At 44.0% G+C, this 57,671-nt stretch carries 42 protein-coding genes (2 of these 42 cut by a window edge); 18 read left to right on the top strand and 24 right to left on the bottom strand.

Features of this window, described 5'->3' with window-relative positions:
- Both MHH65_RS02200 and MHH65_RS02195 read left to right on the top strand, forming a co-directional pair.
- Nucleotides 1-19: the final stretch of a DUF1775 domain-containing protein gene (locus tag MHH65_RS02200; RefSeq protein ID WP_342497891.1), read on the top strand. It extends 596 nt beyond the left edge of the window; only the last 19 of its 615 coding nucleotides appear in the window; its start codon lies beyond the left edge, outside the window; the stop codon is at nucleotides 17-19.
- A 189-nt stretch (nucleotides 20-208) separates the two neighbouring features.
- Entirely contained in the window at nucleotides 209-805 is a 597-nt protein-coding gene (locus MHH65_RS02195; RefSeq protein WP_268414496.1) for an NAD(P)H-dependent oxidoreductase, read from the top strand.
- A gap of 44 nt (nucleotides 806-849) precedes the next feature.
- Here MHH65_RS02195 and MHH65_RS02190 read toward each other — a convergent pair whose 3' ends face one another.
- The 3 genes from MHH65_RS02190 to gabT are packed head-to-tail and all read right to left on the bottom strand — an operon-like array spanning nucleotide 850 to nucleotide 4,945.
- Nucleotides 850-2,244 (bottom strand): NAD-dependent succinate-semialdehyde dehydrogenase, encoded by a 1,395-nt coding sequence (locus MHH65_RS02190; RefSeq protein WP_268414494.1) that lies wholly within the window; start codon nucleotides 2,242-2,244, stop codon nucleotides 850-852.
- Complete coding sequence (locus MHH65_RS02185; RefSeq protein ID WP_098677290.1) at nucleotides 2,219-3,607, bottom strand: APC family permease; 1,389 nt, start codon at nucleotides 3,605-3,607, stop codon at nucleotides 2,219-2,221. The genes MHH65_RS02190 and MHH65_RS02185 overlap by 26 nt, the downstream gene beginning before the upstream one ends.
- Before the next feature lie 21 nt (nucleotides 3,608-3,628).
- Nucleotides 3,629-4,945: a 4-aminobutyrate--2-oxoglutarate transaminase gene (gene gabT, locus MHH65_RS02180; RefSeq protein WP_268414493.1), complete on the bottom strand. Its 1,317-nt coding sequence runs from the start codon at nucleotides 4,943-4,945 to the stop codon at nucleotides 3,629-3,631.
- Between the two features lie 109 nt (nucleotides 4,946-5,054).
- On the opposite strand from gabT, the gene MHH65_RS02175 reads away from it, so the two are divergent.
- Nucleotides 5,055-6,479, top strand: a complete 1,425-nt coding sequence (locus MHH65_RS02175) for a PLP-dependent aminotransferase family protein (protein WP_268414491.1) — start codon at nucleotides 5,055-5,057, stop codon at nucleotides 6,477-6,479.
- A 31-nt stretch (nucleotides 6,480-6,510) separates the two neighbouring features.
- Here the strand turns inward: MHH65_RS02175 and MHH65_RS02170 are convergent, their stop codons facing one another.
- The gene (locus MHH65_RS02170) at nucleotides 6,511-6,822 is read right to left on the bottom strand and encodes a metalloregulator ArsR/SmtB family transcription factor (protein ID WP_024425536.1); all 312 of its coding nucleotides are present in this window, start codon (nucleotides 6,820-6,822) and stop codon (nucleotides 6,511-6,513) included.
- Between the two features lie 126 nt (nucleotides 6,823-6,948).
- Between MHH65_RS02170 and MHH65_RS02165 the strand changes: the two genes are divergently transcribed.
- The 6 genes from MHH65_RS02165 to MHH65_RS02140 all read left to right on the top strand — a co-directional run bounded on the left by MHH65_RS02165 (nucleotide 6,949) and on the right by MHH65_RS02140 (nucleotide 12,343).
- Nucleotides 6,949-7,323, top strand: coding sequence for a hypothetical protein (locus tag MHH65_RS02165; RefSeq protein WP_268414490.1), 375 nt, complete (start codon nucleotides 6,949-6,951; stop codon nucleotides 7,321-7,323).
- A gap of 139 nt (nucleotides 7,324-7,462) precedes the next feature.
- On the top strand, nucleotides 7,463-8,329 hold the full coding sequence (locus MHH65_RS02160; RefSeq protein WP_226340860.1) for a TetR/AcrR family transcriptional regulator: 867 nt from the start codon (nucleotides 7,463-7,465) through the stop codon (nucleotides 8,327-8,329).
- 16 nt (nucleotides 8,330-8,345) lie between these two features.
- The gene (locus MHH65_RS02155; protein WP_025093639.1) at nucleotides 8,346-9,782 is read left to right on the top strand and encodes an MDR family MFS transporter; all 1,437 of its coding nucleotides are present in this window, start codon (nucleotides 8,346-8,348) and stop codon (nucleotides 9,780-9,782) included.
- A gap of 174 nt (nucleotides 9,783-9,956) precedes the next feature.
- Nucleotides 9,957-11,333, top strand: coding sequence for an aspartate kinase (locus MHH65_RS02150; protein WP_024425532.1), 1,377 nt, complete (start codon nucleotides 9,957-9,959; stop codon nucleotides 11,331-11,333).
- A gap of 164 nt (nucleotides 11,334-11,497) precedes the next feature.
- Nucleotides 11,498-11,926, top strand: a complete 429-nt coding sequence (locus MHH65_RS02145) for a GAF domain-containing protein (protein WP_342497890.1) — start codon at nucleotides 11,498-11,500, stop codon at nucleotides 11,924-11,926.
- A gap of 51 nt (nucleotides 11,927-11,977) precedes the next feature.
- Complete coding sequence (locus tag MHH65_RS02140; RefSeq protein WP_342497889.1) at nucleotides 11,978-12,343, top strand: STAS domain-containing protein; 366 nt, start codon at nucleotides 11,978-11,980, stop codon at nucleotides 12,341-12,343.
- Between the two features lie 38 nt (nucleotides 12,344-12,381).
- On the opposite strand, the gene MHH65_RS02135 is transcribed toward MHH65_RS02140, so the two are convergent.
- From MHH65_RS02135 to MHH65_RS02085, 11 genes are all read right to left on the bottom strand, one after another.
- Nucleotides 12,382-13,809 carry a HAMP domain-containing sensor histidine kinase gene (locus tag MHH65_RS02135; RefSeq protein WP_034622940.1) on the bottom strand — a complete coding sequence of 476 codons (1,428 nt, stop codon included), beginning with the start codon at nucleotides 13,807-13,809 and terminating at the stop codon, nucleotides 12,382-12,384.
- The gene (locus MHH65_RS02130; RefSeq protein WP_024425529.1) at nucleotides 13,799-14,491 is read right to left on the bottom strand and encodes a response regulator transcription factor; all 693 of its coding nucleotides are present in this window, start codon (nucleotides 14,489-14,491) and stop codon (nucleotides 13,799-13,801) included. Before MHH65_RS02130 ends, MHH65_RS02135 begins: the two co-directional genes overlap by 11 nt.
- 337 nt (nucleotides 14,492-14,828) lie before the next feature.
- A protein-coding gene (locus tag MHH65_RS02125; protein ID WP_340719352.1) for an IS3 family transposase occupies nucleotides 14,829-15,973 on the bottom strand; the annotation gives its coding sequence in 2 pieces (ribosomal slippage) (nucleotides 14,829-15,700 and nucleotides 15,700-15,973; 1,146 coding nt in all).
- A gap of 115 nt (nucleotides 15,974-16,088) precedes the next feature.
- Nucleotides 16,089-17,423 carry an MmgE/PrpD family protein gene (locus tag MHH65_RS02120; RefSeq protein ID WP_335351041.1) on the bottom strand — a complete coding sequence of 445 codons (1,335 nt, stop codon included), beginning with the start codon at nucleotides 17,421-17,423 and terminating at the stop codon, nucleotides 16,089-16,091.
- Nucleotides 17,414-18,571: an amidohydrolase gene (locus tag MHH65_RS02115; protein WP_326355680.1), complete on the bottom strand. Its 1,158-nt coding sequence runs from the start codon at nucleotides 18,569-18,571 to the stop codon at nucleotides 17,414-17,416. Before MHH65_RS02115 ends, MHH65_RS02120 begins: the two co-directional genes overlap by 10 nt.
- A gap of 34 nt (nucleotides 18,572-18,605) precedes the next feature.
- Nucleotides 18,606-19,352, bottom strand: coding sequence for an amino acid ABC transporter ATP-binding protein (locus MHH65_RS02110; protein WP_024427306.1), 747 nt, complete (start codon nucleotides 19,350-19,352; stop codon nucleotides 18,606-18,608).
- Between the two features lie 12 nt (nucleotides 19,353-19,364).
- On the bottom strand, nucleotides 19,365-20,039 hold the full coding sequence (locus tag MHH65_RS02105) for an amino acid ABC transporter permease (RefSeq protein WP_024427305.1): 675 nt from the start codon (nucleotides 20,037-20,039) through the stop codon (nucleotides 19,365-19,367).
- A 24-nt stretch (nucleotides 20,040-20,063) separates the two neighbouring features.
- Nucleotides 20,064-20,858 (bottom strand): amino acid ABC transporter substrate-binding protein, encoded by a 795-nt coding sequence (locus MHH65_RS02100; RefSeq protein ID WP_024427304.1) that lies wholly within the window; start codon nucleotides 20,856-20,858, stop codon nucleotides 20,064-20,066.
- A gap of 22 nt (nucleotides 20,859-20,880) precedes the next feature.
- The gene (locus MHH65_RS02095; RefSeq protein ID WP_024427303.1) at nucleotides 20,881-21,384 is read right to left on the bottom strand and encodes a GNAT family N-acetyltransferase; all 504 of its coding nucleotides are present in this window, start codon (nucleotides 21,382-21,384) and stop codon (nucleotides 20,881-20,883) included.
- A gap of 17 nt (nucleotides 21,385-21,401) precedes the next feature.
- Nucleotides 21,402-22,727 carry an LLM class flavin-dependent oxidoreductase gene (locus MHH65_RS02090; RefSeq protein ID WP_034283773.1) on the bottom strand — a complete coding sequence of 442 codons (1,326 nt, stop codon included), beginning with the start codon at nucleotides 22,725-22,727 and terminating at the stop codon, nucleotides 21,402-21,404.
- A gap of 196 nt (nucleotides 22,728-22,923) precedes the next feature.
- Nucleotides 22,924-24,711, bottom strand: a complete 1,788-nt coding sequence (locus MHH65_RS02085; RefSeq protein ID WP_098677298.1) for a right-handed parallel beta-helix repeat-containing protein — start codon at nucleotides 24,709-24,711, stop codon at nucleotides 22,924-22,926.
- Nucleotides 24,712-24,974: 263 nt separating this feature from the next.
- On the opposite strand from MHH65_RS02085, the gene MHH65_RS02080 reads away from it, so the two are divergent.
- Nucleotides 24,975-26,468 carry a peptide MFS transporter gene (locus MHH65_RS02080; protein WP_098677299.1) on the top strand — a complete coding sequence of 498 codons (1,494 nt, stop codon included), beginning with the start codon at nucleotides 24,975-24,977 and terminating at the stop codon, nucleotides 26,466-26,468.
- A 46-nt stretch (nucleotides 26,469-26,514) separates the two neighbouring features.
- Here MHH65_RS02080 and MHH65_RS02075 read toward each other — a convergent pair whose 3' ends face one another.
- Complete coding sequence (locus tag MHH65_RS02075) at nucleotides 26,515-27,906, bottom strand: amino acid permease (protein ID WP_046314015.1); 1,392 nt, start codon at nucleotides 27,904-27,906, stop codon at nucleotides 26,515-26,517.
- A gap of 343 nt (nucleotides 27,907-28,249) precedes the next feature.
- Nucleotides 28,250-28,864 carry a dienelactone hydrolase family protein gene (locus MHH65_RS02070; RefSeq protein ID WP_098677300.1) on the bottom strand — a complete coding sequence of 205 codons (615 nt, stop codon included), beginning with the start codon at nucleotides 28,862-28,864 and terminating at the stop codon, nucleotides 28,250-28,252.
- Nucleotides 28,865-29,177: 313 nt separating this feature from the next.
- On the opposite strand from MHH65_RS02070, the gene tcyA reads away from it, so the two are divergent.
- From tcyA to MHH65_RS02055, 3 genes are read left to right on the top strand one after another with little or no spacing between them, the layout of a single operon-like run.
- On the top strand, nucleotides 29,178-29,993 hold the full coding sequence (gene tcyA, locus MHH65_RS02065; protein WP_098677301.1) for a cystine ABC transporter substrate-binding lipoprotein TcyA: 816 nt from the start codon (nucleotides 29,178-29,180) through the stop codon (nucleotides 29,991-29,993).
- Nucleotides 29,980-30,672 carry an amino acid ABC transporter permease gene (locus MHH65_RS02060; protein ID WP_024424286.1) on the top strand — a complete coding sequence of 231 codons (693 nt, stop codon included), beginning with the start codon at nucleotides 29,980-29,982 and terminating at the stop codon, nucleotides 30,670-30,672. The genes tcyA and MHH65_RS02060 overlap by 14 nt, the downstream gene beginning before the upstream one ends.
- 12 nt (nucleotides 30,673-30,684) lie before the next feature.
- Nucleotides 30,685-31,428, top strand: coding sequence for an amino acid ABC transporter ATP-binding protein (locus tag MHH65_RS02055; RefSeq protein WP_024424287.1), 744 nt, complete (start codon nucleotides 30,685-30,687; stop codon nucleotides 31,426-31,428).
- Nucleotides 31,429-31,468: 40 nt separating this feature from the next.
- Here the strand turns inward: MHH65_RS02055 and MHH65_RS02050 are convergent, their stop codons facing one another.
- From MHH65_RS02050 to MHH65_RS02040, 3 genes are all read right to left on the bottom strand, one after another.
- The gene (locus tag MHH65_RS02050; RefSeq protein ID WP_034283768.1) at nucleotides 31,469-31,753 is read right to left on the bottom strand and encodes an AbrB/MazE/SpoVT family DNA-binding domain-containing protein; all 285 of its coding nucleotides are present in this window, start codon (nucleotides 31,751-31,753) and stop codon (nucleotides 31,469-31,471) included.
- Between the two features lie 106 nt (nucleotides 31,754-31,859).
- Entirely contained in the window at nucleotides 31,860-32,420 is a 561-nt protein-coding gene (locus tag MHH65_RS02045; RefSeq protein ID WP_034283766.1) for a class D sortase, read from the bottom strand.
- A 6-nt stretch (nucleotides 32,421-32,426) separates the two neighbouring features.
- Entirely contained in the window at nucleotides 32,427-36,029 is a 3,603-nt protein-coding gene (locus tag MHH65_RS02040) for an isopeptide-forming domain-containing fimbrial protein (protein WP_098677302.1), read from the bottom strand.
- 545 nt (nucleotides 36,030-36,574) lie between these two features.
- Here MHH65_RS02040 and MHH65_RS02035 point away from each other — a divergent pair.
- From MHH65_RS02035 to MHH65_RS02020, 4 genes are all read left to right on the top strand, one after another.
- Nucleotides 36,575-37,219: a YitT family protein gene (locus MHH65_RS02035; protein WP_046314013.1), complete on the top strand. Its 645-nt coding sequence runs from the start codon at nucleotides 36,575-36,577 to the stop codon at nucleotides 37,217-37,219.
- Between the two features lie 82 nt (nucleotides 37,220-37,301).
- The gene (locus MHH65_RS02030) at nucleotides 37,302-37,430 is read left to right on the top strand and encodes a hypothetical protein (RefSeq protein ID WP_255290982.1); all 129 of its coding nucleotides are present in this window, start codon (nucleotides 37,302-37,304) and stop codon (nucleotides 37,428-37,430) included.
- A 42-nt stretch (nucleotides 37,431-37,472) separates the two neighbouring features.
- Complete coding sequence (locus MHH65_RS02025) at nucleotides 37,473-37,892, top strand: hypothetical protein (protein WP_255290983.1); 420 nt, start codon at nucleotides 37,473-37,475, stop codon at nucleotides 37,890-37,892.
- A 92-nt stretch (nucleotides 37,893-37,984) separates the two neighbouring features.
- Complete coding sequence (locus MHH65_RS02020) at nucleotides 37,985-38,677, top strand: 4'-phosphopantetheinyl transferase superfamily protein (protein ID WP_098677303.1); 693 nt, start codon at nucleotides 37,985-37,987, stop codon at nucleotides 38,675-38,677.
- Here MHH65_RS02020 and MHH65_RS02015 read toward each other — a convergent pair.
- The gene (locus MHH65_RS02015; RefSeq protein ID WP_098677304.1) at nucleotides 38,674-40,011 is read right to left on the bottom strand and encodes a PLP-dependent aminotransferase family protein; all 1,338 of its coding nucleotides are present in this window, start codon (nucleotides 40,009-40,011) and stop codon (nucleotides 38,674-38,676) included. The genes MHH65_RS02020 and MHH65_RS02015 overlap by 4 nt on opposite strands.
- Before the next feature lie 130 nt (nucleotides 40,012-40,141).
- Between MHH65_RS02015 and MHH65_RS02010 the strand changes: the two genes are divergently transcribed.
- The gene (locus MHH65_RS02010; RefSeq protein WP_098677305.1) at nucleotides 40,142-41,056 is read left to right on the top strand and encodes a DMT family transporter; all 915 of its coding nucleotides are present in this window, start codon (nucleotides 40,142-40,144) and stop codon (nucleotides 41,054-41,056) included.
- A 36-nt stretch (nucleotides 41,057-41,092) separates the two neighbouring features.
- On the opposite strand, the gene MHH65_RS02005 is transcribed toward MHH65_RS02010, so the two are convergent.
- The 3 genes in view from MHH65_RS02005 to MHH65_RS01995 are tightly spaced (at most 14 nt apart) and all read right to left on the bottom strand, a layout consistent with a single transcriptional unit that may run on beyond the window.
- Complete coding sequence (locus MHH65_RS02005) at nucleotides 41,093-41,833, bottom strand: alpha/beta fold hydrolase (RefSeq protein ID WP_034284180.1); 741 nt, start codon at nucleotides 41,831-41,833, stop codon at nucleotides 41,093-41,095.
- Nucleotides 41,834-41,839: 6 nt separating this feature from the next.
- Nucleotides 41,840-50,035: a non-ribosomal peptide synthetase gene (locus MHH65_RS02000; protein ID WP_268414330.1), complete on the bottom strand. Its 8,196-nt coding sequence runs from the start codon at nucleotides 50,033-50,035 to the stop codon at nucleotides 41,840-41,842.
- A gap of 14 nt (nucleotides 50,036-50,049) precedes the next feature.
- Nucleotides 50,050-57,671, bottom strand: the 3' portion of a protein-coding gene (locus MHH65_RS01995) for an amino acid adenylation domain-containing protein (RefSeq protein ID WP_342497888.1). It continues 2,512 nt past the right edge of the window; the window shows 7,622 of its 10,134 coding nt (coding positions 2,513-10,134); its start codon lies beyond the right edge, outside the window; the stop codon is at nucleotides 50,050-50,052.

The following is a 57,671-nucleotide window of genomic DNA, read 5'->3' as shown; positions in this document are numbered from 1 at the left end:
TGCTTTTAGAAAGAAATAAAAGTGTATGAGCGATCGTTTTCTTAGAAACGATCGCTTTTTCTTCCTTTACACATGTACAAATCGCACTGTTTACTTTTATGACGATCAATTATTTTCCATTTTCCCAACTTGTTATTACCAATATAGGATTGAATAGGATAATGCCGCGTGACATAATGAGACAGATGACCACATAGGAGGCTATGAGATGAACCATGTAATCATATTTGCTCATCCCCAGCAAAGCTTAAATCAAACCTTATTAGATCTTGTTGTGAGCACTCTATTGAACAATGGTCATAAAGTGACTGTTCGTGATGTCTATGCCCTAGGTTTTTCGCCAGAGCTCACCATTGCAGAAAAGGCTGCCATCAAATGCGATGATGTCCCGATTGCCATTCAAAGAGAGCAGACGCTGATTCAGCAAGCGGATGTGCTGACGTTTATTTTTCCAATATGGTGGACAGGCTTGCCGGCTATGCTAAAAGGATATGTAGAACGCGTCTTTTCTGAAGGTTTTGCTTATCAGATCAGTGAGGATGGAGAGATTGAAAATCTGCTTCGGCACAAAAAAGGTGTCATTATCAACACCCACGATGCACCGAGGACTTTTCTTAATTCCAATAAGATTTCCACCTCCTCCCATCACATGACAACCGATACTGAAGTCTTCAATTTTATTGGCGTTCAGCCTGTCGAACGGCTTTTGTTCAGCAGCATGGAGCAGGCATCTGCAGATTACATACATGAAATTTTGAAAGAAACGAAAGAAACGGTGGATCAGCTTTTCCCGCCTGCTGTATAACATAAAAAAGACTGCCGAGATTCCTCTGACAGTCTTTTTCACGTTTATTCTTCTAAACCAATGGATACATATTTTGTTTCTAAATAAGGCTCGATCCCTTCGATGCCGCCTTCTCGGCCAATTCCGCTCTCTTTCATACCGCCAAAAGGTGCTTGGACAGCCGATGGACCGCCATCATTCCAGCCAATGATCCCATAATCGAGATGTTCTGAAATGTAGAGTCCGTTCCGATAATTTTCTGTAAAGAAATAAGCTGCAAGGCCAAAAGGTGTATCGTTGGCTAATTCAATTGCCTCGTCTAACGTTTTGAATGTCGTAATAGGTGCCACTGGACCAAAGGTCTCTTCATGCATAATGTTCATCGAAGGGTCCACATGTGTAAGGACCGTTGGCTGGACAAAATAATATGATTTGTCATCGTCGAAATGCGTATCGCCGCCGACAAGAACTTTCGCCCCTTTATCCACTGCATCTTGAATTTGACCGACAATTTTATCAAAGCCGCGCTTGTTGATAATTGGACCGATGGATGTGCCTTCTTCAAAGCCATTTCCTACTTTCAGCTTTTCTACTTCTTTGCTGAATCTTTGCGCAAATGCTTCATGAATGTCTTCATGCACAATTAAGCGGTTGGCACAGACACAGGTTTGCCCTGCGTTCCGAAACTTAGATGCCACTGCTTGTTTGACAGCTAGTTCAAGATTCGCATCCTTGTCTACGATGAGCGGAGCATGACCGCCAAGCTCCATTGATACGTGTTTGACTGTACTGGCACTGTTTTTGATCAGGTGCTTCCCGACGGGCGTTGAGCCTGTAAACGTGATTTTTCGAATCAATGGACTATCTGTGAAGATTTCACCCACTTCTTTGCCGTCTCCCACAACCCATTGCAGTGCATCCTCTGGAATGCCGGCTTCATGACCTAATTTTACTAGTTCAATAGCTGTCAGCGGTGTGTCTTCAGCAGGTTTTACAATAAACGTACAGCCTGCTGCAAGCGCAGGAGCTGCCTTTCTCGTAATCATCGCCGCAGGGAAATTCCACGGAGTAATGGCAGCAACAGGACCAACTGGCTGTTTTGTGACGAAAAGGCGTTTGTTCGTCGTATGTGACGGGATGGTTCTGCCGTAGATTCGCTTTGCTTCTTCTGCGTACCATTCAATATAACCAGCCGCATAGACGATTTCTCCTAATGCTTCTTGATACGGCTTTCCGTTTTCTTCTGTGATGATTTTCGCAAGCCTCTCTTTATGCTCAATCATCAGATCAAACCACTTGCGAATGATATTGGCACGTTCATGTGCTGACGTTTTTGCCCATGATTTAAATGCTTTGTGTGAACGGGAAATTGCATCTTCGATCTGTTCTTTTGTATGCTGAGCAACTGAAGCAATTTCTTCTCCTGTTGCAGGATTATACACTTTGAGTTCGTTTGTCATGCTCTACCGTCTCCTTCGTTCTTGGATTCATTACATATAGTATATACCCAATGAGTACCCAACCTAAAAGCAATATCCATTCAGCTGGCCAAGATAAGGAGGCCGGCATTCCTGGAAAGTAAAATGAAAGGAAAAGAAGACTCAGTCCGATGGCTAAAACACCTGTCGTCCGCCAATATTTAATGCTGTATGGACGCTCCAGCTCAGGTTCTGTTTTCCGAAGTCTCATAAAGGCAATGGACACGATTAAGTACCCGACGATGATTCCGACACCGCCCGCATTGACAATCCATACGAGGGCAGGGCGCCCTAATAATGGAGCGAAAAAAGCCAAAGCTCCAAGAAATAAAATGGCATTTGTCGGTGTTTTATACTTTGGATGAATATACGCAAACCATTTGGAAATCATACCTCTTTCCGCCATAGCATATAAAATACGGCTTGCACCGATAATAAAAGCATTCCAGCTCGTCACAATCCCTGCTACACCGCCAATAACCAGCACTGTTCCAAACGCTTGATGACCGAGAAGCTGAACCATCGCATCTGCTGTTGCTAATGAAGAGGCTTCAAGCTGTCCCTTTGACATTCCAGCAGCTACCCCAAAAACAATAAGCAGATAAAAAATGACCGCACTCACGATGGAAATAATCAAGATTCTCCCAATGATTTTTTTTGGTGCGTTAATCTCCGCCGCTACTTGCGGAATGACATCAAACCCAACGAATAAAAAGGGAATCATGACTAACACCGCCATAAGACCGCCAACCCCGCCTTGAAACATCGGCTCAAGGTTTGCAAAATCTCCATTAAATGTTGCGCCGCCTAAAAGGAGAAAACCTGTCAGAATAATCGCCACTGTGAACACGGACTGAAAAATGGCAGCAGGCTTCGCCCCAATGTAATTCAGCGCTGTTAAAAACAATGCACCGCCAGATCCAATCAATACCCACGTGAAATAAACGTCCCATCCCCCTATATTCCATAAGAAGCCAGCATGCTGTGTTGGAATCACATAATCAATGACGGTCGGCAAGGCGACAGCTTCAAACGTAATCACAGACACATAACCAAACAATACGCCCCATGCTGAGACGAACGCTGCTTTCATCCCAAATGCCCGCTGGACAAAAACGAGCCCTCCGCCTGTCTCTGGAATCGCAGACGAAAGCTCAGCATACGTAAGTCCGATAAAGATGACGAGAATACCGCCTATAACGAAAGCAATCACACTGCCTAAAAATCCAGCTGTTAAAATCCAATCTCCCGAAAGTACAACCCAGCCCCAGCCAAGCATTGCACCAATGGACAAAAACAGTACGTCAGACTGCGACATGGTTTTTGCCATTTGTTGTTTTTGCATACAACCATCCCCCTTTGTTGTTTAGCGTGCTTTGAAGGCGTCCTCGATGATCCCTAGTCCTTCGTGAAGCAGCTCATCTGTGATGACAAGTGGTGTTAAGAAGCGAATGATATTCCCATTAATCCCTGCCGTTAAAAGAAGCAGCCCGTGCTCATTTGCATATGCTGCAATCGCTGCGGCTCTTTTCTTATCTGGTGTACGCGTTGTTTGATCTTCCACAATTTCAATTGCCGCCATTGCCCCTAACCGGCGGACTTCCCCAATGAATGGATACGCTGTTCTCCATTCATTGGCTTTGTCCTCAATGACTTGTCCAATATGTTCAGATCGTTGATTCAGTTGTTCTGTTTCAATGATATCAAGGACAGCCAGTGCAGCTACACAGCCTAACGGACTTCCTGCATATGTTCCCCCAAGCTCCCCTGGATCTGCCGCATCAAGCAGTTCTTTTCTGCCAACGACACCGCTCAGCGGTAAGCCAGCTGCAAGAGATTTTGACACAGTGATTAAGTCCGGCACCACATCAAAGTGCTCAATCGCAAAGTATTTCCCTGTTCTTGCAAAACCGGTTTGGATTTCATCTGCAACAAAAACAATCCCGTGCTGCTGACAGAAGGAAGCGACATGCTGAACAAAGCGCTTCGATGGCACAATGAATCCGCCCTCCCCTTGGACTGGTTCCATGACCACACAAGCAACGGTTTCTGGTGCAACGGCTGCGACGAAGAATTGATTGAATTGATCAATGATGTACTCGTCGTAAGCAGCATCGCTTAATCCTTCAGGTTTTTGATAGTAATAAGGGTACGGTGCTTGGTACACCTCAGATGCGAATGGCCCGAAGCAAAATTTATATGGCTTGACCTTGCTCGTCATGCTCATTGTCATATTCGTTCTGCCGTGAAAACCTCTTGTGAACGACACAACGGCCTGTCTTTTCGTATATTTACGTGCAATTTTCACCGCATTTTCAACAGCTTCTGCACCTGAATTAAGAAAAATGGCTTTCTTATCATGATCCCCTGGTGTGAGATGGCACAGCTTCTCTGCCAATTCGATATACGATTCGTACATCATCACGTTGAATCCTGGGTGAATCAGGATCTCTGCCTGTGCTTTGACCGCTTCCACGACCTTTGGATGTGAATGTCCTACGTTTAATGTGCCAATGGCGCCTGCAAAATCGATAAATCGCTTCCCATCAATATCGAACAGCTCGGCTCCTTTCCCCTTCGCTGCAAGATGACGGTTGCCATTACTTACGCCTCTTGCGACGTATTGATCTCTTTTCCCCTGCCATTCTTCAGTTGAAAAACGGTTTGTTGTCGTTTGACTCATTGTCATCCATCCCCTTTATATCCTTTTTTATTATTCTGAATATTTTTTGGTATGATAGAAAGTACCAATATCATTTTTTTCATGGTACCAGAGAGGATGGAATGATGAGATGCTGACAATTCAACTAGATCAAACAGGGCAAAACGGATATATTTATCATCAAATTTATACGAAAATTAAAGGGGAAATCTTAAACCGCAACCTTCAGCCGCATGATCAATTACCGTCCAAACGAGAGTTAGCCGATACATTAAACGTCAGCGTTAATTCAGTGAATGGCGCCTATCAGCAGTTGCTTGCCGAGGGATATTTATATTCGGTTGAACGCAAAGGGTTTTTCGTGGAATCACTAGAAACGTTTCATGAATCTGGTCAGCTAAAACCCTCTTCTCTTCCTGTAGATTTAAAGGAAGAACCGATTGCACGAGACGACTGGTATTCCTTTTCACATATCTCCGTCGATACAGCGAACTTTCCATTTAAAAGCTGGCTGAAAAGTGAACAAAAGGCGATCCATCTCCACCAAGATGCCTTCGGTGAGCTTCCGCATCCACAAGGTGTGTATGAGCTGAGGGAAACGATTGCCCGGCTGATTGGACTTGCGCGAGGAGTCAAATGCTATCCAGAACAGCTCATTTTAAGTGCAGGCACACAGTCACTGATCCATTCGTTATCAAGCATTCTTCCGGCCGATCAAATATATGGGTTAGAAAACCCTGGCTACCGCCGGCTCTTTCAAATGCTGAAAAACAATCATCACCAAATTGAAACGATTGGCATTGATCAAAAAGGTGTGCAGATGAGCGACATTCATAAGAAACAGCCAAATGTGTTAATCATTACCCCTTCCCATCAATTTCCAACAGGGGTGATTATGCCGATTTCCCGGCGCATTCAGCTGTTAAACTGGGCAGCCGATCAGCCAGATCGTTATATCATTGAGGATGATTATGACAGTGAATTTAAATATGGCACAGACAGCATTCCGGCGCTGCAAAGTCTTGACCGATATGACAAAGTCATTTATATGGGCACCTTTTCAAAATCATTGCTGCCCGGCTTGCGGCTAAGCTATATGGTGCTGCCTCAGCATTTATTGAGACGCTATAAGGAGGAACAGCATTTTTTCATTCAAACAGCTAATCTTTTTACACAATACACCCTTCTTCATTTTATAAAAGATGGGGCGTATCAACGGCATATTAAAAGAATGAATGGTTTATATGAGGAAAAACGGAAGCAGCTTATTGAAGAGCTCAATACGGTTTTTGCTGACAATGTGCGGATTATTGGAGAAAATGCCGGTCTTCATTTTATCGCAGAGTTCCGCTCAAATCGAACGCAGCATGAGATTTTACAGCGAGCGAAGGAAAGAAAGCTGAAAATGTACGGAATGGATCGTTTTACCCTTGATGAGCAATTGCCGGGGCATCAGCCAGGCTTTGTTCCGCTTGTCCTCGGCTTCTCACATATGAAGCAAGAGGATATTCAGCCGGCAGTGAAACGGCTGTATGACGCCATTTTCGGGAAATAAAACAGCCAGCTGCTCTTCACAGACAGCTGGCTTACCACCGTTCTTTATCTATAGCTAGAATCGATGACATGAGTCCAGGAAAAGCGGTCTCGATGTCTTCTTTTCTTAAAGAATAGTAACGGTGCTTCCCGTCAATTCTCACTTTCACGACACCTGCCTCCCTCAGCACTTTGAAGTGATGGGAAAGCGTGGATTTGGCAATATTCATCTCATACGTGCCGCATGTCCTCTCCCCCGCTTCCGCTAAGCAGCGGACAATTTCTAACCGGATTGGATCAGCCAATGCGTGCAGCACAGAAATCAGTCTCATATCTTCTTTGTTTGGATGGTTTGGATTCGTCATACAATAAATGTATCGTATTTTGTGCCAACATACAATCTCATTCACCTGGAGCTGACTAGTCAAGTAACGATATGACTTCACAAACGTCCATTATTCATGAGACTGTCTGAAGGGAAGGAACCCATTTTGAAACATAATATATGGATGAGTTTATTGATGATGATTCTCGCGATCTTCCTCTGCGCCTGCCAGTCCGTCCAATATTCTCAGTCAAAACCACCTAGTGCGGAAGAGTTATTAGCTATCGATCAGCAGGCAGATTTATTTCAATGGGAAGGAACGGTCTATGAAACAAATGTAGATTGGACGACATCCTTACACGTCACAAAACATCAGCAAGTAGGTGTCATTCAGAAAACAGCCGCCAAAAATTTTGAACATGGTACAGCTTCTAGGCTGCAAAAAGGGGCCGCTATTTACTCTGTGAAAGAGAGAGAAGACATGTTGGTCGTCGAACTTCACGGCAAAACAAAAATATATACCGCACATGCGGAAGGATAAAATACCTGTCATGCAGACGGGTATTTTTTTAAGTTCATTTTCTTGTCATGGGTCATTGGTTTTGTTATCATAGCAAAAGTGACCACTCGGTTTCCATTGTGACCATATGGTTTTGCCGATTCGGAAAGGACTTATGAAGATGAACGAAAAGCAAGAAGAGATTTTGCGGGTTTCAAAGAAATTATTTTCTCAAAAAGGCTATATGAGTGTCTCCATGCAGTCAATTGCCGATGCCTGTAAAATATCAAAAGCGTCTATTTATAAACTGTTTGATTCAAAGGAAGCTCTTCTACTAGAACTGATTAAATACAATCAGCGCAAAATGAGAGAGATTTCCCGCATCATTCATTCAGAAACGACGCTGTCCAAAAAGGAAAAATTCACAAAGAAGATCAAGCTTGAGCTTGAAGAGTTTAAAGAGAATCATAAATTTTTGAACATGCTGTCCTTTGAAGCTTTTTCTCAGCATTCGCCTATTGTCATTAAACACTTACGCGAGACACGCTCCATTATCATGCAGCGGCACAAAGACATTATTTTGAGCACCTATGGTGAATCTGTCGCTCCTTATGTCTGGGATCTCGTGATTGTTCTCAATGGATTAATGAGAGAATTCATCTTAATGCTGGCGATTGAGCACAAGAACATCAAATTAGAAAATGCTGCTGAGATGATTATCGGTGTGATGGACCGTGTATCGAAAAAGCCTTGCTCAATTGAGCCTGTGTTAACAGATCAGCTCATGGACTCTTATTTGTTTTCCTCACAGGACGGATATGATGAAGAAAAACTTGTCATCTCGTACTTATCGAAGATCAAACAAGAGCTTCACGCACTGTCAAACGGAGAAGAAAAGGACGATCTCCTCTCTGCTTATGAGCTGCTCAATCAAGAATTATCAAAGGATGAACCGAGAACCTTTTTAGTCAGCTCACTGCTCGATTATTTAGGCAAAAACAGCGTTTTATCACAAAACGTGTCACAGCTGAAAAACATCATTTTATAGATAAAGAAGGGATAACATGAACCAATCAACTACATCGTATAATCGATCTGTGATTGTTGGGATTTTCCTCGTTGGGGCATTCGTTGCGATTTTAAACCAAACGCTTCTCATTCCAGCGATCCCGCATATCATGGAAGATTTCAATATTGAGGTCAGCAAAGGACAGTGGCTTACAACAGCCTTTATGCTGACAAACGGGATTCTCATCCCCATTACGGCTTTCCTCATTGAGAAATTTTCAAGCCGTTCTTTAGTTTTAACGGCACTTAGCATCTTTACAGCCGGTACAATTCTTGCTTCATTTGCAACGAATTTCCCGGTGTTACTTGCAGCGCGTATCGTACAGGCAGCAGGCGCAGGGATTTTAATGCCGCTGATGCAAACGATCTTTTTAACCATTTTCCCGAAAGAAAAACGCGGGCAGGCAATGGGCATGGTCGGACTTGTCATCTCGTTCGCACCTGCGCTTGGGCCAACACTTGGCGGCTGGATTGTTGATTCCTTCAGCTGGAAGTTCTTGTTCTATATTGTTCTGCCAATCGGTATCATTGATCTCATTCTTGCTTTCTTCTTAATGAAAAATGTGACGCAGCAAAGAGAAACACGTATTGATGTCTTATCTGTCATCTTGTCGTCGTTCGGTTTCGGCGGGCTGCTTTACGGATTTTCTAGTGTCGGCACGTATGGATGGACGAGTGCGACTGTTCTCATTTCGCTGATTGTCGGCGCCGTGAGCTTGTTCTTCTTTATCCTGCGCCAGTCGAACTTAACAAGACCGATGCTGGAGTTTGGCGTATTTAAATTTGCGATCTTTAGCTTAACAACCTTCCTCGGCATGCTTGTCTTTGCTTTATTAATTGGGACAGAGACGATTCTGCCGCTTTATACGCAGAATGTCAGAGGGCTGTCTGCACTTGATACAGGGCTTATCTTATTGCCAGGTGCTCTCTTCATGGGACTCCTGTCACCGATTATTGGACGGATTTTTGATAAAGTCGGCGGAAAAGGGCTGGCATTAGGCGGATTTACGATACTCACCGTTACCACCCTGCCATTTATGCTGCTCACCCTTGATTCATCGATTGCCCTCATTACGGTCGCCTACACGCTTCGGTTAATTGGGGTTGGGATGATCATGATGCCGCTGACAACCGCAGGTATTAACTCTTTACCGCCTCATTTGATCCCTCATGGGACAGCGATGAATAACACGATGAGACAAGTAGGCGGTTCCATTGGAACGGCTGTGCTTGTCTCTATCATGAGCAGCTCTGCTGCAAATGCAGAATTGGCCAATCCATTAAAATCGGCCGTTCATGGAATGAATACGTCATTCTTCATTTCTGGTCTGATTGCCGTCATTGGACTCGTCCTCTCCTTTTTCTTAAAGGAAAAAAAACGTGAGAATAAAGTGATGAAGCAGGAGCTATCTTCCTCTTCGTCTTCTTCATAAGAAAAAGAGCTCGGCATATGGCCGGCTCTTTTTTCATATACTCATACAATATCGTCCTCTCTGCAAACACATTTGTATTTCTAGTGAAGAAAAACCTTGATAATTTAAAGAAAAGAGTTGATAATAGGAACTATTCAATTTGTGAGAAAATTTTTACTATAGGAGATGTATGCATTGAAGGTCGTTAAATTTGGTGGCAGTTCACTTGCATCTGGCAAGCAGCTGCAAAAGGTATTTGACATTGTAACAGCAGATCCAGCTCGAAAAGCAGTCGTTGTTTCCGCACCAGGAAAACGGCATTCAACGGATACAAAGGTCACCGATCTATTAATTAGCTGCGGTGAACAATATTTACGTTTAGGCGAAGCACATGATTTAAAGGAAGCAGTCATTGAGAGGTATGCCTCAATAGCGGATGAACTCGGATTAGGTCAAGACATTATCGATACCATCAGGCAAGATTTAGACACATTATTACAGGCTGATTCATCCCGCCCTGAGTGCTATCTTGATGCCATTAAAGCAAGCGGTGAAGACAATAACGCTAAGCTCATTGCCGCCTATTTCCGCCACCAGGGTGTGGAAGCTCATTATGTGAATCCAAAGGAAGCTGGTTTGTTTGTGAGCGATGAGCCTGGCCAAGCACAAGTTCTGCCGGAGTCTTATGATCATTTGTACAAATTAAGAGAGCGCTCTGGCATTATTATATTCCCTGGCTTTTTTGGCTTTAGTCTCGCGGGAGACATCGTCACCTTTTCGCGAAGCGGCTCAGATATTACCGGCTCCATTTTAGCGAACGGTTTGAAGGCAGATGTATATGAAAACTTTACAGATGTCGATGCTGTCTATGCCGTCAATCCAACGATTGTTCATGAACCGAAAGAGATTACAGAGCTGACATACCGGGAAATGCGCGAGCTGTCCTATGCTGGTTTTTCTGTGTTCCATGATGAAGCACTTATTCCTGCCTTCCGTGCAGGCATTCCGGTTCAGATTAAAAACACCAACAACCCGTCGGCAAAAGGGACAAAAATCGTAAATCAGCGGGACCATACAAATGGACCTGTTGTTGGAATCGCCTCAGACAATGGATTTTGCAGTATTTACATTAGTAAATATTTGATGAACAGAGAAGTCGGTTTTGGACGAAAGGTGCTGCAAACACTAGAAGAGTATGGGCTTACGTATGAGCATGTTCCTTCTGGCATTGATGATATGACCATTATTTTACGTCAGGATCAGCTGGAGGAGCAGCATATCGAAGAGGAGCTGCTAGACCGCTTGAAGGTCGTGCTTGATGCAGATGAGGTCGTTTTAGAGCGAAATCTTTCGCTGATTATGGTTGTAGGAGAAGCGATGCGTCATAATGTTGGCACAACAGCAAGAGCGGCAAAGGCGCTGTCAAAAGCGAAGGTCAATATTGAAATGATCAATCAAGGCTCTTCAGAGGTCAGCATGATGTTTGGCGTCAAAGCGGCTCAAGAAAAAGAAGCTGTTCAAGCCTTGTATGAGGAATTTTTCTCTATGTCTACTGTCCCTGTCTCTCTTTAATCAGAAGGCTGCCATATCTTTGGATCGGCAGTCTTTTTTCATCTCGACGATCAGAGTGTTTTTGCGCATTAAAGTGTATCTATTTCTTGTTTGATTTTGTATGATAGAGACAAATCAACTATCCGTTCCGGCCTATGATCGGAGCTACAAGGAGTCCTAAAACAATGCCTCGTCAACAACTATTAAAACAGTTTCGCAATTTTCATGATGCTTCTACTAGTATTTTAAACATGATGAGTCAATTCATTGATGTGAATACACTGTTTATTGCTAAAAATGATCAAAACACCAATCAAATTGTAAAGGTGCTAAATCATGACGAGCAGCTTCTTGAAGAAGGAGAAGAACTTCCTTACGAAAAGACATTTTGCAAGCTTGTGGTCGATCATCGGGATACACTTGTGATTCCTGACATTTCGAAGGATGACCGTTTTAAATACTTAGAGGTTACGAAAAATCTTCAAGGCGGCTCGTTTATTGGAGTTCCCATTAATTTCACAGATGGGACGAACTACGGAACGATTTGCGGACTTGATTTGAGGCCGAAGCAGTTCACAGAAGAGCATGTGTATATGTTTGAAACGATGGCTTAATTATTAAGCTATGTCCTCGAACTAGACCGTGCCAACCGGCAAATTCGGCAATTGTCTGTACCGATCGTACCAGTTGTTGACGGTGTCGCTGTGCTTCCTCTGCTTGGTGATATCGAAGAGACACGTGCTCAGCATATTTTAGAAACCATTTTACAGGAAAGCTACAGGCTGTCGCTCTCTCATTTGGTCATTGATGTATCGGGAACCAAAAGCCTGAATGAACAAAGCATTCAATATTTGGTCAGCTACGCACAAACGCTGAGACTTTTAGGAATTTCGGCAGTTTTAACAGGTATTAAGCAAGACCTTGCTTTAAGTGCGATTCAATCCAATATATCGTTTAAAGACATCACCATCCGGAAAGACTTGCCACAGGCACTTGCCCATATTGGGTTGACGTTTACCAAAAATGAATAAGTGGTGATTCACCAAAAAGGGCTAAAATGAACTTCATTTTAGCCTTTTTCTTTTGGAAACGGCAGTCGTATGGTAAATGTCGTTCCATTGTTTTTTTCACTTTTCATATCAATATGCCCTTCATGCAGGTCCACAAGCTGCTTCACGATAGACAAGCCCAATCCGTATTCTCCATACGGTGTATTCGTTCTTGAGATATCCGCTTTATAAAAACGTTCCCATATGTGTTTGACTTCGTCTGGCGCAATGCCAATGCCTGTGTCTTCCACTTCGATGATCGTCTCTTGATTTTCTTGTTTTCCTCTTAAGTAAATACGGCCGTCTTCTGTGAATTGAATCGCGTTCTTTGTGATATTGACAAGTATTTGAATGAGCCTGTCATAATCTGCATAAACCTTTAGCTCGGGATCAACGTCCACGATCAGCTGATTGTTTTTCTCTTCGGCGATTCGGCTCAGCTGCTCTTTCATCACTTCAAATGTGTCAATGAGTGGATAATGAAATTTCTGAAGGGTAATTTGATTCGATCTAATTTTCTCATAATCCATATTTTCATTGACGAGGCGCAACATACGTTTTGTCTCATCAGTGATTAAGGCATAGCATTTCTCTTTCTCTTCTGCTGACACATCCGCAGTATTCAGCCATTCCACCAGTCCTCGAATGGTGGTCAGCGGTGTTTTCAATTCGTGAGACACATCTGCGATGAATTGACGTCTGCGCTTTTCGAGCCGGTCAATTTCCTCTCTTGATTGCTGAAGACGCTTGGCCATCATATTAAAATCCTCACCAAGTGTGCCTATTTCATCAAGGTGTTTGTTTTCAAGCTTGATGTTGTAATCACCTTGCGCAATCTTTTCAGTCGCCTCTCTCAACTTTTTGATGCGGTTCACATGAAATTTAGACAGGAACAGGCTGAGAATAAAGGTGATCGTCAGCGCCACAAATACGATGATATACAGATAACGATTCATTTGGGCGATGAGCTGTTCAGCGCCTTGAATCGGGGCAATAAGGACAACTCCGCCCTTTAGCTTTCCATCCTCCATGACAGGGAGCGCCACAAGTGATGCCTCTTGATCAAGGCGGCGTGAATCACTTCGCTTCACAATGATTTGCTCTCCTTTTGAGAGTTTGGCCCATAAATCCTTTGTCAATAATACTTCATGCGGCGGCATCACTTGCTGCTGAGACAGAATATCTCCTTTTTCATCAAACACGAAAAAACGAATTTGCCTCGTCGAAAGAATATCTTCAAATGGCCGCAGACGAAAGGTCATTTCGCTTTTAGGAAGTCGTTTATAATCTTGCAAGATTTCATTCCCATAGGAGCTCATTTCATTCACTCTGTTTTGATAGGCAATATCTTTCACAAAATGAGATAAAAGGGTGCTGATAATGACAATGGCAATGAGCAATAACCCAAGGTGACTGATCAGCAGCTGATAAAAATATTTAATCTTCATCGAACTTATACCCTACGCCCCATACTGTATACAAAAAGGGCTTAGGCCCGTCCCCAATTTTTTGACGCAGCCGTTTAATATGAACATCTACCGTTCGTTCATCTCCATAAAATTGGTATCCCCAAATTTGCTCAAGCAATTGTTCTCGTGAAAATACTTGCCGAGGATGCTGAATAAAAAAGCACAGCAGATCGTATTCTTTCGGTGTGAGGTTCTCTATTCGCTCTCCATCCAGGAAAACTTCCCTCGTTTTTTTATCCAACTGAAAATGTGCTGTCTCCAGCCGTTCGCCCTCATTCACCTTTTCTTGAGTCGTTGTATGAGCAAAGCGTCGTTTCACCGCTTTAATTCTTGCCATCAAGGTTAGTGGACTAAAGGGCTTGGTCACATAATCATCTGCCCCAAGATCAAAACCAAGCACCTGATCAGATTCGGTTTCCTTGGCTGTCAGCATGATAATCGGAATGTCACTGATCTGGCGCACTTTTTGACAAATGGTCAGACCATCCATCGAAGGAAGCATGACATCTAAAATGAGCAGATCCCAATCCTCCTCTTGCTTAAAGCGATTCAATCCTTCTAATCCATCATGAACGAATTCCGCTTGAAATCCCTCTCGTTGAAAAAACATATCCGTCATTGTACAAACGCTCTGATTATCTTCAATCATTAATATTTTCATGATCAGCCTCCGCTGCTACCATTGTTTTTCTTTATGTAGCTTTATTTTACATGTTCCCTTTCAAATCTCAATTGGATTCCCACTGTTTTTATGAACTTATCATCGTTTGGTCATCTTTTATTCATACTTTTTGAAAGAACTAATACTGCGGTGAATCACATGAGGTTTTTTTATGATGGCATTGCAGAAGATGGTCAAGATGTTAGTTGAAAATAGGAGAGCGTCATTTACATATATTTATAGAAAGAACTTCCTGACAGTTATAGGATAGATCTATTTAAAAAAGCTCATCACTATGGGACTGACCCCCGTTTTTGAGACAGGGATCAAAACACCTTTATACAGCCAATTGCCGATAGTTGATCGGTGATTGGTTGTTTAGTTTTGTTTGAATACGAATGTTGTTATAATAATAAATGTATTCTTTGACAGTGCGTTCTACAATGTTGGTTGTAGTTCGATCAATGCTGTTAAGATAGAACGTTTCAGACTTTAGCGAGGAATGAAACGATTCGATGGAGGCATTATCAGCGGGCGTCCCTTTACGGGACATGCTCATGGTAATGCCTTTTATATGAACAGCTTTCTGATACTCGTAAGATGTATACACAGAACCTTGGTCGCTATGTAACACACAGTTTTCAGGCAGTGCTGGGAGCTGATCAAGTGTGTTTAAAATAAAGTCTGTGTCCTGCTTATCACCAATCGTAAACGCAATTACTTCTCCATTATATAAATCCAATATACTGGAAAGGTACAATTGTTTCTGTCCATAAGGCAAATACGTGATGTCCGTTACTAGTTTTTCAAGAGGGCGATCAGACTGAAAGTTCCGATCCAGTATATTACCAGCCACAGCATAGGGCTGCCCATTTTTCTTACGCTTTTTCATTTTAACCCGGCACTGCCACTGGTTTTTCTGCATGATACGTTGAACAGTTTTATGGTTAATAAGCATTCTCACTTTTAGTAAGGCTGTGATTTTTCGGTATCCATATCGATACTTGTGCTCTCGGCACAACGTGCCGATTTGTTTCTCTAGTTGTCTTTTAGAATGATTCAGATTCTTTTTCCATCTATAGTACGAAGCGCGTGAGACGCCTAAATGGACACAGATGTCCTGTACTGTCATTGTTTTGCACAATTCTTCTACCAGTTTGATTGACGTTTCCTTATCAACTTCCTTTCCAATTCGTTGTACTTTTTTAAAACTTCATTCTGTTGACTCAGATAGCGATTTTCTGCCTGCAGTCTCTCTAATTCGGAAGAGTACTCGGGACCCTTTCTATGGGTATATTGTTTTCCAACAGGCTGTTCGAACCGGTGTGTATCCCCAGCCTTATGCCACCTCACCCATGTCTGAACCTGCGTTTTATTTTTGATATTCAATTCCCGCAAAATCTCTTTCATTGATACGCCTGCCAATCTCATTTCTACAGCCTTCTGTTTGACTTCAACCGGATAACTCACTCTTGTCCCCATAGAAAAAACACCTCCATGTTTTATTTCGGATCACAACGATCCGTTTTCAAACTTGAAGGTGTTTTTTATTTGTCTCATCTTATGGGGTCAGTCCCTATATCGATGAGCTTTTTTATCATGCCAGCAACTTCAAATAAGCAGCGTCGTTTTCCTCTTCAACCGCCTGTAAAATCTGCTGTGCCTGAGATGCGCTTGTGACGCTGCTTAACTTTTGTATGATGTCTTCTTTCGATAACGCACAGCCTGGTGCTCCCTGCGGAATATCTACCCGCTTGGTCATGGTGGTGCCGTCAGTTAAGGTGAGCTTCACAATCGTAAAGCGTCCTTTTGGGACAGCATCGGGATGGGGTACTGTCGTTTGATCATATCCTCTGTTTACCCGCTTCATCCATGTCCGCATGTCTGATGGAATGTTTTTTTTCGTAAAGGCATCCAGCGTAAGCGTCTGTCCAAACACTGCAAGTGCGATGACATATTCGACACTGAATCGTCCTTCTTCCCCGGTTAAAGGTGTCCGCTCAATAAGCGCTGCATCTCCGCCTGGCGGGAATATGACATCGACCTGTTTTACCTGCTCCGGCAAGAAAGACCGCTCTTTCATTAAGGATTGGATCGCATCTGCTGCATGGTGGGCTGCTGAGCAGAATGGATATACTTTGAACCACAGCCCCGGCGAAACGATACGCCATGTAGAACCATAGCCCTCTAGCAAACGGCTTTTCGCAAGTTCCAGATCTCCATAGAGTGAAAAGAAACCAAGCGCGCCATCAAGAACCGAGTCATTCCCGCCAAAACCTGAACAAGCTAAATCCATAGACCAAACGGCTGTTTTAGCAGCTAAGCCGGCTTGTAATGGTTTCATATCAGAGCCAAATTGCTTTCGCATTCCGGCTGATTGCGCTCCGGCAAAGCCGATTGCTTTCGTCAGTTCTTCCTTGGAGACTTGTTTCAAATAGCCAATCGCACACACTGCCGCAATGGCTCCGAGTGTTCCTGTATTATGCCAGCCCCGCTCATAATGCGCCTTACCGATCGATTCGCCAAGTCTTGCCATCACTTCAACACCTGTGATGTAGGCAGCTAAAAACCGCTCGCCATACCCTTTGCCGTCTGTCAGCTGTGATAGCAGCGCTGGAATGATGACCGCGCTCGGATGTCCTCTCACATCTGAGTGCACATCATCATAATCAAGGGCATGGATGAGGTAGCCATTCAGCATTGCTGCAGATTGGCGGCTCACCTTCTTTCCTTGTCCAATGACAGAAATCTGAGCGGCTCCGCCTTCCTGTTCAACAAGCTGCATCAGCTTTTGGATCCCTTCATCCTCTTTCGCAGCAAGCGCTGATGCTGCCGCGTCTAACAGGCCATTTCTAGCCATTTGAATGGCCCGCTCATCTTGCAGCGGATCAGCAGAAAGCACTGCTTCTGCCAGATGTTTTGTTAATTCCATGATCGAGACTCCAATGCCCGAACGGCAAGCTCAGCAAAGAAGGCAGCGGAAACTGGAAGTGCGTCTTCATTTAATGTAAACGCAGGGTGATGCCACTCCTTCGTACCACTAGTCCCCATCCATACAAAAAAGCCTGGAATGCGTTCTTGATAAAGAGCAAAATCTTCTCCGCCCGGTGACTGCTCTGCCTGCACGACATGTAAGTCAAGTGAGCCAGCCGTTTCTTCTACTACCTTTGTCAGACGCTCATCATTCATGACAGAAGGCAAATAAGGATGCCATCTCACTTCAGCCTCTGCTCCGAATCCTCCTGCAATTCCGCTGACGATTTGTTTCATAAGCTCCGGAATCATCGCTCTTACTTCAGGCTCAAACGTCCGAACGGTTCCTTCCATCTCAACACGGTCGGGAATCACATTCCATGACGTACCGCCTTGAATGCGTGTGATACTGACAACCGCATGATGCAAAGAGCTGATGCGGCGGCTGACGATTTGCTGAAGGGCGCTTGTGATCTGCCCGCTGATGGCAATGGGGTCTACCGTGTGATTTGGAATACCGGCGTGGCCACCCGTTCCTTTAATATCGATTTCAAACCGGTCCACACTCGCCATCAATGCTTTTTCTCTAATGCCAATCGTGCCAACTGGCAGGTCAGGCTTGTTGTGCATACCGAAAATCGCATCGACTCCATCTAAAACGCCTGCCTCTATGACGTGTTTCGCCCCTTGAGCAACTTCCTCAGCCGGCTGGAACAAAATACGGACCGTTCCTTTGATCTCGTGTTTCCGCTCTTTTAATAAAAGAGCCGCGCCAAAAATAGAAGCTGTATGGAAATCATGACCGCATGCATGCATTTTACCCGGTATCTTTGAAGAAAATGGTTCGCCAGATGCCTCTTCAATCGGAAGTGCATCAATATCGGCTCTCAAAGCAATTGTTGGCCCCTCTTGTTCTCCTTTGATTTCACAGACAACGCCTGTTTGAAGGGCTGGGATATCAAGTACAGTGATCCCTTCCTCTTCTAACCAGCGGCGCAGTTTCTTTGTCGTTTCATATTCTTCAAACGCCAGCTCTGGATGCTCATGAAGCGCTCGGCGAATGTTGATCAAACGTTTGTTTAAAGCTTCATTTCCTATTGATTTCACTAGACACTCACCCCTCTAAAGAATAAAAAGCAGCTTATGCTTCTTCAGCCGCTGCTTCTTTTTGGATAAATCGTTTCGTTCGTTCATTCTTTGTTTCATCAAATAGCTCAGTTGGCGTCCCCTGCTCGATAATATGACCATCCGCCATGAAAATCACATGGTCTGCCACTTCTCTTGCAAATGCCATTTCATGTGTGACGATAATCATTGTTGTTTCTTGAATCGCAATGGATTTAATGACTTGAAGCACACCTGAGACAAGCTCTGGATCAAGCGCTGACGTTGGTTCATCCAGCAAAATCGCATGTGGATCAACCGCTAACGCGCGGGCAATCCCAATCCGCTGCTGCTGCCCTCCAGATAACGTGACTGGATAGCTGTCAGCCTTTTGCTCTAACCCTACCTGCTTCAGCAGTTTCATACCGATTTCATTCGCCTGCTGCTTCGTCATTTTTTTCGTCACAAGCAGTGATTCTGTTATGTTTTGCAGTGCTGTCTTGTTTTTAAATAAATTATAGTTTTGAAACACCATGGCCGTTTGTTGGCGCAGGTGATGGGCTTCTTTACGTGAATATTTGGACGCATCGAGCCTTGCATCGCCAATTTCAATCGTGCCTTCATCAGGTGTTTCTAATAAATTTAAACAGCGCAGCAAGGTGGATTTACCGGAGCCAGAAGGTCCGATAATGGCCACAACCTGCCCTTTTTGCACGTCGAGATTGATTCCGTCTAAGACGACAAGGTCGCCGAATGATTTCTTCAAATTGGTGAGCTTGATCATGTCCACACCTCCTTAATTCCGGTAAGGTTTGCTGATTTTTCGTTCAAACAGGTCCTGCAGGAAGCTATAAATGATCGTCATCACCCAATACACGATCCCTACGGCTAAATAGGTTTCAAAGTATTTATAGTTCGCCGATGCAATCATCTTCCCTTGTGCAAACATTTCTGCCACACCAATCGTAAAGGCAAGAGATGTTTCTTTTAAAAGACCGATAAAGGTATTCCCCGTCGCTGGAATTGCATTTCTAATGGCCTGCGGGAAAATAATTCTAACGTAAGACTGCCATCTTGTCATACCGACAGATAAGCATGCCTCAAGCTGCCCTTCATCCACTGAGTTCAGAGCCGCTCTGAAAATTTCTGCTAAGTATGCTGAGTTCTTAATACTTAATCCGATAATGACCGCTGTTAAAGCATCCATTGAGGTCATCGCAGGGAATAGCTGCGGGAGACCAAAATAAATGAGAAAGAGCTGAACCAAGGTTGGAACCGCTCTGAAGAAAGAAATATACAGCTTGGCAAATTGGTATAAAACAGGTATCCGGTTTTTCGTAATGAGAGCGAATACCACACCAATGATAATGGCAAATACCATGGAGACAATCGCCATGAAGATCGTTATCGGCAAGTATTGAAGCAATGTCGGAAACACCGTCACCATATACTGCCAATCAATTTTGTTCATGTCTGCTCTTCACCGCCGCTGTCGTTATTTTTTAATTGGCACTGTGACATCGTCTTTGAAATATTTCTCAGACAATTTCTTAAGTGTCCCGTCTTCTCTTAATTCTTTGATGGCTTTGTTAAATTCTTCTCTTAGTTTGTCATGCTTTTTATCTTTCGCAAATGGGTAGCCTACTTCTTCATACACAATTGGGTTGCCTACGATTTTCAGCGGCAGACCTGTTTTTTCAATTTGAGCAAGTAATACACTGCGTCCGTTGACATAAGCATCTACGCGGCCATTTGCCACTTCATTTAATACGCCGTCTTGCGTTTCATATGTTTTGATCTTAATTTTCTTGTCAGGGTCTTTGCTCTCTAAGTTTTTAGCATGGTTAGAGCCAAGAACCGCCGCCACTGTTTTTCCTTTTAAATCGTCAAGACCTTTGATGTCGTTGTTGTCTTTTTTCACGATGATTTGTGTTCCTGCGTAAGCGTACGTATCTGTAAAGTTAAATGTTTGTTTACGCTCGTCTGTGATGGCAACTTGGTTTGACACTGTATCGAGCTTACCAGACGTCAGCTGTCCCATCAGTCCGCTGAATTCACTCAGCTGCCAGTCTAGTTTGTAGCCAAGCTTTTTCGCAATGGCTTCTGTTACTTCAACATCGAATCCTACAAGCTTGCCATTGTCTTTATAAGCAAACGGATAGCTTTGTCCTGTAGCGCCTACTTTTAACACCTTTTCGTCTTTGCCTTCACTCTGATTGTTGCCGCCGCAAGCTGCTAAAACTGCCAGCATTGCTGCAAATAGAACGACTAGCCACTTTTTGTTTTTCATGTTCGAAAACCCTTCTTTCGTCTTATGGTTGTGTGATATCTGATCTTAATTGTTTTTTGAAATAAACCGTGATATGACCTTTGCCTAAATCTTTTTCTCCTGCTCTGACATAGCCTTTACGCTCATACATCTCTATGAGCCATGGATGCTTATCAGCTGTACCGAGCGACACGTACGGCACCTTCAGTGTATCCCTTAGCACTTCGGTTTCAACCCATTCCAGCAAGGCTGAGCCTGTGCCTTTTTTGGCGGCTGGTTCTGAGGCAAACCACCAGATGTGAGGGACGCCGAATGGTCCTGGCTGCTCTCCCCAAGGCATACGGAGTGATAAGGTGGATAGAAGCTCTCCGTTTTCTTCCATCACATAGCAAAGATTCTTTTGTACATTTTTCTGAACGAGAGCGAAATCAGCATGTGCTGCTTGGAACTGGATGCCTAGCTCACGAATTGGCTCGTAGGCTCTTGTTGTCAGTTCAAGCAGCGCCTCTATATCTGCCTCTGTTGCCAGACGAAACGTGTATCCCAACGTTAGTCACCTCACCCTTATGTCGTGTAGCGATTTTTTGGCTCTGTTAATCCAAGATTTTCTCGTAAGGTTTGTCCTGTGTAATCGGTTTTGAATAAGCCTCGTTCCTGAAGGATTGGGACGACGCGGTCTACGAACACATCCAGCCCTTCTGGCAAGAGCGGCGGCATGACATTAAAGCCGTCTGCTGCTTCTTCACGAAGCCATGTTTCCATCACGTCTGCCAGCTGCTGCGGCGTTCCAATGAAAATATTATGACCGCGTGAGCCGGCAACCGATTGATAGAGCTGGCGAATGGTCAGGTTATCCTTTCTCGCCATATTCATCACGAGATCAAAACGGCTTTTCACCGCATTTGACGTGCTCGGATCAATCTCTGGAAGCGGTCCGTCTAAAGGATACTGAGACAGATCAATCCCGCCTAAGTAATTTTGCAGAATGCTCAGTCCAATCTCAGGAACAATCAGCTCCTGTAATTCTTCATATTTCGCTTGGGCTTCTTCCTCTGTATCAGCAATGATCGGAAAGATACCCGGCATGATGCTGACGTCCTCTCTAGCACGGCCAGCAGCCTCTACTTTCCCCTTCAAGCTTTGATAAAATTCCTTCGCTTTGTCGAGATCGTTTTGTGCAGTGAAAATGAGCTCTGCTGTTTTTGCTGCAAGCTTTTGGCCATCTTCAGAAGATCCTGCTTGAATGATCACGGGCTGCCCTTGCGGCGTGCGTGATACGTTGAGAGGACCTCTTACTGAGAAGAACTCACCTTTGTGCTGGAGCTCATGAAGCTTACTAGATTCGAAGAATTCTCCCGTTTCCTTGTTTCTGACAAGGGCGTCTTCCTCCCAAGAATCCCAGAGACCTTTGACGACCTCGACGAACTCTTCTGCCCGCTCATATCGTTTATGGTGTGCTAAATGCTCTTCTCCGCTAAAATTTTTCGCTGTTTCTTCAATAGAAGATGTGACCACATTCCACGCCGCTCTTCCGCCTGATAAATGATCAAGGGAGGCAAACTGCCTTGCAATATGGAAAGGCTCACTGTATGTAGTGGAAGCTGTTGCTGCTAAACCAATGGTTGAAGTAGACTCAGCAATAGATGAAAGCAGCGTGAGCGGTTCAAATCTTGTTAATACGTTCGGATGAGAGGTTTGATTAATGGATAAACTGTCGGCTAAAAAGAGCAAATCCAGCTTTCCTTCCTCTGCCTTTTTCGCTAATTGTTTAAAATAATCTAGATTCATGGCTGCGTCTGGTACTGCATTCGGATGTCTCCAAGAGGCAACGTGATGTCCAGTTCCTGCGATGAATACGCCTAGCTTGAGCTTCCTTTTCGGCTGTGACACTTGTTCTTCATCCTTTCTATATCCTAAATGTATCAAACCGAAGTCCTTAGATACATTTTTCTGATTGAATTAATCGGTTTTATTAATAAAAAAAAGGGCAAATGTTGCGAAAAATGAAAAATAATTATTACTATATGCCCTTTTTACAGGATTGTCAACCGCCTTCTGAACCTCCAAAATAAGGGATTTCAAACACTCATGACGGTGTATCAATCTCAATATTTCCGATGAGCCTGTCTGTGGTATGTGTCACCAGTTGACTACGCTCCAGCATGTTGTGAGCGATGACAGAATGAGTGGAATTGGCGGTGCGGACGGCAATTGCTTTTTGAGGAGAAATATTGATGATGTTATTGCGCAGCACACGGGCTGAGGCGGCCTGGTCAATAAAGATCGCCGTCGGCTGTCCAATCGATCGATTTAAATAGAAACGGTTATCTCCAATTTGTGGTGAACCATTTTTAATATACATCACCACATATAAGGATGTTTCTTCAAAGGAATTATCTTTAATTTCCAATGCCCCCGTCGTGCTGCTGTATACAGCGTAGTTTTGATAGTGCTTAAAGCGATTCTGCCAGATGAAAGCCTTTGCATTTCCAGTGACACTGATCGTATACGAAGAATCTAGCTCCGGGTGTCCTTCTTGAATAAAGTGGTTGCCGTTGAGCCCAGCTTCCCCTTCCTGCACCCAGATTCCTCTGCTGAATTCTTTGAATTGATTGTGCTGGATGAGAATATTCGTTCCTCTCACCACGGCCGCATCGATAACAGAGTAGACCGTATTGTTTGAAAAGACGACACTATCCGATTGATAGATACGCAGCGAGGCGCTTCTTTTTCCGGTATTCGTTCCTGATTCAATATGGTTTCCTTCTATTAGAATACGATTCGCCATATAAACGGACACAGCCGCATCTTCAAAAAGACTAATCTTATTGCCTGTAATGTGAACGCTGTCTCCTCTCACATCAATTCCTTTTTCAAACCCCTCAATCATATTGCCAATAATCATTACATTGTTTTCCGTTTGGCCAAGTGAGACGCCTAAGCTCGTAATCCCTGCTTTTGTCACACCTCCTCCTACTGCACGAATCAAATTGTTGGCAATGATCGTTTCGGTGGAGAAGCCATAGGAGATACTGCTATCTGTATGATTGCCTTCAATGATCACACCATAGCCGTTAAAGTTATAGATGGAGCTTGCAGCACCTCCTCTGACGATGTTGTTGCGAATCTGAATATTCAAAGGCTCCTCCATATTAACGGCATTTTCTCCATAGCCTTCAATATCAATGCCCATTCTGGGCTCGACCCCATTTACTCCTGCTCTTTCCAAGAGACAATCCTCCACAATAACCCCATCACAGCCTGTAATCGAAATATTGTTTCGTCTCGAATCTGTGATGGTGCAGCCAGAAATATCAATAGATGCAGCAGGAGAATAAGGTTCACCCTCTGTCAATAAACCATGGGGACTGACAATGATGCCGTCTCCCGTACAATTTTTTATTTGGACATGATTCACCTCCACATGTGAGGCACCTTCAATACATATCCCAAAGCCCCATTCATGGGTTCTTCGTTCAGCGGGGAGCGGCTTGTATACATGCTCATGACGATCCCCTTCAATACGCCCGCCTCGGATGGTCACATGCTGAACCTTTCCTATATAAAAGGCTGCATACCCCCATGAATCATTTGGTTTTACCTTTATCACAGCGTCTGACGCCATCTCAATGCATATATGACTTGGCACCCGTATACCCGCACCTCGAAAAGGAAAAAATAAATCACCTCTGTACACCGCATCGATTAAATACGTGCCGCTCGGCAGCCAGACATGGGAATACCCCTGTGCTTTTGTCCACTCTAAACATTCATTGAGCTTAGCTGTGCAATCCGTTTTCCCGTCAGCAATTACGCCAAAATCTAGTACATTGACAACAGGTTTTTTTAGATCAGCTTCATTCAATTCCCCCAACCTAAATCACTCCTTTTCACACATGTTCTCTCGTCATCCTATGCATGTGTCAAAGGTTTGCTTGTACATTACTTCAAATTTTAAATAAATTCTTTCGAAATAACTTTCCGATAATTTTCACTTCAATGAATTTTTCATTTTTTTGAGTCTTTACGCCTATTGAACTAACATTTTCCTGTTTTAGAATAGTTTTATATTGACACAAGAACTATACAAGAATATCATTTTTCTCATATCTCTTTTTTTAAGAAAGGATCTATGCCATGTCTACAATTGACCACGATAAAATTGTTAAAAGTGTTCCTCAAAAAGGGTTTTTTGGACATCCTAAAGGACTTTACACACTGTTTTTCACTGAATTTTGGGAGCGTTTCTCCTATTATGGCATGCGTGCACTGCTTATTTATTATATGTACACAGAGGTGACAAAAGGCGGTCTAGGCTTTGATCAGACGACAGCCAATTCGATCATGTCTGTCTACGGTGCGCTTGTCTATATGTCAGGAGTGATTGGCGGATGGCTCGCCGACCGGGTATTTGGATCATCCAGTACGGTCTTTTATGGCGGAGTTTTCATTATGCTTGGCCACGTGATTTTGGCTTTGCCAAGCGGAGCAACAGCGCTCTTTATTAGTATGGGACTGATTATTATCGGGACAGGTCTTCTCAAGCCAAACGTTTCAAACATTGTTGGCGACCTGTATACAAAAACAGACCCGCGCAGGGACTCTGGATTTAGTATTTTCTACATGGGGATCAATATGGGTGGCTTTATCTCTCCATTAATTGTCGGAACACTCGGTCAAAAAGTGAATTTCCACCTCGGGTTCTCACTTGCTGCCGTTGGGATGCTTGTTGGACTCATTACATTTGTGGTCACAAAAAAACCGAACCTTGGTCTTGCCGGCACGTATGTGACCAATCCATTATCAGCTGCCGAACGTAAGAACTTCAAAATTTACGGTTCATTGGTTGTGATTTTGCTTGCGATTTTTGCTGTCATTGGCATTCAAACAGGCGCACTCACAATTAATCTATTCACTTGGTTTGTCAGTGCCCTTGGTGTACTCATTCCAATTGTTTATTTCATTATCATGTATTTCAGTAAAAAGACGAGCGCAGTGGAACAATCCAGGGTTCTCGCTTATATTCCATTGTTCCTTGCTGCCGTGATGTTCTGGGCGATTCAAGAACAGGGCTCAAACATTTTAGCGACATATGCAGATCAACGAACAAACTTGAATTTCCTTGGGATGACACTAGCGTCTTCATGGTTCCAATCATTGAACCCAATCTTTATTGTGCTGCTGTCTCCAGTGTTTGCTTGGTTATGGGTCAGACTTGGGAAGAAACAGCCGTCTACCCCGATTAAGTTCTCACTCGGTCTTTTGTTTGCAGGATTATCCTTCATCATCATGATCATTCCTGCATACATGTCTGGTCCGAACACACTTGTGAGCCCATTATGGCTCGTTTTGAGCTTCTTCCTCGTCGTGATCGGGGAGCTCTGCTTATCACCAGTTGGACTGTCAGCGACAACAAAGCTGGCCCCTGCTGCCTTCTCAGCGCAAACGATGAGCCTTTGGTTCCTTTCAAATGCGATGGCACAGGCGATCAATGCGCAAGTAGTCAAACTGTTTGATAAAGTGCCGGAAACCGTCTATTTCGGTATCATCGGATTCCTTGCCATCGTTTTATGCGTTGTGATGCTATTACTTACACCAGTGATTAAGAAAGCGATGAAAGGCGTTCATTGAATCAAAAAAAGAAGCCTCCCGATTGGGTTGGCTTCTTTTTGATGGTTTAAAACCGGATCTCGTCATCTCCATTGATTTGCAGCTTCAGCGGCTCACTTTGTGCCTGATGCTTTTTCACATAGCGGTGATAGACAACATATCCAATGATCATAAGCGGTACGCCGACATATAGCCCGATGCGCTGCTCTTGATCAAAGGCAAGACTGACCAATACGATGGTATTCAGTGTAATTGCAATGATCGGCAGCACAGGATAAAGAGGCGTTTTAAATTTTAAGTTTTCCAGCTTTCCGCCTGCTTTCAAGTATTTTCTACGGAAAAGCAGCTGTGATAATGTAATCGTGATCCAGCCTGTCTGGGCACTCATGCCGGCAATGGACACGATCCAGGCAAATACCGTTTTCTCTGCAAAGAAGCCGGATAACAGCGAAATCCCTGTAAACAGGAAGGTGAGCAGTAAGGCATTCATCGGAATACCGCGCTGATTGACGCGTCTAAATGCTTTTCCTGCCATTCCTTCCTTCGATAAGGAATACAGCATTCTTGTTGATGCATACAAGCCAGAGTTCGCAACAGATAATAAAGCAATGATAATGACAAAGTTCATGATGTCTGCCGCAAAAGGAATGCCCGTTCTCTCAAACACAGTAACAAATGGGCTTTGCAGCACACTAGCTTCCTTCCAAGGCACCATACCCGCTAAGACAAAAATAGATAAGACGAAAAAGACAAGTGTACGCCATACGGTCTGATGGATCGAACGGGGAACGGTTTTCTCAGGGTTTTCACTTTCTCCTGCCGCAATCCCGATCAGCTCTGTTCCTTGAAATGAAAAATTCACTGTGATCATCGTAACCACAACAGCAAGCAGGCCATTTGGAAACAGCCCGTCATTCACAAAATGGCTGAAGTAAGGGGCGGGTTCACCGCTCGTTGTATCAATAAACCCAAACATCGCCGCTCCGCCTACGCCAATAAAGAGTAAAATTGCAATAATCTTAATGGTAGAAAAGAAAAATTCCGACTCCCCGAACGCTTTCGCTGACCGGGCATTTAATAAGAAAAGACAGAGTCCGAATACGAGACACCAAATCCACACATCCACTTGCGGGAGCCAGCGCCTCATCAGCTGCCCTGCTGATAAGAACTCAAGGGCAACCGTTGCTGCCCAGCCGAGCCAATAAATCCAGCCGACAGCAAAACCCGCTGCCGGGCTGACAAATTTCGTCGCATACGTATGAAACGACCCCGACACAGGAAGTGCAACAGACAGCTCCCCAAGACACAGCATGGTTAAATACATGATCAATCCGCCCACAATATATGAAAGAACGGCTCCGACCGGTCCTGCTTGTCCAATCGTATAGCCCGTTCCTAAGAAAAAGCCTGTCCCTATGACACCGCCAAGTGAAATCATAAATAAATGGCGGGAGGTCATCGCCCTTTTCAATTGTTCAGGCTGATTTTGTCCAACATCCACAATGATGCCCTCCTTCTTCTAAGATGCTCTGTTATCAAAACATGTCTCCATGTGATTCATTCCATTTTCAAAACAACCTACTAATTATACATCTTTTATAATAAATATGCTTCCTTCTATGGTCACTGTCTCAAAGTCTTTATTTTAGTAATGTTCGCACAACTATGTGGTGGATAGGATGTCATATATCTAAAATATTGCACAAAAAAACCAGCATGAAACTTTATCGTTGCACACTGGTTTCGTTTCATTCTTTTCGAGTCTCATTTTAGACAGTTCTTATGATCACTTTTGTCACAAGTCATTCTGCTTTTAGCAAACACACTTTGATAAATTCATCTATTTCCTGAAAGCAGCGATTTTTAGATTCAGCGTGAAAAGCCGCAGAATAAGGATTGGCGAATCCATGCTCTCCCTCTACTATTGTCACGCAAAGCTTTTTCTTTTTCTCCAAAACACTCGCAATCTCCCTGGGATGAAAGGATGCTTCGATCTCCGGGAAAAATAACAGCGTTTTGCAGGCGGGCGCAAGATCGACGTCATCTCTGATCCTTGAACCATAAAATCCAATAACTCCTCTAAACAGCTGATCATTTTGGCTGCATCGCCAGGCAATTGTTGCCCCCACACTAAAACCTAGCAGAAATATATCTATCGCGGCATTCTTCGTCTTTAACTCTTTTGCCAGATTCAGTACACTCTTTACCGGCTTATCAAAACCAACTTTATTCATAAAGTAGTCGTAAGCCTCATTTTCACTGACATAAGGGAAGTGCTTCGCCGGTCCCAATAAATGAGGACAATTAACCTCAAATCCAGCTTTGTCGAAATAATGGATCATACTCTTCATATGATCATTTATTCCGTATATTTCGTGTATTAAGATCATGACAGGTTTTTGTTTCGATGTATGCAAATGTTCACACTTCCCTTTTGTTTCTTAGAAGTCAATTGAATCGATTGGAAAATTTCGTTGGGATGATCATTGCATATTTTACCCGAATCGTTTATCTAACGTTCCTCCAATCAAATCATCTTAATCATCTTGAACTTGTGATTGGTTTTATTCACCTTTTAACTTGGGTATAGTTCTATCGTTTGTCCGTTCGACCGTTTGAGGGCATAAAGTTGGTGAGATTCGCTCAAGCTAGTTTCAAATGCTTTACTTTTAGGTTGCTTCTCTGTAAGATCATATGTTGTAAATACCAACAAGAAAAGTGGGGAATAAAATGAAAAAAATGTTCTTTGCCATTATTTTAGGCGTTTGTGTTGCATTGATCACGGCATGTGGATCTGGTGCAAGCGACAACGCGAATAAACAATCTGGGTCTAAGGAACCAGGAGACCTTTGGAAATCCATTCAGGATAAAGGTGTATTAACCATCGGAACAGAGGGAACTTATGCTCCTTTCACCTTCCATGACAAAAAGACAGATAAATTAACTGGCTACGATGTAGAAGTCATCACTGAAGTAGCAAAACGTCTTGACTTAAAACCTGAATTCAAAGAAACACAATGGGACAGTATGTTTGCTGGACTGAATGCAAAACGTTTTGACGTGGTAGCAAACCAAGTTGGGAAAACTGGACGTGAAAATCAATATGATTTCTCTGATAAATACACGACATCTCAAGCTATTGTTGTGACAAAATCAGATAACAACGACATCAAGAAACTATCTGATGTCAAAGGCAAAAAAGCAGCACAATCGTTAACAAGTAACTACAATAAATTAGCAACAGATGCTGGCGCTAAGATTGAAGGCGTTGAAGGTCTTGCACAATCCATTCAATTGATTCAGCAAGGACGTGCTGATCTAACGTTCAATGACAAATTGGCTGTATTGAATTACTTGAAAACAAGCGGTAACAAAAACCTAAAAGTTGCATTTGAAACAGGAGATCCTCAAGAAACGTATTTCGCATTCAGAAAAGGCAGCGGCGAAGTCGTTGACAAAGTGAATGGCGCATTAAAAGAAATGAAGAAAGACGGTACACTTGCTAAGATTTCTAAGAAATGGTTTGGTGAAGATGTTACAAAATAATATCCTGGGAGTCGTCATTCCTTGGGATCTTCTTCAGCAATCTTTTTGGCCAATGGTGATGCAGGGGATTTATTATACAATTCCCCTCGCCATCATTGCCTTTATTATTGGTATTTTTATCGCGCTTGTGACAGCTCTTGCTAGAATGTCTAAGATTAAAGCCCTCAGATGGATTTTCTCCATCTATGTGTCGGCCGTTCGCGGAACGCCGCTTTTTGTGCAATTGTTTATTATTTTCTATTTCTTTCCGACATTTAATATCACACTTGATCCATATCCAAGTGCCATTATTGCTTTTTCTTTAAACGTAGGTGCGTATGCGTCGGAAATTATCCGTGCATCTGTCCTGTCTGTTCCAAAAGGACAATGGGAAGCTGGTTATTCAATCGGAATGACGCATCGCAAAACGCTCGTCCGCGTGATTTTACCGCAGGCTGTGCGTGTATCGATTCCACCGCTCTCTAATTCATTTATTAGTTTAGTGAAGGATACATCCCTTGCCTCCCAAATTCTCGTGGCAGAGATGTTCCGTAAATCACAGGAAATTGCTGCGGCGAACTTGGATCAAATCTTGTTTATTTATATGGAAGCAGCCCTCATCTATTGGGTATTCTGCTTCATTCTATCGCTCGTTCAGCATCAAATTGAAAAACGACTTGATCGATATGTCGCAAGGTAAGGAGGGAACGACATGCTAACAGTCAAAGGTCTCAAGAAATCCTTTGGTGAAAACGAAATTTTAAAGTCGATTGATTTTTCGATCAACAAAGGGCAGGTTGTGGCCATTCTCGGTCCATCTGGTTCAGGAAAAACAACGATGCTTCGCTGTTTAAATGCACTTGAAATACCAAATGGCGGCTCCTTTACCTTCGATGATTTCTCGATTGATTTTTCGAAAAAAAATAAATCAGCTGATCTCCTGAAGTTACGCCGGAAATCAGGAATGGTGTTTCAGGATTATCACCTGTTTCCTCACCGTACAGTGCTTGAAAATGTGATGGAAGGTCCTGTTCAGGTGCAGCGCCGTCCAAAGGAAACGGTTCGAAAGGAAGCCATTCAGCTCTTGCAAAAGGTCGGTCTGGAAGATAAAAAGGATCTGTATCCATTCCAGCTCTCAGGCGGTCAAAAGCAGCGTGTCGGGATTGCCCGTGCACTTGCCATTCAGCCAGAGCTCATGCTTTTTGATGAACCAACCTCTGCGCTTGACCCTGAGCTTGTCGGGGAAGTCTTAAAGGTCATGAAGGATCTAGCGAAGGAAGGCTGGACCATGGCAGTTGTCACACATGAAATCAAGTTTGCCCAAGAAGTAGCAGACGAAGTGATTTTTATTGATGGCGGCGTCATCGTCGAACAAGGTCCCCCGGAAGAAATCTTCAAACGACCAAAGGAAGAACGAACAAAACAATTCTTAAACCGGATATTAAATCCAGTATGATGAAAAAAGGCTGTTCTCACGTGGTGAGAACAGCCTTTTTTTATATCTCTTTTTGCAGGCGAAGCGCCAGTAAATCCTGCAGGAGCAGTCTCGCTCCCTCTGGACTGATGACCACCCCGCCGGATAGCACCTTATTGGAGTTTGTCACTTCCCCTGTGACGATACAAGGTTTGTCCTGCCAATATGGCTTCATCACAATTTGGTCTTCTTCTCGATAAATCTCCATAAAATCTTGCGGAAGAATTTTTAGCCGTTTTCTTATATCTGTCGGAAGAACAATTCTTCCAAAGTTATCTATATATCTTACATAGTCTTGATTTAACAAATTGACCCCCCTCCTGCATCTCTAGATATAGGCAATTCCCTCTTTATCAAGGAATGAAGCGCTTTAATCGGTTAGTGAAAGGATAAGTTGCAGGCTGATCCAGTGGTTAAACACGCTTTCCATATATGATATATCTGTTTGGTGCAGGACCAATGAAAGAAAAAGGATAGCATGTTGTCAGGACAAGTTCTTCCTTTTCCTGTTGTAGTGTAATAATACTTTGATCATCTTTTTTTACAATCTTTGTTTTCTCAATTTCATAGGTAAACCGACCGTATGAAAGCTCAATGACGAGTTGATCCCCTTTCACAAGTTCTCCTGTTCGTCTAAACACAGTATCACGATGCCCAGATAAAACGATTTGTCCCTGTTCATTTGGTAAATTGCTCTCATGATAATGACCAACACCCTTTGCCAAGTCCTCTGCTTCTGTTCCTTCTACAATTGGTAACTCAGCGTTTAACTTTGGAATGTGTAAGAGTCCAATGGTTTCACCAGCCTTTGGAACAAAAGGGGAATCCGTTTCCCCCTTTTGCTGAATGGCTGCTTGTGCAGACTGGAAAGATTGATCTACTTGCCTTTGTCCATCAACGATCCTTATATATCCTATGATCACAAGACAAATACCTGCTGTAATCAATAGAGTTGAGATGATTTTTTGAACCATGGACGATTATCCGTTTCTTTTTCTTCTTTTCCATACAATAAGGGATGCACCTATTAATACAAGGGCAAATCCTGCTAGTAAAAGGTTGTACATTGCTGTTGCAGTATTCGGAAGATGATGTCCAGGTGTATCCTGTTGTGGATCAGAAGGTTGATCTGGATTTGCTGGCACTTCTGGCACATTCGGTGGTTCTACTGTCGTTGAGTTTTCAGGTTTGTCTGGTTCATCTACATTCTCACCCTTCACGACTCCAATATTTTGAATGGTTTTACCTTCAGATCCTTTGACAGCCTTCGCCTCAAACGTTACGGTATGCCAATCGTTATCTTTGATATCGCCAAATTGACCAGTTACTTTGCCTTTTGTGTAATCTCCGTTGTCGTCATCTTTTGCATCTGTGACGGTTTGTCCATCTACTTTTAATGAACCTTCGACATATTGAAGACCTTCCGGCAGCTTATCTGTGATGACTAGATCTTTGATGACACTGTCTTCTACACTATTTTTTGTTTTGATGGTGTAAAGAAGAGTGTCGCCTGCCTGTACTTGTTTTTCATCTGTATTGCCTTCTGCTTTTTGAGAGATTTCAGATGTTTTTTCTGATTCAAGCTTTGGATCTCTTGGTCCAATTTTTGTTTCGGTCGTTGGTTCATCTGGCGGTGTGTTTTCGCCTGTTACTTTCGCTGTGTTTTGAATGCTTTTACCTGATTGGCCTTTAGCGACTTTCGCTTCAAAGGTCACTGTATGCCAGTCCGTATCTTTGATATCGCCAATTTGACCGGTTACTGTGCCTTTTGTGTAGTCTCCGTTGTCGTCATCTTTTGCATCTGTAACAGCTTGTCCATCTACTTTTAATGACCCTTCGACATATTGAAGACCTTCTGGCAATTCATCGGAAATCACGAGATTGTTGACGATGCTGTCTTCTTCAAGATTCTTTGTTTTGATTGTATACAGAAGGGTATCGCCTACCTGTGGTGTCTTTTTATCTGTGTTGCCCTCTGCCTTCTTTTGAATGTCCGCTGATTTTTCTGATGTTAGTTTTGGGTCACGAGGGTAAATTTTTGTTTCTGTCGTTGGCTCTTCTGGCGGTGTGTTTTCGCCTGTGACGCTGGCTGTGTTTTGAATGTCTTGACCAGCCTGTCCCTTTTCAACTGTTACTTCAAACGTCACGGTGTGCCAGTCCGTATCCTTCACATCACCAAAAGAACCTGTAACCTTTCCATCTGTGTAGTCTCCGCTATCATCGTCTTTTACATCCGTGACAGATTCTCCATCAACCTGAAGAGATCCCGTGACATACTTCAGTCCTTTTGGTAATTGATCTGAGATTACTAGATTTTCAACAAGGCTGTCTTCTATCGTGTTTTTTGTTTTAATTGTATAAAGAAGGGTATCACCTACTTCTGGGTGTTTCTCATCTTTGTTACCTTCTGCTTTTTTCTGCAAGACCGCTGATTTTTCTGATTCAAGCTTTGGATCACGCGGATAGATTTCTGTTTTTGTTGTCGGCTTATCCGGCGGTGTGTTGCCGCCTGTGACATTGGCTGTATTTTGAATGTCTTTACCAGATTGTCCTTTTTCAACCGTCACTTCAAACGTCACCGTATGCCAATCTGTATCCTTAATGTCGCCAAATTGTCCTGAAACGGTTCCGTTTGTAAAGTCTCCGTTATCGTCATCCTTTGCGTCTGTGACTGTATCTCCATCCACCTGTAGTGAATTCGGTACATACGCCAATCCTTCCGGCAGTTCATCTGAGATCACTAAGTTTTCAACGTGACTGTCTTCTTTCGTATTCTTTGTTTTAATTGTATAAAGAAGAGTGTCACCAACCTCTGGATGCTTCTCATCTGTGTTACCTTCTGCTTTTTTCTGCAAGACGGCTGATTTTTCAGAGGTCAGCTTCGGGTCACGCGGATAAATTTCTACATTCGTTGTCGGTTCATCTGGCGGTGTGTTGCCGCTTGTGACATTGGCTGTATTTTGAATGTCTTTGCCTGCCTGCCCTTTGTTAATCGTCACTTCGAACGTCACTGTATGCCATTTCGCATCTTTCACTTCACCGAACGTTCCAGTGACAGTTCCGTCTGTCATATCACCGTTGTCATCATCTTTTGTATCTGTGACTGGATTTCCATCTATCTGTAGAGAATTTGGTACATATGATAACCCTTGAGGTAACTTGTCAGAAATCACAAGATCTTCAATGACGCTGTCTTCAACAGCATTACGGGCTTGAATGGTATACAGTAATGTGTCGCCTACTTCTGGATGCTTCTCATCTGTGTTACCTTCTGCTTTTTTCTGTAAGACGGCTGATTTTTCTGATTCAAGCTTTGGGTCACGCGGGTAAATTTCTATGTTTGTTGTTGGTTTGTCCGGTGGTGTGTTTTCCCCTTTGACATTCGCGGTATTTTGAATATCTTTGCCTGCCTGACCTTTGCCTACCGTCGCTTCAAATGTCACTGTGTGCCAATCGGTATCTTTCACGTCACCTATTTGACCTGAAACAGTGCCGTTTGTATAATCACCTTTGTCTTGATCTTTTTCATCTGTTACGCTTGTTCCATCCACCTTAAGCGACCCTGAAACATACGTTAAGCTGCTTGGCAGGTTATCAGATATGATCAGATTTTTGACAATACCATATTGCACAGTATTTTTTGTTTTAATTGTATAAAGTAACGTGTCGCCTACTTCTGGATGCTTCTCATCTGTGTTACCCTCTGCTTTTTTCTGTAAGACAACTGATTTTTCAGATTCAAGCTCTGGAGGATATGGATCAAATTCTGGTTTTACACGTGAAGCTAGGTCGTAAGATAATGAATCACCTACAGTGCCCATATATGTTGTACTTAATGTTTTCGCATCAAGTGTAAAAAGAGTTGAATGACCAATGGATTCATTTAACCCTGACTGTAATAGCATTTGTCCATTTGGCAAAAAGCTAATCCCCCGAACGCCTCCTTCAATCGTTTTACCATCCGCATTTTTAATCGGAATGACACGAATGACTTCTGCTGTATCAGGGTTCATTTGCGCAATGGCTCCACTGCCATTTGATGCGAACCAAAGATAGCCGTCCTTATCAACGACAAGATCTCCGCCAACGCCAGAACCAATGTCATAGCCTACAATTTTTTTGGCCGTTTTTTTCTTCGTAACTAAATCGTATGTTCCAAGGAAATACTCACCATTAGAAGCGTAAGAATATATATATTTATCTTGATACACAACGGCATTAGAAGCACCTTCTGGTAATTGGGCTACACTCTCTGCTTGTCCTGATGTCGCATTTATTTTATATAGAGTAGGGGTAGTGCTATTTGCAAATGCATACACAACATTTTCTCGATCACTTACAGCAACACCATTCACTGCACCTATATCGATTCCCTTCACCTGTACACTAGCTTTTACGTTTGTTGGATTATTCCCATCAAGCTGCTGAAGAACTAGCGGTCTACTCCCAATAATATATGAATCCGTGTTATTGACAACCACCGTCCCAGCGGCTTTCGTAACAGCTGGTGAGACCGTTAATAAATTTCCAACGATCAGCACCAATATAAGAAATAATTGACTCGTTCTTTTTAATAAGTTCATTCTTTGACCTCCCCTTTTTCTCGCTTCATATCGTAATGGTATGTACCAGTTCACCTCCCACACTTTGGTAAAGAATATCAGTAACATTTCAAATGCCTCAACATGACTAAATGACTATTTTCGACAAAAATAGTCATTTAGTAACATACACTTCTCGATGTTTGATTCACCTATGTTTTTTCCAATAAAATGACCTTTTTTATCGTATACCTCCGCATTTTCCTTTTCCTTCAAACAGGTCTAATGACATAATTTATATACAATCTCTTCTATTTAAAGATAATTATTCTTTAATTGGTGCAGATTATTTTTTTGGGAAAATATATTGAATTATTTTCTTTTTCTCTTAAAATGCGGAAATTAATGGCTTCTTTTGCTAAAAAAAACAATCCGAAAGTCTTGCTGCCTGTTTTGATGTTTTGACCCTTACAATTCGACAAAATTCTTTTTTTGAAGTAAGCGATTACAATTGAGCAAAGCCATTTAAAGGGGAGTGAGAGTATGTTACGATGGAAATCGAGTGTTTAAGAAAGAAGGGAATGCTTTTGAAGCGGGAACATCTTTTACGTTGGTTTTTTTATTTTGTTGGATTGATCGTACTAGCTTTTGGACTATCGCTGACAGTGAAAGGGAAGATCCTTGGGATTGGTCCTTGGGACGCTTTCCACTACGGACTGTTTCAGCATTTTGGACTCACGATTGGACAGTGGTCCATCATTATTGGTGCACTCATTGTGACACTGACTTCTGTTTTTACGAAATCATTTCCAAAGGTCGGCGCATTACTGAACATGGTGCTGATTGGCGTGTTTATTGATTTCTTTAATGCGATATTACCTGCGCCACACGGTTATTTTCCGGCCTTATATATATTTATTACAGGTGTTGTTGTTTCTGGATATGGCGTTGGCATTTATGTTTCAGCCAATCTTGGCGCTGGGCCACGGGACTCATTAATGCTGCTCATCTCAGCGAAAACGGGGCTGAACGTACAGTGGGTTCGAAATGGCATTGAGTTAACAGTGCTTTTGTTTGCATGGATGCTCGGTGGACCGATTGGCATTGGAACGATTTTGACTGCGATCTTCACAGGTCTTGTCCTTCGTTTCTCCTTGCCGCAATCAACACGGCTCCTGCAGCTGCTCATTACAAAAACAGCAGAAAAACCTGTTCAAACCCTTACAAGATGAAAGCAAGCCATTCTATAATTAGAATGGCTTTTCTTGTGCTAAAATAAATAAACAGAATATTCACATACTGGAGATGAGACCTATGCAGCTTTTCCACTATCATTACTGGACACCATTTGTTGAAGAGACAGAACAAACATATCGTTCGCTAGGCTTTGAGGTTAAAGGCCGTTTCACAAAGGATGGCTCCTATCATCCCCCGCTGACATAGGATGATTTTAGAGAAAAGCAGCCGACTTTTCGAATCATCGAAATGAGAAAAGGACAGATCAATATCACATTTGGCTATAGCAAAAAAGTCCTTTTTGATCACATCGGCTTTCTTGTCTCAGACGAAAAATATGATCAACTGCTTGCACAAGCTAAAGAACTAAACTGGCCAATCCAAGCTGGGGAACGGAGAACGTTTCTTTCGACACCTCTTCGTTTAAGGCTTGAATTACAGCGCCGTACAGATGTCATTGAAACTGGAACCGATGCGCTGCATGCTATGACAATTGCTGTTCCTGATTTGTCACAGACACCTAAAGTCGATCAGCTGCTAGCACCTTTGCATCAGCCCATTCACTGGCAAAAAGGTGAACAGCTTTCCCTGCTTAACGTGATTATGACAGATGATGATGGAGTTGATACAACTGATCCGAATGGTGTTCACATCGTGAAACAGACGTAAAACAGCGAGGCTCGCTGCCTCTTTACGTTAATGGACCCTTTTAAGCGGCACTCTTCAATGGTACAATCAATGTAAAAAATTAGAGGTTCGTTATGAAGATATTTGCTATCAAATTACAACACTTAGATGAAATTGATGCACAACAACAAATAGAGCGGCTGAAACCCTTTGTGTCATCTGAAAAGCGTGCTGCGGCTGAACGCTTTCGTTTTTTGATCGATGCAAGAAGAACCTTGTTAGGTGAGGTGCTGGTTCGTCAAACGATCCATGATATGTACGATCTGCCTATGGATCGGATCGTTTTTGAAACTGAGGGCAATGGCAAGCCTGTCGTCCGGCAGCTTCCTTCTTTTCATTTTAATCTTTCTCACTCTGGCGATTGGGTCGTTTGCGCAGTAGATGATGCACCTGTGGGCATTGATATTGAGGAAATCAAGCCTATTGATCTGGCGATTGCCAAACGATTTTTTTCAGCGGATGAGTATCAGGATTTACTCTCACAGCCGGCAGAACGGCAGGAAGCCTATTTCTTTCATCTTTGGTCAATGAAGGAGGCCTTTATCAAGCTGACTGGAAAAGGATTATCCTATGGGCTTTCGTCCTTTACAGCCCGTCTGTCAGAGGATGGACAGGCTGCGTTAACATTACCTGATCATGAAGCGCCTTGCTTTGTTCAAACATACTCACTTGACCCTGCCTACCAAATGGCGGTATGCACACGAAAACCTGCTGCGGCTGAAAGCGTTGAGAGACTCACTTGCAGCGATATACTGTCCCGCCTTTAATAACGCGTGCTTTGCTGAAATACCGTCTTTAATAGATCGACTCCGCGTGTGATCTGCTCTTCTTTCACCTGCCAAATGTTCAGCTGAAGAATGGGGTCCTTTTGATAGGCCGACAGGTAATAACGGTCAATTGGCTGAATGGAAACAGATGCCTTTTTCAGCTGCTGAATAACCTGGTTCATGGGAATCGACCGGTCGACACGTAAATGTGTATGGGTAGCCGGCTCCTGTTCTCCCAGCTGATAAGCGCTCTGATCATTTTTTAATCTTGCCACGAGCTGCTTGGAGCGGTTTCGATAGGTCGCCCGCATCCTGTCTCTATGCCGCTCAAACATCCCGCTTTTTAAATATATTTCTAAGGCTGCCTGGGACAGCATAGAGCTGTCGATATCAATCAGCCGTTTGTGTTCGCTAAAAGGCCGAATCAGTTCTTCAGGTAAGACGACCGCTCCTGTTCGCAGCCCCGGAAAAATGATTTTAGAAAAGCTTTTCAAATAAATGACCTTTCCTGCCTGATCGTACGAGTAGATCGGGTCTCTTTTTGTGTCGAATTCTAAATCTGCTATATAATCATCCTCAACAATGTAGACATCATATTTCTCAGCAAGGGCTGCAATCGCTCTTTTTTCTCGTTTTGATAAACTCGTTCCAAGCGGGTTTTGAAATCTTGGCATCGTATAGAAAAAACGAATCTCCTCTTCTCGAAAGATACGCTCTAATTCGATAAGATCGATCCCTTTTTCCGTCCGCTGAATTCCGCGCACAGGCAATTGATTTTTCTCTAAATATTGGAGATATAAGTGATAACCCGGCTGTTCGACTAGTATGGTTTGTTTTCCATTCGGAAAAGGAATGGTGCTTAAAATGGATAAAGCGAGCTGAATACCAGAGGTCATGACGATCTGTTCTGGATGAGCAAACACTTGATAATCCATTAATCGCTTTGAAATGACTGGCAGCAGTGATGGTAAGCCGTTGGCTGTGCCGTAAATAAATAAGTCATTTTGATATAAATCGATCGCTTGGTTGATGCAGTGCTGGAAATCGACATATGGAAACACAACGGGATCAGGTGCAGATGAAGCAAAATCAATCCATGTGCCGTCCTGCTTGTCTGCTCGCTGCTTCGTTTTCACGACATAATAACCGCTTCTTTCTACAGAATACAGCAGATGTTCACGCTCCAATGTATCCAGCGCCTTGATGACAGTGCTTTTACTCACTGCATATTGAGCCGCTAAGTGGCGAATGGATGGAATTTTCATCCCAGCACTGTACTCACCAGAATCCATTTTTTCTTTTAAGCTCAAGACAAGCTGATCATATTTCCTCACACCTTTTCCTCCTTGTACCGGTACAGATATCATGTTCTCTTATTGTACACGTTAGATGATCCGATTACGATAGAAGAACAGAACCGGTCAATTCATTTGAAGCATGCATGCTCATGTAAGGAGTCACGTTATGAATATGTCAAAACAAAAAGCGTATGCTGCCGCGATCGCATACGCCTCTATCATTGGCTTTTCCTTTTTGTTTGTCAAAATAGCATTAGAATCAGCAAACCCAATCGATTTATTGGCACACCGCTTTACCGTTTCTTTTGCTGCCGCTCTATTGCTGTATCCGTTTCTACGAAAAAAGTATCGCTTATCCATTCAATGGCGTGATCTCATTTATATCGTACCGTTTTCCTTGCTTTATCCTGTTTTGTTCTTTGCTTTTCAAGTGTGGGGATTGATGTATACATCTTCTTCAGAGGCTGGCATCATTCAAGCGACGATTCCCATTCTGACGATGCTGCTGGCAGCCTGGTTTTTAAAGGAACGTGCGACATGGATACAAGTGCTGTTTACCTTTCTTTCTGTGTGCGGGGTGATGCTTCTCTTTGTCATGAAGGGAATTGATGTCAAGCATTCTCATTTCATCGGCTATGTGCTGATTTTACTTTCAGCCCTGTCCTCCAGTGCATATAGTGTGTTTGCCAGAGTGATTACAAAACGATTCCATGTGATCGAACTCACCTTTGTGATGACCTTCTTTGGCTTTGTCTTTTTCAATGCCGCCGCGCTTATCCGGCATTCGATCAATGGGTCATTGCCGGAGTTTTTCAGTCCATTTACAGAAGCATCCTTTGTATGGTCGATGCTCTTTTTAGGTATTCTTTCATCTCTTCTTACCGCATATCTATCAAACTATGCACTCTCGCAGCTAGAAGCGGCAAAGGTCAGCATCTTTAACAATTTATCCGCGTTTATCACGGTCGCCGCCGGGGTTCTCATTTTACACGAAACGATTGATTGGTATCATCTCATCGGAGGGGTGCTGGTCATTGGCGGGGTGATTGGCGGGAATGTGGTGAAGAAACAGCATTCATAAGTAAAAGCGGCCTCATTAAAGAGGGCCGCTTTCTTTTTAATGTCTAATCAATTGCTGCTTGGCTGTAAGCTCAATGACATGTCTCATCTCTTCTGCAAATTGCTCAAGGTGTGTGTTGATATACATGTGGCCTCCATCGAAATTAGTGCGCTCGATGGTTTTTGCCCATTTTAGCCAGCCGCTTGCATCCTGCATGCATTTCTCATCTTGCTTCCCATTGAATAAATAAACAGGTGTGTCGATGATCGATTGATCTGTGTGCTGGAAGGTTTCCAGTGCCCGGTAGTCTGCACGTAAGGACGGTGTAAAGTAATCCATCATTGGTTTGTTCTCTAGTAATTCCTTTGGAATCCCGCCCATTTCGGCAATATGCTGTACAAATGCTTCGTTGGATAAATGCGTCAGCATCTGCCGTTTTGTTTGTGGAGGCTGAATGGCTGAGATCACCACTGCTGCAGGATAAATTCCTTCCTTTTCTAGCAGCTGGGTTAGTCTGTATACCACAAGCCCACCCATTGAATGTCCGAACAGAATAAATGGGCGGTTCAATTTGTTCGTGAGTCCTTCTTTGTACAGCTCTGCCAGCCGGTCAATGCTTGATTCAAGCGGCATGAGATTGGTGCCGTGCCCTGGGGGCTCTGCTGCTGTGATTTCGGCCACGTCTTTTAGCTGTTCAAAGAGCGGACGGTATGAGGCGGAATATCCGCCGGCAAAAGGAAAACAAATAAGCTGAATGAGATCTGATTTTTTTTCAAAGGTTTTCAATAACTGATTCATACGTCTTTACCCCTTTATAATCGTTTGAAGAATCCGTGCCAGTTCATCTGCCTGCGGTCTTTTCATCATGGTGACATGGTCGCCTTTGATGTGGTAATACGAGCACGACTCTTTCGTATAAGCCTCCCAGTCTGCGAACTTCTTCTGGAAATCGCTTGCGTGATCACTGCTTTGGACAATATAAAATGGCACAGGGAATGGTTCTTTTTCTAATTCAATGGCTTGTGACATGATCGTATTATGCGTTTGCATTTGCAAATATTTATCTAAATATTGATCATTCATGAATTGATGAACAACTTCATCCTTTTCTGCCTCTTTGAGAATTTTCTGCTTCACTTCTTGGAAGGTCAATCCTTGTAAAGCTTCTGGCTGAATGCCGACCAGATTCCCCATTCCAAGGACAAGCGCGAGCATTTTCACTTCTTCTTCGTTCATATCGGCATGAAGTGCCTGATCTGCCTCATCTCTTAGCACTGGCACCGTATCTAAAATGATGAGCCCTTTCGGTGCTTTCCCTGCATGGCAGAGCCGCTGATTCATTCCGTAGGCAAGATGCCCGCCCATTGAATGCCCTGCGAGATAGTCAATCCCCGGACGGTAGAACGTCTCAATAGCTTCAATAAAAAGGGTTACAAGCTCCGTGTAATGGAGGAATTGCGGCTCTTCATCCTCATATAGGCCAGGAGACTGCAAGGCATACACAGCACCTTGATGTGTCATGAGCTTAGTAACATCAATATAGCCCATCACCGTTCCACCAGCAGGCGGTGCAAAGAATATTCTCGGTTCGGCTGGATCGCCTTTTTTCAGCTCGATCACGTAGTCCTTCGGAGACCTTTCGACGTTCTCAGCGGCTTCTGGCACTGCGTCCAAATGTGCGGCTAATTGCGCAGGCGACGGGTGCATGAAAATCCATTTTGGATCAACTCGAACACCTTTTTCTTTTAATTTGGCCACAGCCTGAATACTCATAATGGAATCGCCGCCCAAATCAAAGAAGGAGTCATACATACCTACTTGCTTCACACCAAGCACTTCCTTGAAAGCGGCGACAATCCGCTCTTCCGTTTCGGTGACCGGTTTGTCGTCATCATGTGAAAGGGTGATTGTTTCTGTTGGCTCTGGCAGTGCTTTTTGATCAACCTTCCCGTTCGTTGTCACCGGCATTTCATCCAGTACGACAAAGTAACTTGGAATCATATAGCCTGGCAGGCTTTCCTGCAAAAAGGCTTTCCAGCTCGGAACAGGGTTTTCTCCATCTGTCACAAGGTAGGCCGCCAGCCGTTTTGAGCTGCCATACGTTTTGGCGATGACTGTACATTCTTTGATTTGTGGATGCTTGAGCAGGGCTGTCTCAATTTCTCCGCATTCAATACGGTAGCCTCTAATTTTCACCAGGTGATCCTTTCGGCCGAGATATTCAATGGTGCCATCTGACCGCCATGTACCAAGGTCGCCTGAACGATACAGCTTGTCTCCCTTTAGTTCAGGAAAAGGATTGTCAATAAACCGCTCCTTTGTCTGCTCTGGATCATGAAGGTAGCCTTTCGCAAGGCCGGTTCCGCCGATATAAATTTCTCCTTTGACGCCTGCTGGTACTGGATTGAGCGCTTCGTCTAGTATGACAACAGTTGAGTTCGACACCGGCACACCAATTGGAACTGATTTTGCGCCTGCTGGCACGTGTGTGACTTGATGTGTTGTGGCTAATGTCGTGTTTTCTGTTGGACCGTAAGCATTGACAAGCACACCTTCCATATGCGGCAGTGCCTTTCGTGCATGCTCACTAGACATGGCTTCCCCGCCAACGAGTAATGTGCGGTAGCCTGCCACACTTTTTGGATCGTGCTCCACCAGTCGATTAAATAATGCGGTTGGCAGACAGTTGGCTGTCACTTGATACGTTTTGATGAATTGCGTTAATTCTTCCATATTCAGTGCTGCATATTTTGGGAGCAGAATCAGCTGACCGCCATTCAGCAGCATTCCCCATAATTCAAATGTAAAGGCATCAAAAGCATAGTTTGAGAGCTGTAGCATTTTGTCATCTGGACCGAGCTTGATATAGTTTGTTTCTCTCACTAAGCGGATAACTCCTGCATGAGGGAGCATCACGCCTTTTGGTGTACCTGTTGAGCCTGATGTGTAATTGACATAGGCGATCTGGTCTTCACCTATGATGGATGCTTCTCTTTGATACACTGCATTTGTTTCTCGTATTGGCTTGTCCATGATAATCCTTGTACCTGTAAAGCCTACTAGACGATCTGCAAGATGAGACTGGGTGATGATCACATCGCTTTGCGTATCACGAACGATGAGACGGATGCGTGCATCAGGATATTCAGGTGACATCGGAACATATGCAGCACCAGATTTAATGATTCCTAGTACCGACACAATCATGTCAAAGGAGCGATCAAATAGCATCGGTACAAGGGAGCCTGGTCCAATTCCTTTTGACTGCAAGTAAGCAGCAAGCTTTGTCGCCTTCTTATCCAAGGCTTCATACGTCATGTGTTCATCCATATAGGACAAGGCAATACGATAAGGATCACGCTTCACCTGTTCTTCAAACAATTCTTGAAGCGTCCGCTTTGGATATGGCGTATCTGTTTGATTTTTTCCTAGAATCATGGCCGCCTGTTCCACTTTGTCCATTAAGCAATAATCAGCAAATGTACGCTCAGGCTGTGCCGTCATGCCATCTAGCACATGGAGATAATAGTTCATATAACGATGAATGGTCTCTTGATCAAATAAATCCGTATTGTATTCCACATGAATCGACAGCTGCTCTTCCTGTTCAAATATATGAAGGGTGAGATCAAATTTAGATACTGTATGATGGACCATCACATGTTCACTTGTCAGCCCTTTAAGGTTTACATCGAGCGAATCGGTGACATACCCCATAGCCGCCTGAAAAATAGGTGACCGGCTTAAATCTCGATCTAACGAAAGGTCATCGACAAGCTTGTCAAATGGATAATGCTGATGCTCAAAGGCTTTTAACGTCATCTCTTTCACGTTTTCCAAGAGATCAGCGAACGTCTCTGCTGTTGAGACGTCCTGTCTCAGCGCAAGTGTATTCACAAACATCCCAACAAGCTTCTCTGATTGCTTGGCATCCCGGCCCGCGATAGGCGATCCAATGATGATATCCGTCTGTCCGGACAGCTTGTGAAGCAGGACGTAGTACGCGGACAGCATCGTCATGAACAAGGTCGTGCCCTGCTTTTTGGACAAAGCCTGCAAGCGTCGGATAAGCGGTTCATCCAGTACAATTTGCTCTGTAGCACCGTTAAATGTTTGAACCGGCGGACGAGGACGGTCAAACGGCAGCTCCAGCACTGGAAGTTCACCTTGTAACGTATTGAGCCAATAGGTTTGGTCTTTTTGATGATGCTTTAATTGTTCATTCTCCCAATGTACATAGTCTGTCCATTCGATTTCTAAGGCTGGGAGCTGCGGCGTTTCATCTGCAAGCAGTGCGTCATATGCCACTTCTAATTCCTGAATGAGCAGGCTGAGTGACCATGCATCTGAAATGATGTGGTGCTGCGCGCAAAGGAGATAATACTCCTCCTTGCCCATATCTACTATCGTCCACTGCGCAAGAGGCCCTCTTTCTAAATCATAGACACGTTCTGCCTCTTGCTGAATGAGCTGCTTGAGTCTTCTCGCTCTTGTTTTTTCATTAAATAACGAGAAATTTGCCACTGTCACAGATGGCGGAAGGTCTTCTCGAATGAGTTGGACCGGCTTGCCGCCAAGTGATTTAAATACTGCCCGAAGTGCTTCATGCCGTTTTGTTAAAAGACCAATCGCTTTTGTTAATGCTTGAATGTGTAATGATCCTGTCAGCTTCCAAGCACCTAATATATTGTAATGATGGCTCTTTTCTAATGTGGATAAGAACCAAATACGCTTCTGGGCATGAGACAGTTCATAGCTTGTTTGCTTTTCAAGCTTTGGAATTTCAGCCTCCTGAACGGCTGGCGCCCCTTTGATGTCATCAACCATTTGCGCCAGATGTGCCAGATGTTTGCTTTCAAATAATATTTTTAAAGGCGCCTTCATTGAAAATTCATGATTGATCCGGGAAATGGTTTGAGTCGCTTTTAGTGAATGTCCGCCAAGGTCGAAGAATTGATCCTCTTTGTACACGCGATCTACATCTAAAATGTCCTGCCATATGGCGGCAAGAACCTGCTCTGTCTTCGTTTCTGGTAATTGCTTTTCAAGACTTTGTCCATTTTTGTGATGATTCAGTTTGAGGGCTTCATGATCAATAAAGCCATCTTGTTTTTTCGGTATTTCCTGTACTTGCTGAATGTCCCATTTGCCTGCTGCGGCGCTCGTGATCTCTTCAACATGCACTTCTTTGCCAGGCTGAACGGTGTAAAAAAGCTTTTTCTCAAAGACCGGTATTGGAGCTGGCTGAAGATACCCGGCGATGTCTGGGTTTGCTCCGTCCAGACCAATAAATAGATGCGCTTCATTGAGCCGGACACCTAAACATAATGAATGGAGACCTTGTTTCTTTCCAATCAATTGAAATCCCTTGCGAACGGTGAGAGCTGCTCCGGTATGCCCCTTAGACAAACCGAGATTATCCCACATACTGAAGTTCAAAGAGATTGCTCGTCTTCCTTCTTGAAAGGTGAGAGCGTGCGCGAGTCCATCTAAAAAGCTGTTGGCCGCAGAGTATGCCCCAAATGTTGTACCGCCAAAAAAGCCATTGACCGATCCAAAAAAGACAAACGGTACTGTCGGATCATACTTAAAGGCTTCCTGCAGGACCCATGCCCCGTCTGCTTTCCCTGACATTTCTTTTGTGAAATCCTCTTCTGACGTATGAGCCAGTGTATACTTGTCCGCCTGCTGAAAATGCTCAAACACATTACCAGCACCGGCCAAATGCAGCACACCCCGGAACGATTGTCCAAAATGCTTTTCTGCTTCATAAATCGCTTGTTCAACGTCACATAAGTTGGTCACATCCGCTTGGATATAAATGACGTCACCAACATCTTTTAGCTGTGAGAAGGCTTCTTTCTTTTCCAAGCTGTCTTCCAGAGATGTCCGCCCAATCAATACGAGCTTTAAGCCAAATTGGAGCATCTGCTTAGACAGCTCAAATCCAATTCCGCCAAGTCCTCCAGTCAATAAATAAAGACCTTCATATTCTAAAAATCCTTCTGTTTGAGGCGCTTCGATCATATTGACTTTTTCCAGCTTTGGTACGAATCTGTCCCCATTTCGGTAAGAAACCTCTGCTTTTATATGAATCGCAGACAATTCTTCCGCAATATGCTTGGCATCCTGTTCTACATCCTCCGCTTCAATATCAAGATGAGACACCTCTGCTCCTTCCCATTCTTGCGGAATGGTTTTTAGCAGGCCTACAAGCGGCGTTTTCTCCACATGAAGATCGTCTCCAGGCTTCACAAATTGACCACCTTTTGTCACAACGACAAGACGGATGGGCTCTTTATTTGCTTGTCTCAATGCTTGATACAAGTACAAAATGGATTGACCCGTGCTGGCATGCAGCTCTTTGAACTGCGCAGGATCCACGGTGTCTTCTTTGTCTGACACATTCCACAGATGGAGCATGCGCCCGGTCTTTAGTTCATCTGCTTCAAGTGCGGCAACGAGCCTGACGTAATCCCCCTTGATTCTCGGATTTATCTGGTACATCCCTTTGGACAGACGCAAAAATTCATGCCCTTTTCTCACAGAAATATATGGCTGTTTCTTTTGCTCAAATTGTGCGTAAAGCGATTGATAAAGTCCTTTTTCATCCTCAAAAACGAGAACATGGTCAGCAAAAGGCTGAGTTGGACCGATATGCTCCTTAGCCCAAATGCGTTTGAAAAACCAGTCTGGGAGTGTTTGTTCATTTTCAGAAGCAAGATCCAGTGCCTGTTCAATGTCACGGAATGCTCCATCTTTTAGTGCTGCGCCTAACTGGGCACGCTGGATTTTCCCACTCTCCGTTTTTGGAAATTGGTCTTTTTTCACCGGAATGATGTGATCAGGCTCTATTCCGATTTTTCGAATGATGGCCTCTCTCATCTGTTGAATTATCGTGATTTGTTCCTCTATTGAATCCCTTTGTGAGACAAAAAAGACGGCAAGCGTGTCATTGCTTGATTCGGGATTATAAATGCCGTACGCAGCGGCAAAGGTGACTTCAACCCCGTCCACCTCTTCAACAACCGCTTCAATTTCGTAATTCAAATAGTTAGCGCCGTTGATAACAATGATGTCTTTTTCTCGACCTGTCAGAACGAGACGCCCTTCATGAATAAAACCTAAATCCCCTGTGTGAAACCAGCCGTTTTCCGCAAAAACTTCTTGGTTGGCTTCTTCATTTTGATAGTAACCCATCATAATTGTTGGACTCTTCACTTGCAAGCGCCCAACCTGATCTTCTGGCAGCACTTCGTGATGCTCATCTACGATTCGAATCCATACAGAAGGAATCGGCGTGCCGACTTCTGTAAACGTCATCTTGTTCGGATGATCGTGCGTCACATATTCGATCTCACTTGTTAACGAGGTCTGATCGATCGTCAGCTGTCCATCCTGTTCACTGTTCCGCATAAATTTCTTTGACTGAACAATGGCTGAGGATGTTTCTGACATGCCGTAAGCAGGTACCATCGCATGACGGCTTAATCCGTGCTGACTCATGATATGCATGAAGCGCTGCGTGACTTTCGGGACAACCGCTTCGGCTGCATTCATGATATAAGTCAGAGTAGACAGGTCCCAGCTCCCCTTACGAATGTCGTCCTCATATTCATTCATCATGGCAAAAGCAAAGTTTGGGGCCCATGTTCTTGTGACACCGTATGTTTCTACCCAATCCAGCCACACCATCGGCCGCTCGATAAATTGATCGATGGATGGACTAATCTGCTGGCAGCCAAGGTAGACGTCATGTACATGAAACATGACAATTCCACCAACATGATCAAGCGGCATCCAGTTAAGCGACACATCCTCATGTGTAAAGCCGTTTACCTGCTCAAAAGCCATAATTCTAGATAAAATGCTTTGATGATGATGACGGATACACTTTGGAACACCCGTACTTCCTGAAGACAGGAGCTGCAGCACAGGCTCATCCGGCTCCGGCTCATAATGCTGTTCATCTGGTTCATACGCCAGCAATGCTTCAATTGTTAAGATAGGCATGACCTTTGCTTCAAATGTCTCACGCAGCCCAGCAATGTCCCCAGCACTTGCTTCATTCGTAATAATGAAAGGTTCATTTTGCAGCTGAAACACGCCCTTCAGCTTATTCACACCTTGATTCATTTCATCATAAACAGGAGGCACAGAGACCGGGGTCGGAATGATTCCTCCGAGTATACAGCCCCAGAATACCGTGATAAAATCTTGATGATCTTTCAATTGAAGTAACACTTGATCGCCGTTTGTCAGTCCTGCTGCCCTTAAACCGGACAGAACCCGTTCAGCGCTTGTTAGTAATTCAGGATAGGTTTGGGTCAACGTACGCCCGTCTTCTTTCATATAGGTCACCCCGCGGTCTGGTGACATAAAGGCTGATCGAATCAGCACCTCTGTCAGTGTGACAGGTGTGCCTGGTTTTTTGATCACATCTCCGCCATACACAAGTGCGGGCGGCTTCTCATGGACAGATGATGGTTTTGTTTCGCTCGCTTCACTTTTCGAAAGCGGTACATTCCCTTGGGTACGCTGTCGATCAGGAAACAGATCATCTAAGTGATAGGGCGTTCGTTTTTCTGGCTGACTTTCAATGAAAGCAGCCGCTTCCTCTACACCATCTATAGCTTTGGTGCGCTCTTCTATCTTTCTTAATTCCTCTTGATCTATGATTTCAATTGAAAGCAGTGCCTCTTTGTCGACTGCTCCACTTTCTGTCTTTGGCAAAGAAGGTAATAAGACGAGAGCGGCTGGCACTTCATGAGGATGAAGCGGACCTTTCTTCAGATCCTCTCTTGTCAGCGAAGGGTCCTTCGCCTGTGCAAATAGCACAAGCGATAGACTGCCTTCTTGATTTTTCTTCGGAATGATTGCACATTCCTTTAGCGGAAAATGAAGCATCATGACTTGCTCTAATGCTTTGAGATCCATCCGTTTTCCGTTGATTCTGACGATATGATTTGCTGCATGTCCTTTTCGTCTACTCACTAACATCGTTTCTTCTCCTCCTACATCCAATCCAAAATCTGAATCTTGTTTTCTTCAGTCCAAACGCCGACATCCCCTGTCGGATAGAGGTATTCGCCAGTTTGATGTTTGAATGGATGCGGAATTTTATGCGCCTCCATCCAATCGGCAAGCTCCCCGCAAAGTGCTTTGATATCCTTTGCGCCGATAAAAATATCTCCCGGAAATCCTACCGGCATGAGCTGATGCTCTTCGCTCAGGACATATATTTCTGTCTCACAGGAAGGATCATGCACACCTGAATAGACCTCTTCTTGATCTGGGTACAGCACGCTGACTTGTGCGTTTTTCGCCCAATCGGTGATCATCCGCTCTTTTTCTTCATTCGTCACGATCGTGAAGGAAGAGAGGGGTGTCTCCATTTGTTCTGTCATGGCTGCAAGTGTGTGGATCAGCTGCTGCATCAGCGATTGTATTTGCTTTTCTGTATATTGATTGAAGCGGTATGTGACCCGCAGCTCCAGCGTCTCTCCCGGAACTGCCACAAGGGTCAGGTCATAGTTCGTTTCTTCATGACTCGCAATGTCTAAAATGCGTATACCGTAAGGCTCGATAGATTCAATCGGATAGTTTTCAAACACGACAATACTGTTAAACAATGAATCTCCATTCGGGATGTGAGTCAGCTGCTGAATATCTGGCAGTACGGTATATTCGAATTCCCGCATCTGAAATACTGTTTCCTGCGTATGTGCCAGCAGCTTGGAAATGGTCCACTCTGGCGTGATCGGCAAACGGAGCGGCAATGTGTTAATAAAGAGGCCTGTCATACTTTCAACCTGTGGTAAGTCCGCCGGCCGTCCTGATACTGTCACTCCGAACACGACATCCTCTGATCCTGAATGAAGATGCAAAAGCAGCCCCCACGCTGTTTGAATCAGGGTGCTCATTGTCACCTTCTGCGTGCCTGTCATCTCTTCGAGTTTCTGCTGCATCTCGGGCGTTAGTTTGATACTTAGCTGATCAACACCTGCTTCTTGATCCGAAGCTGGCCCGTCTTCTCCTGGAAGCGGTGTAGCCTCCTCTACTCCTGACATATAACCTTTCCAGAACTCTAGCGCCTTCTCTTGATCCTGCTTTTGCAGCCACTCGATAAAATCTTTATATGGACGTACAGCAGGAAGATCCACCTCCCGTTCATCCACAAGAGAGCGATACAAAGAAAAGGATTCTTCAATAAAACTGAACAAGCTCCAGCCATCAATTAAAATATGATGAAAGCTAAAAACAAACGTGCATGTGTTTTCATCACGATGGAATAAAGCAATACGAATCAGCGGTTCATCCGTATCTTCTAGTTTGAAATCCTTTGACCGATCTGTTTGCAAATATTGCTGAATGGCTTCCTTCTGATCCGTTTCACTCAGGTGGCGCACATCGTGCTGAGTGAGCTGAATACTTCCTTCTAATTGAATCAACTGAACAGGCTCCTTTAGCCCTTCCCAAGCAAATGTTGTCCGCAAAATCGAATGACGCTCTACTAGCAGATTCCATGCCTTTTCATAGGCTGCGCCGTCCGTTAAGCCTTCGAGTGTCATATGCACTTGACCAAAATACGCCTGTGACGCTTGATCTAATAATGCATGAAACAGCATCCCTTGCTGCATTGGAGATAGTGGATACACATCCACTACACCATCTGGAAGCTCATCGATTTGCTTTTGCGTCAGCTGAACCATTGGAAAATCAGATGGCGTAAAGCCGCCTTTTGTCTCTACACAATGCGTCAGAATATCCTCCATTTTTTCTTTGAACCGTTCAGGTAACAGGCGCACCTCTTCATACTGAAGCAGTTCACGATGGATCATAAAATTCATCTGAAGCTGACCGTTCACAACATATCCGTACACATCGATCAAATGCTGTCTTTCTGCTTTTGGATCATGTACAAGTCCATTTCGTTCATCTGCTAAATAAAGATGTGCTTCACCGTCTATTTGATCTAACTGTCCAAGATAATTAAAGCTCATCTGCGGCGCTGCCTTTTTGAGTAAACGAGATGCTGTCATGTATTGAAGCAAGCCATAGCCGATTCCCTTTTGCGGCACAGCTCTTAAGGTTTCTTTAACATCTTTGATTTGTCTCTCAATATCGGTTTGAATAAAAGGAATAAAAATAGGATAAGAGCTTGTAAACCATCCGACTGTTCGTGACAAATCCATCTGTTCAAATAAATCCTCGCGTCCGTGCCCTTCTAACGTTATGAGCAGCGGCTTTCCAACGGCTTGCGTGAGTCCGGATAAGAGTAAATCGTTTACCTCTGTTCGGTACGCTTGTGATGCCTGCCTTAGTAAAATATCTGTTTGATCCTTCGTCAATTGAATAGACAAAATCTCTGCATGTTCTTCTATATTGAAAAGTGCAGGTGTTTGAAAAGGAGAACCCTCTTCCTCTTGGCTCGTGATCTTTTGCCAAAAAGGAACCTGCTCTTGTAATTGATCGGTTTGCGCGTATTCATAAAGAGCATCTGCCCACTGCTGATAGGACGCAGTTTTCTTTGCAAGCGCGATTTCCTGCCCTGCCGCAAGCTGCTTCAGTCCATTTAATAGGTCTTCCTGTATGATGCGCCATGAGATTCCATCCATCACAAGATGATGGGCAGCGATAAAGAGTTCAGACGTACCATCACTTGTGTGAAAAAGAATGGCTTTGATTACTTCTCCCCGCTCTAATGACAACGTTTCTTGACAAGCGGCGGTCTCCATGCGGATTTGTTCCAGCGCTTCCTCATGAGAAACACTCGTCAAATCAAAAAAGGTGACACAAGGGGTGATGCCAGGCGCACGAATGGTTTGAATCCACGAGCCATCTGCTGTTTTGGTATAAACCGCTCTCAGCATATCGTGATGATCGACAATTTTTGAGAGAACCTGTATCAGCTGCTTTAGCTGTATGGATTGCTTGAATTCCATATGCGCTGATAAATTCCAATAATCTTGGTTTGTCATTGATTGTTCAAAGAACCATGATTGGATCGGAAGCAGACGAACAGCTCCTGTGACAGGCGATTGATCATAGGACGCAGCAGCATCTGACCTTTTCATAGCGAGTGCCAGCTGTGAAATCGTCTGTTTTTCAAATACATCTCTCGGCTGAATGACGTAGCCTTCCTGTGCTAAGCGCGCCACCATTTGTATGACAATAATCGAATCCCCGCCAAGCTCAAAGTAGTTATCATGTACGCCAATCGAAGGCGTACCGAGCAGCTGAGTCCACACTTTTTCCAGTAAGCGTTCTTCCTCACTGAGTGCCCTGTCAGCCGGTATGTCCACTTCTTCCTGTCTCCACTCTGGCGGCGGGAGACGTTTTTGGTCTACCTTGCCATTTGCCGTGAGCGGAAGTTCCTCCAGCTCTATTAATAGGCTTGGCACCATATAATCTGGCAGTATTTCTTTTAATTGATAACGAATGTCTTGCGTAGTCATGCTGCCTTTTTGGACAAAATAACCAATCAATCGCTTGTGACCACTCTCATGCTGATGCGGAATGACCGCACATTCTATGATGTCTTCAAAGCGCAGCATGGCGGCTTCAATTTCTCCGCATTCGACGCGGTGTCCGCGAATTTTTACTTGATGATCGATTCTTCCAAGGCAGTCGATGATGCCGTTTGGCAGCCAGCGGCCCATATCGCCTGTTTTATATAAACGCGCTCCTTCTTGGAAAGGATGCGGGATAAATGATTGCGATGTTTTTTCTTCATCTCCAAGGTATCCGAGTGCAAGCCCTGTACCGCCTACATAGATCTCTCCAATGACACCTTGCGGAACCGGCTGCAGCTGGTCGTCTAGTACATAGGCCTGTGAATACGCAATTGGCTGACCGATAGGAACCGAGGTCTGCCCCTCATCCACTGCCCGAATGTGATGCACACAGGAGAACGTCGTATTCTCAGTTGGTCCATAGCCGTTTAATAGACCTTCAGGTAAATACGGCAGCGCTTTACGGATATGAGCAGCTGACAAAGCATCACCACCGACCAATAATGCATCGAATCCAGATAAAGCTTCTGGATGTTCCTCTGTTAATCGGTTAAACAGCGGTACTGTCAGAAATCCTGTTGTGATCTTGTAAGATGTCAGCGTGTCAGCCAGTGTATCCATTGATAAGATCGTATTTCGATCGGTCAGTATCAGCCTTCCGCCGTTGAGCAGGGCTCCCCATATTTCATACGTAAAGGCATCAAAGGAAAAGCTCGCGATTTGCAAAATACGCGTTTGTTCATTAAGGGTGACATAATCTGTTTCACATACAAGCCGGATGACCGCTTGATGCGGAATTAAAACTCCTTTTGGCTGACCGGTTGATCCTGATGTGTAATTGATATAAGCGAGTCCATCAGGTTTTAAAGCAGCAGACTTGAGTTCTGCCTCTGATAAAAACTCTTCATACCCCTGATCAAGACAAATGAGCTCGGTTTGACTGATCGAGACTTGTTTCAGCCATTCATTTTTTGTCAGTAACAGCTGAATACCTGTATCCCTCAGCATATAATCAATGCGTGCATCTGGATATTCAGGATCAATTGGGACGTAGGCCCCGCCTGCTTTCACAATCGCCAGCACCCCAAAAATCATTTCAGGCGACCTGTCAATTAGAAGCCCTACTGGTTCATGCGGCTTCACTCCTCGCTGCTGCAGATAAGCAGCAAGCCGGTCGACTTTCTCTTGTAACTCCTGATACGTCCACTGTTTTTCCCCAGATTCGAGGGCGATCGCATGAGGTGTTTTTTTCACCTGCGCTTCAAACCGTTCTGTGATGAGAAGCGGGCCTGCTGGTTGTTCTGTGCTGCCGCTCCATTCATAAAGCAGCTGATCCCTCTCTTTCTCTGGCAGGTAATTCATTTGTCTGATTGGCTGTGCTGGATTTTCACAAATACACGCAAGCAGCTGCTCGTAGTAACGAAGGAACCGATCCATCGTGTCGTCAGAAAATAAGTCTGCATCATACTCCAGTTTTACTTGAAGACCCTCCGCCCCTTCAAAAACAAACAGGGATAGATCAAATTTAGCCGTATCGTTATCTTCAATGGCTAAAACGGATGTCGCCTCGCCCATCGGAGAAGCTTCAAGGGGCAGGTTTTGCAGAACAAACATGACCTGAAACAGCGGCTGCTTGCCAGCCTCACGTACAATATTCAGCTCATCTACCACCATCTCAAACGGCACATCCTGATGCGCATAGGCGCCCATTGTTGTTTTCTTCACTCGCTCTAATAGCTCTGTGAAAGCTGGATTGCCGCTATGATCAATCCGAAGTGCCAGTGTATTCACGAAAAATCCGATGAGCTGCTCCATCTCCGTCCGATTTCTCCCGGCAATGACGGATCCAATGACAAACTCATCCTGTGAAGACAATCGATGCAGCAAAGTAGAGAAAGCCGAAAGTAATGTCATATAAAGGGTGCTGTCTGTTTTCTGAGAAAGAGCAGCCAACTGGTCAGACAGCGGCTTCGACAAGCGGTATTTTTTCGTTTTTCCCCTATAGGATTGAACGGCCGGACGCGTGTAGTCATACGGCAACATCAACTCTTCCACAGGTACCGCAAATTGCTCCTTCCAATAGGAAAGCTGCTTCTGAAGCGTTTCTCCCGTCAAATACTCCTTCTGCCAAAGTGCGTAATCTGCATATTGAATCGGCAGCGGTGAGAGATCAGGCTCCCTCCCTTCGATCATCGCTGTATACCACTCGGACAGCTCCTTTGCGGCAATGCCAATCGACCAGCCATCTGACACGATGTGGTGAATGGACATCAGCAGCAAATGATCTGTGTCTGACAGCCGAATTAGTTTCACCCGAAAGAGTGCATCATGCTCTAAGCGGAAAGGTGTGCCCGCTTCTTTTTTCGCCCACTCAGCCGCTTTTTGTTCTTTTTCTTCCTGTGATGAAAGATCTGATACATCGACAACCTCAAGCGCTGGAAGAGTCATATGCTCATGTATGATCTGTACCGGTTCATCGCCGTTCATTGCAAAGGATGTTCTGAGTGATTCATGCCTTTGCAACATTTGCTGCAGGCTGCGCTGAAGCACCTTCACATCTAAAGGTCCATTCATCCGAAAGGAAATCGTATTATTGTATAATGGCAGATCAGGCTGTAATTGATAGAGAAACCACTGTCTTTGCTGAGCATAGGACATCGGAAGCTCCTGACCCTTTTCTATTTTCCGTATCGGAATCGCTTCATCGGCTTTGGCATGTGAATCAATCCAGTCGGCTAACTCTCCAAGTCTCGTATGCTCAAAAAGAACAGCGAGCGGCACGTCAAATCCCGTTTTCTGTCTAACAGCAGACAGCATTTGCGTTGCCTTGAGCGAATGACCTCCGAGTAAAAAGAAATGATCACCACAGCTGATGTTTGAGACATCAAGCAGTTCGGACCAAATATGTGCCAAAAGTTTCTCCGTCTTAGTTTGAGGTGCTCTGTCCTCTGAACCCTGTCCACTTTCTTTTATTAATTCATTGAAATGCACTTCGTCCGGCATCCCATCCTCTGTTTCTTTCCAGTATTCTTCAGGATATAGATGGACGGAATATTCACCAGAGAGACGAGACTGTATACACGTATAAATGGATTGATACAGCCTTTCTTCAAAAGCCTTTGTTTGATCGGTTTTGAAAAAGACATATACGGCCTGCTCTGTTTGTATTTCCCCTTGTATCATCTCTTGAATTTCCTGCTTCGACCGATCCAGCCCGATATAAATGAGAGGAGCATCTGTCATCAAGCATGCCAGCATTGTTTGAATGCCCGCCCGTTTTGGAATCGGGAGATAACCTCTTTCTTTTAGCATGCCTTTGATCATTGAGCCTTCACTCATTCCGGTCTCATCCCACATGCTAAAGCTAAAGCAATACGGCTTTACAGTAGATGTCAGCCTCTGATAATGAGCAAATTGTTCAACGAACTCATTGGCTGCGCAATAAGCGCCAACGGTCATCCCGCCCTTTAACGTTCGAGCTGACGAGCTGGAAAGGAATAAGACATTGTGCCGTTTAGATGCTGCTTCATGAAGCGAAATCGTGCCATATACCTTCGCTTCGTACATCGCATGTAATGAAACAGACGTCATGTCACGAAGCAGCTCTTCTTGAATGATGCCAGCGAAATGAATAACGCCATGCAGCCTTTTGCCTAAAGCCGTCTCCTCTCTTGAGATCAGGGTTTCAATGGCTTTTGCGTCAGTAATGTCTACTTTTTCATAAAGAACTGTGCCGCCGCGCTTTTCCGCTAGATTCTCAAGTGAAATCAATACGTCATGCTGCTCCGCAGATAAAGCCTCTCGCGCCTTTCTTCCAACCAGCACAAGATGCGCTTGATAGGATGTCAGCAGGTGCTCACTCAGCATTCGTCCAATGCCGCCAACCCCTCCTGTCATCACATAAAGCCCGGAAGATTCAAATGGCGGTTTCTTCACCCTTTGTTCTTTTTCTAGATGAAGCGGTGTTAAAAGAGGAGTATAACGAACACCTTCGCGATAAGCAGCGATATGATGGCTTGTGTCATGTGTAAGCTCTGTCATGATCGATGATGCATGAGAACGGTCAGCATCCGGTTCTGTCAGAGAAAAATCAAGGCATCGCACCTTGATAAACGGCCATT

This window comes from Bacillus sp. FSL L8-0654 (genome assembly GCF_038629965.1).
In the GTDB taxonomy this organism is placed as follows: domain Bacteria; phylum Bacillota; class Bacilli; order Bacillales; family Bacillaceae; genus Bacillus; species Bacillus safensis.
This window is presented reverse-complemented; position numbering and strand designations above follow the sequence as displayed.

Coding starts and splice junctions, on each gene's coding strand:
- MHH65_RS02080 (WP_098677299.1), top strand. CDS start 24,975: ATGTCTACAATTGACCACGATAAAATTGTTAAAAGTGTTCCTCAAAAA.
- MHH65_RS02130 (WP_024425529.1), bottom strand. CDS start 14,491: ATGAAAATATTAATGATTGAAGATAATCAGAGCGTTTGTACAATGACG.
- tcyA (WP_098677301.1), top strand. CDS start 29,178: ATGAAAAAAATGTTCTTTGCCATTATTTTAGGCGTTTGTGTTGCATTG.
- MHH65_RS02105 (WP_024427305.1), bottom strand. CDS start 20,039: ATGAACAAAATTGATTGGCAGTATATGGTGACGGTGTTTCCGACATTG.
- MHH65_RS02040 (WP_098677302.1), bottom strand. CDS start 36,029: ATGAACTTATTAAAAAGAACGAGTCAATTATTTCTTATATTGGTGCTG.
- MHH65_RS02170 (WP_024425536.1), bottom strand. CDS start 6,822: ATGACGAATCCAAACCATCCAAACAAAGAAGATATGAGACTGATTTCT.
- MHH65_RS02195 (WP_268414496.1), top strand. CDS start 209: ATGAACCATGTAATCATATTTGCTCATCCCCAGCAAAGCTTAAATCAA.
- MHH65_RS02190 (WP_268414494.1), bottom strand. CDS start 2,244: ATGACAAACGAACTCAAAGTGTATAATCCTGCAACAGGAGAAGAAATT.
- MHH65_RS02045 (WP_034283766.1), bottom strand. CDS start 32,420: ATGGTTCAAAAAATCATCTCAACTCTATTGATTACAGCAGGTATTTGT.
- MHH65_RS02025 (WP_255290983.1), top strand. CDS start 37,473: ATGAGAAAAGGACAGATCAATATCACATTTGGCTATAGCAAAAAAGTC.
- MHH65_RS02100 (WP_024427304.1), bottom strand. CDS start 20,858: ATGAAAAACAAAAAGTGGCTAGTCGTTCTATTTGCAGCAATGCTGGCA.
- MHH65_RS02075 (WP_046314015.1), bottom strand. CDS start 27,906: ATGACCTCCCGCCATTTATTTATGATTTCACTTGGCGGTGTCATAGGG.
- gabT (WP_268414493.1), bottom strand. CDS start 4,945: ATGAGTCAAACGACAACAAACCGTTTTTCAACTGAAGAATGGCAGGGG.
- MHH65_RS02060 (WP_024424286.1), top strand. CDS start 29,980: ATGTTACAAAATAATATCCTGGGAGTCGTCATTCCTTGGGATCTTCTT.
- MHH65_RS02005 (WP_034284180.1), bottom strand. CDS start 41,833: ATGAATCAGTTATTGAAAACCTTTGAAAAAAAATCAGATCTCATTCAG.
- MHH65_RS02110 (WP_024427306.1), bottom strand. CDS start 19,352: ATGATCAAGCTCACCAATTTGAAGAAATCATTCGGCGACCTTGTCGTC.
- MHH65_RS02185 (WP_098677290.1), bottom strand. CDS start 3,607: ATGCAAAAACAACAAATGGCAAAAACCATGTCGCAGTCTGACGTACTG.
- MHH65_RS02020 (WP_098677303.1), top strand. CDS start 37,985: ATGAAGATATTTGCTATCAAATTACAACACTTAGATGAAATTGATGCA.
- MHH65_RS02175 (WP_268414491.1), top strand. CDS start 5,055: ATGCTGACAATTCAACTAGATCAAACAGGGCAAAACGGATATATTTAT.
- MHH65_RS02135 (WP_034622940.1), bottom strand. CDS start 13,809: ATGAAGATTAAATATTTTTATCAGCTGCTGATCAGTCACCTTGGGTTA.
- MHH65_RS02160 (WP_226340860.1), top strand. CDS start 7,463: ATGAACGAAAAGCAAGAAGAGATTTTGCGGGTTTCAAAGAAATTATTT.
- MHH65_RS02030 (WP_255290982.1), top strand. CDS start 37,302: ATGCAGCTTTTCCACTATCATTACTGGACACCATTTGTTGAAGAGACA.
- MHH65_RS02000 (WP_268414330.1), bottom strand. CDS start 50,035: ATGTTAGTGAGTAGACGAAAAGGACATGCAGCAAATCATATCGTCAGA.
- MHH65_RS02120 (WP_335351041.1), bottom strand. CDS start 17,423: ATGGAATTAACAAAACATCTGGCAGAAGCAGTGCTTTCTGCTGATCCG.
- MHH65_RS02145 (WP_342497890.1), top strand. CDS start 11,498: ATGCCTCGTCAACAACTATTAAAACAGTTTCGCAATTTTCATGATGCT.
- MHH65_RS02010 (WP_098677305.1), top strand. CDS start 40,142: ATGAATATGTCAAAACAAAAAGCGTATGCTGCCGCGATCGCATACGCC.
- MHH65_RS02155 (WP_025093639.1), top strand. CDS start 8,346: ATGAACCAATCAACTACATCGTATAATCGATCTGTGATTGTTGGGATT.
- MHH65_RS02055 (WP_024424287.1), top strand. CDS start 30,685: ATGCTAACAGTCAAAGGTCTCAAGAAATCCTTTGGTGAAAACGAAATT.